Raw genomic sequence first — 57,671 nt, 5'->3', positions numbered from 1 at the left:
GCGGTCTTGCGCTGGGCGGGGACCGCCCCGGTGCCGTCGAGGACCCGGCGGCGGTCAAGGAGCCGGCGGTGGACCGCGGCACGGCGCTGACGCGGAGGGTGTGGCCCGTGCCGCGTCGTACGGCCCGGACCTCGTCGAGCGCGGCCCGCTCGGCGGGCTCCAGCTCGGCGCCGCGGAGGAAGCCGGCAAGGGGATGCGCGCCGCCTCGCCCCCCGGATCGCACGGGGTCATGGGACCCGTCGGCCGCCTGTCAGCAAACGATGGCGAGTTCGAGCGGTCAGCGCCTCGCTGCCGTTCCGGGAGGCCAGACCCGGACCGCACCGTCGCCCCCTTGCCGAAACGGCATGCATCTTTGCCGTACTGCGTTGCCGGATCGCAGGGTGGGGTCATGAACGAGCGAGAGATGACGCGAGTGGACCGAACGGCCTGGGACGTGGTCGTGGTCGGCGGAGGGGCGGCCGGACTTTCGGCCGCGCTGACCCTGGGCCGGGTGCGCCGGTCGGTGCTGGTGATCGACGCGGGGGAACCGCGCAACGCCCCGGCCGTCGGGGTCGGTGCGCACGGCATTCTGGGCCGGGAGGGCGTGTCGCCGCTGGAGCTGCTGCGCCTGGGGCGGGAGGAGGTCGCCGGGTACGGCGGCCGGGTGGTTTCCGGCCGGGTGGCGCAGGTGCATCGGGACGGTGAGGAGTTCTCGGTGGTCACCGAGGACTGGCAGCGGGTGCGGGCGCGGCGGGTGCTGGTGACGACGGGGCTGGTCGACGAGCTGCCGGATGTGCCCGGACTGGCTGCGCGATGGGGGCGCGATGTCCTGCACTGCGTGTACTGCCACGGCTGGGAGGTGCGTGACCGGGCGATCGGCGTGCTGGGCAGCTTCCACCAGGCGCTGCTGTTCAGGCAGATGTCCAAGGACGTCACCCTGTTCCTGCACGAGGGCGCGGAGCTGACCGAGGAGCAGTGGGAGCATCTGGCCGGTCTGGGCGTCGGCGTGGTCGAGGGCGAGGTCGGCGGTCTGGTCGTGGACGAGGAGCGGGACCGGCTGGCAGGGGTGCGCCTGGTGTCGGGGGTGGTGGTTCCGGTGGAGAAGCTGGTGGTGGCGCCGCGGTTCGTGGCACGCGCCGCTTTCCTCGACGGGCTTGGCCTGGAGGTGCGGGAGCACCCGATGGGGATCGGTGAGCAGGTGGTGGTGGACGGCTCCGGTTTCACCGGGGTCGAGGGGGTGTGGGCGGCGGGCAACGTCAGCGACGTGATGGCCGGTGTTCCCCAGGCCATGGCGGCCGGGGTCGGCGCTGCGGCGGCGATCAACATGAACCTGCTGATGACCGACGCCGGCCGTGCGGCCGCCTCCCGTACCGCGGTCTCCGGCACCGACGTGTTCGGCGGGGCGATGGAGGCCGAGGTGTCGCGGCGGATGCTGGGGACGCGTGCGCATGGGCTGGACGGTCTCGTGGACGAAGGCTGAGGGCCGCTGGTGTGCCGGCCGGGGAGGGGGTCAGGTGGTGCGTGCCTTGAGGTGAGCCCGCTCTCCCTGGGTGCCGAACAGGACAAGGAGTTCCACGGTGCGGTCGTCGTCGGGGCCGAGCCAGTGCGGCACGTGGGTGTCGAACTCGGCGGCTTCGCCCGGCTTGAGGATCACGGTCTCGTCTCCGAGCAGCAGGCGCAGCCGGCCGGCGAGTACGTAGACCCATTCGAAGCCCTCATGTGTGCTGAACTGCGGTTCGGTGCCGGGCCGGGGCGGAATGAGGAGCTTGTGGGCCTGCACGCCGCCGGGCCGGCTGAGCGGCACGAAGGTCATGCCGTTGCGGGTGACCGGTTTGAGGTGGATGCGCGGATCCCCGGTGCGCGGGGCGCCGACGAGCTCGTCCAGGGGCACGGCGTAGACCTCGGCGAGCGGCAGCAGCATCTCCAGGGTCGGTTTGCGGGTCCCGCCTTCGAGGCGGGAGAGCGTGCTCTCGTTGATCCCGGTCTGCCCGGCCAGGGCGGCCAGTGTCAGGCCGTGACGTCGGCGCAGGTCCCGCAGGCGTGGCCCGACCGCGGCCAGCCGGTCCTTCTTCTCGGTGTGATGAGAGGCGCTCATGTCCACCAGCATGCTGAAACGGCATGAGACCTTGCAACTCCGGCAGCGGCTGGAGCAGTGTCCCACCAGCGGCCCGGGCCACGCCCGGTGGTCCGCCCATGACCTTCCCACTTCCCTGAACTCCTTGAGGACTGGCCCTGCGATGACGATGGAGCCCGACGCTGTGAACCGCAGCGAAGACACTCTGGACCCGTGGCGTTGGTGGGCGCTGACGGTGATCTCGGTGGCGACGCTGATGGTGGTGCTGGACGCCTCCGTCATCAACATCGCCCTCCCGCACGCCCAGGCCGACCTGGACGTCAGCGACGCGAACCGGCAATGGGCGGTGACCGCCTACGCCCTCACCTTCGGCGGTCTGCTGCTGCTCGGCGGGCGCGTCGTCGACTTCGCCGGCCGCAAGCGCGTCTTCCTTGTCGGACTGGTCGGCTTCGCCGCCGCCTCCATGGTCGCCGGCGTCGCTCCGAACGGGGCGACCCTGTTCGCCGGACGTGCCCTGCAGGGCGTCTTCGCCGCTCTGCTGGCCCCGGCCGCCCTGTCCTTGATCGCGGTCACCTTCACCGACGCACGGGAGCGGGCCAAGGCGTTCGGCGTCTACGGCGCCCTGCAGGGCGCGGGCGGCGCGGTCGGTCTGATCGTGGGCGGCCTGCTGACCGAATACACCAGCTGGCGCTGGTGCCTGTTCGTCAACACCCCCATCGCCCTCGCCGTCGCCCTGGCCGCCCTGCCCACTCTCAAGGAGAGCCGCGCAGAAGGCACCCGCCGCTACGACGTCCCCGGCGCGCTGCTCGTCACCACCGGCCTGGTAGCCGTCGTATGGGGCGTCACCCACGCAGCGGAAGCGGGCTGGAACACCCCGGCGACCTGGCTCCTGCTCGCCACCGGAATCCTCCTGCTGGCCGCCTTCGTCCTGGTCGAGCAGCGCACCGCCCACCCGCTGCTGCCGCTGCGCGTCGTCCTGGACCGGGACCGCGGTGGCGCGTTCCTCGCCTCCCTGCTGATCGGGGCGGGCATGTTCGGCCTGATGCTGTTCCTGACCTACTACCTCCAGGTCAACCTCGGCTACCAGCCGCTGCGCGCGGGGCTGGCGTTCCTGCCCTTCAGCGCCGGCATCATCGCCGCGGCCACCTTCGGCGCCCCCCTGGTCACCCGGCTCGGCCCCAAGACCCTGATGACGGCCGGGACGGCCGTCACCCTGGCCGGCACCCTGGTGCTGACGCCACTCAGGCCCACCGAGGGCTACCTGACCATCGTGCTGCCCGCCATGATCCTGACCGGTCTCGGTCTGGGCGCGTTCTTCGTCGCGCTGCCCAACACCGCCCTCGCCGGCATCTCCCCGTCCGACACCGGTGTCGCCAGCGCGATGATCGGCACCACCCAGCAGGTCGGCGGCGCGGTCGGCCCCGCCCTCCTCAACACCCTGTACGTCTCCGCCCTAGCCGGGTTCCTCGCCGACCGCACCGGCGCCGTGACGCGGGCCGTCCGGCTGGACGGATACGTACACGGCTACCGGGTCGCCTTCCTCGCCAGCGCCGCCCTGTTCGCCCTCGCCCTCGCCGCCACCGGCCTCCTCATCCGAAGCCGCCGCACTCACACCGCCGCCTCGTGACCACCCGCACTGAAAGGCCCCGCACATGAACAGCGCCAACGAGTCCGCCGCGTTCTGGGAGCAGCACTACGCCGGCATGGACGCGCGGTGGGGCACCAAGCCCAACGCCGTCCTGACCACCCTGCTCGCCGACCTGGCCCCCACCCCGGGCACCGCCCTGGACCTGGGCTGCGGCCACGGCGGCGACGCACTCTGGCTCGCCGCCCAGGGCTGGGACGTCACGCCCCGTCGACGTCTCCCCAACCGCCCTCGACCGCGTGGCGGCAGGCGCCGCGGCCACCGGCCTCACCGACCGGATCCACCCCCAGCAGCACGACCTCTCCGAGACGTTCCCCGACGGCGCCTGGGACCTGGTCACCGCAACCTACTTCCACACCCCCGTCACCATCGCCCGCGAGACCGTCCTGCGGCGAGCCGCCCAGGCCGTAGCACCCGGCGGGCGGCTGATCGTGATCGAGCACGCCTCCACCGCCCCCTGGTCCTGGCAGGCCGGCCAGGACATCCACTACCCCACCCCCCAGGACGTCATCGCCTCGCTCCGGCTCGACCACACCTGGACGGTCGAACGCGGCGACGCACCCCAGCGCACCGCCACCGGCCCCGAAGGACGAACCGCGACCGTCACCGACAACGTCATCGCCGTCCGACGCACCGGCTGACACGTACACAGGACAGAAACTCAGCCGCCCCCTGGCCCCGCACCACTGTGGCGTCGCCGAAGTACACAAGGAAACCGCCGCCGCTTCAGCCCGCTCGGTCGTCGTCCTCGTCCAGCTCCGGAGCCTCCGGGTCGCGCAGCGGACGCAGGGCGCCGGCCGCCGGGGTGGAGGCGGTGAAGCCGTAACGGCCGAGCAGGTGCAGATTGCGGTGCTTGAGCGGGGAGAGCCGGGCGATGTCCTCCTCCCGGATCTCGTGGCCCTCGGCGCGAAGCCGGGCGACGGCGGCGTCGATGTGGCGGGTGGTCCAGAGCACGATGGCGTTGAGGACCAGGCCGAGGGCGCCGAACTGGTCCGCCATCCCGTCGCGGTATGCCTGGCGGATGGTGCCGCGCTTGCCGCGGCACACGTCCCTCGCCAGTTCGTGGCGCGACTCCTGCACGGTGAGCTGCCGGTTCATCTGCCGCCGGTAGGTGTCGTCCACCGGGTCGACCACCCGCAGCAGGTGCTCGGTCTTCGCGATCCACCCGTACTCGGCGAACGCCGCCCCCAGCGGGGTCGGACGCCCTTCGCGGCCGAACATGCGCAGCCCGGCCGCGGCCGGCGGGCCGGTCTCAGGGGCCGGCCCGCCGGAACGGGGGTGAACAGGAGCGCGAATGGTCAGGATGGAGGCATGGGATTCCATGTCGACTCCGAGGCCGGGCGGCTGCGCCGCGTCATCCTGCACCGGCCGGATCTGGAGCTCAAAAGGCTCACCCCCAGCAACAAGGACGCCCTGCTCTTCGACGACGTCCTGTGGGTGCGCCGGGCGCGCGCCGAGCACGACGGGTTCGCCGACGTGCTGCGCGACCGCGGCGTGACCGTCCACCTGTTCGGCGACCTGCTCATCGAGGCGCTGGAGATCCCGGCCGCCCGCACGCTCGTCCTGGACCGGGTCTTCGACGAGAAGGAGTACGGCCCGCTGGCCACCGACCACCTCCGGGCGGCCTTCGAGGCGCTGCCCACCCGGGAGCTGGCCGAGGCGCTGGTCGGCGGGATGACCAAGCGGGAGTTCCTGGACGCGCACGCGGAGCCGGCCTCCGTGCGCTTCCACGTCATGGACCTCGACGCGTTCCTGCTCGACCCGCTGCCGAACCACCTCTTCACCCGGGACACCTCCGCCTGGATCTACGACGGCGTCTCCATCAACGCCATGCGCTGGCCCGCCCGGCAGCGCGAGACCGTGCACTTCGAGGCGATCTACCGGCACCACCCGCTCTTCCGCGACGAACGGTTCCACCTCTGGTCCGAGGGGCAGGCGGACTACCCGTCGACCATCGAGGGCGGGGACGTGCTCGTGATCGGCAACGGTGCCGTGCTCATCGGGATGAGCGAGCGGACCACCCCGCAGGCCGTCGAGATGCTGGCGCACAAGCTGTTCGCCGCGGGCTCCGCGGAGACGATCGTGGCCCTGGACATGCCCAAGCGGCGGGCGCTGATGCATCTCGACACCGTGATGACCATGGTCGACGGCGATGTCTTCACGCAGTACGCCGGGCTCGGCATGCTCCGCTCGTACACCATCGAGCCGGGCGTCGGCGAGAAGGAGCTGAAGGTCACCGACCACCCGCCGGAGCACATGCACCGGGCGATCGCCGCCGCGCTGGGGCTGAGCGAGATCCGGGTGCTGACCGCCACGCAGGACGTGCACGCGGCCGAGCGCGAGCAGTGGGACGACGGCTGCAACGTGCTCGCCGTGGAACCGGGCGTGGTCGTCGCCTACGAGCGGAACTCCACCACCAACACGCACCTGCGCAAACAGGGCATCGAGGTGATCGAGATCCCGGGCAGCGAGCTGGGACGGGGCCGGGGCGGCCCGCGGTGCATGAGCTGTCCGGTGGCGCGGGACGCGGTGTGAGACCGCCCGGCTCCGGCCCACCCACCGGATTGCATAGAAATGCCACACGTCGTATAGACTTCCAGCGTCCCTGTCCCTGCCCCGCACTTCTGGAGCGCCCCCATGGCGAGAGTCCCGACCGCCCTCGCAGGCCGCCATTTCCTCAAGGAGCTCGACTTCACCGCGTCGGAGTTCCTGGGCCTGGTCGAGCTGGCAGCCGAGCTGAAGGCCGCCAAGAAGGCCGGGACCGAGACCCCCCGCCTGCGGGGCCGTGCCATCGCGCTGATCTTCGAGAAGACCTCGACGCGCACCCGCTGCGCGTTCGAGGTCGCCGCCGCCGACCAGGGCGCCGCGACGACGTACCTGGACCCGGCCGGCTCGCAGATCGGTCACAAGGAGTCGGTGAAGGACACCGCGCGCGTGCTGGGCCGGATGTACGACGCCATCGAGTACCGCGGCGACAGCCAGGCGAAGGTGGAGGAGCTGGCGGCCCACGCCGGCGTGCCGGTCTACAACGGCCTCACCGACGACTGGCACCCCACCCAGATGCTCGCCGACGTCCTGACCATGACCGAGCACGGCACCGGGCCGCTGGCCGGTACCGCGTACGCCTACCTCGGCGACGCCCGCTTCAACATGGGCAACTCCTACCTGGTCACCGGCGCCCTGCTCGGCATGGACGTGCGGATCGTCGCCCCCCGGGCCTACTGGCCCGCCCAGGAGGTCGTCGACCGGGCCCGCGCGCTCGCCGGGACCAGCGGTGCGCGGATCACCCTCACCGAGGACGTGGCCGAGGGCGTGCGCGGCGCCGGCTTCGTCGCCACCGACGTCTGGGTCTCCATGGGCGAGCCCAAGGAGGTCTGGGACGAGCGGATCGCCGCGCTCGCGCCGTACGCCGTGACCATGGACGTGCTGCGGGCCACCGGCAACCCGGACGTGCGGTTCCTGCACTGCCTGCCCGCCTTCCACGACCTCGGCACCGAGGTCGGCCGCGACATCCACGCGCGGCACGGGCTGGACTGCCTGGAGGTCACCGACGAGGTCTTCGAGTCGCCCCACTCGGTCGTCTTCGACCAGGCGGAGAACCGGCTGCACACCATCAAGGCCGTGCTGGTCGCCACCCTGGCCTGAGCCGTCGCGGGTACCCTGGTCATCGCGATCGTCTTCGCGGTCCCGGGGGCCTTCTCGTCGCTCGACCCGGTGGTCGGCCCGTGCACCATCGGCACGCTCGCCGTCATGGCGGCGGTGAACGTCGCGGTGATCGCCCTGCGCCGCCGCGAGCCGGACCTGCCGCGCACCTTCCGGGTGCCGCTCCACCCCGTGCCGCCCGTGCTGGGCGTCGGCCTCTGCCCGTACCTGACGTACGAGACGGGCTGGACGACCTGGGTCCAGTTCGCGGGGTTCCTCGCGGCCGGGCTGCTGGTCCGCCTCGGCCACGGGCGCCGCAACGCGCGGCCGGCCGGGGTCACGACGCCGGACGCGGACGCCACCGCGGTTGCCGCTGACGCTGACGCGGTACGACAGGCAGTCTGAACCACACCGCCTTGCCGGACGCGGTGGGGCGGTGGCCGCAGGAAGCGCTCAGGGCGCGGATCAGCAGCAGACCGCGCCCGTGCTCCTGCCAGGGGTCGGGCCGGCGCTGGGCGGGACGCGTGAGGTTGCCGGGCGGCGCCGGGTCGGGGTCGTGCACCTCGACCGTGCAGCCGGTCGGCAGCAGCTTCACGACCAGCTCTATCGGGGCGTCGCCCGCGGTGTGCTCCACGGCGTTGGCCACCAGCTCGGCGGTGAGCAGCTCGGCGGTGTCGCTGTCGGCGCCGTGCTCCAGCTCGGCGAGCGCCGTACGGACCAGCGCGCGGGCCACGGGCACGGCCGCCGCCGAGTGCGGCAGCGCGACACGCCAGGAGGCGGGGGCGGAGGGGCGTTCGTGCAAGGCTGGTTCCGTTCATGGAGCAGGCGGGCCCTGACCGCCAGGAGATCAGGCGGTTCCCGCTGTCGACGCTGGGCAGGATACGGCGCCCCTCGCGATGGTCATATGACGGGCGCCGCCCGGGTCCTCGGCCCGGTGAGTGCGGCCTACCCGGGTGAACGGGCCGCTTCGCGCGAACGCTCCCGCCGTTACCGCCCTGTTGACGCCAGGTGACCTCCGGTGACATCCGTGACGCGGCTGAAGCCGTGTGACTCATGACACGCAAGGGGGCGGCCCCCCGGCCCCTCGTTGCTCCTGTCGCGCACTCATGACGACAGTCACGGATGAGTGATAGCTTCGCGGGGTAGAGCTCAGTGAGGCAGTGCCCGCCCAAGGAGGCCGCACCCCATGAGTCCCTTCACCGGCTCCGCCGCCCCCACCTCGCCCTGGCGCCATCTGCGCGTCGACCGCGCCGACGGAGTCGTCACCGTCACCCTGGCCCGCCCCGACAGGCTCAACGCGCTGACCTTCGGCGCCTACGCCGACCTGCGCGACCTGCTCGCCGAGCTGGCGCGCGAGCGGTCGGCGCGCGCTCTGGTGCTGGCCGGCGAGGGGCGGGGCTTCTGCTCCGGCGGTGACGTCGACGAGATCATCGGCGCCACGCTGTCCATGGACACCGCCCGGCTGCTCGACTTCAACCGGATGACCGGCCAGGTGGTGCGCGCCCTGCGGGAGTGCCCGTTCCCGGTGGTCGCGGCGGTGCACGGGGTGGCGGCGGGCGCCGGAGCGGTGCTCGCGCTGGCGGCCGACTTCCGCGTCGCCGACCCCAGCGCCCGCTTCGTGTTCCTGTTCACCCGGGTCGGCCTGTCCGGCGGCGACATGGGCGCCGCCTACCTGCTGCCCCGGGTCGTCGGCCTGGGCCACGCGACCCGCCTGCTGATGCTCGGCGAACCGGTCCGCGCCCCCGAGGCCGAGCGGATCGGCCTGATCAGCGAGCTGGCCGACGAGGGCCGGGCCGACCAGGCCGCACAGCAGCTGGCCCGCCGCCTCGCCGAGGGTCCGGCCCTGGCGTACGCCCGGACCAAGGCCCTGCTGACCGCGGAACTGGACATGCCGCTCGCGGCGGCGGTCGAGCTGGACGCCTCGACCCAGGCCCTGCTCATGACCGGCGAGGACTACGCCGAGTTCCACGCGGCGTTCACGCAGAAGAGGCCGCCGAAATGGCGGGGACGGTGAGCGCGCCCGCCCTCGGCGCGCGGGGCCGCGTCGCGATCGTCGGCGGCGGCCCCGGCGGCCTGTACGCCGCGGCCCTCCTCAAACGCCTCGACCCCGGCCGCGAGGTCGTCCTCTGGGAGCGCAACGCCCCCGACGACACCTTCGGCTTCGGCGTGGTCCTCTCCGACGAGACCCTCGGCGGCATCGAACACGCCGATCCGGTGGTCCACGAGGCCCTGCGACGGCACCTCGTCCGCTGGGACGGCATCGACATCGTGCACCGGGGCGTACGCCACACCTCCTCGGGCCACGGCTTCGCGGCCCTGGGCCGCACCCGCCTCCTGGAGATCCTGCACGACCGCTGCCGCGACCTCGGCGTCGACCTCCGCTTCCGCACCGCGGCCCCGCCCCCGGACACGCTCGCGCGCTCCCACGACCTGGTCGTCGCCGCCGACGGAGCGCACAGCACCACCCGCGAGGCCTACGCCCACGCGTTCCGGCCGCACATCACGACGCACCGCTGCCGCTACATCTGGCTCGCCGCCGACGTCCCCTTCGACGCCTTCCGCTTCGACATCGCCGAGACCGAGCACGGCGTGCTCCAACTGCACGGCTACCCCTTCTCACCGGACGTCTCCACCGTGATCGTCGAGATGCGGGAGGAGGTCTGGCACGCGGCCGGCTTCGACGAACTCGGCGACCGCGAGTCGGTCGAACGCTGCGCCAAGATCTTCGCCGACGCGCTCGGCGGCCGCCCGCTGCGGTCCAACCACTCCGCCTGGACCACCTTCCGCACGGTGGTCAACGACCGCTGGTCGCACGGCAACGTCGTCCTCCTCGGGGACGCGGCCCACACCGCTCACTTCTCCATCGGCTCCGGCACCAAGCTCGCCGTCGAGGACGCCCTCGCCCTCGCGGCCTGCCTGACGGAACAGCCCACCGTGGGCACGGCCCTGGCCGCGTACGAGGAGGAGCGCAGACCCGTCGTCGCCTCCACCCAGCGCGCCGCCCGGGCCAGCCTGGAGTGGTTCGAGAACCTCGCGCTGCACCTCGGCCGGCGGCCCCGCCAGTTCGCCTTCGACCTGCTCACCCGCAGCCGCCGCGTCACCCACGGCAACCTGCGGCTGCGCGACCCGCACTTCACCGCGGAGGTGGAGCGCGAGTTCGGCTGCCCGCCCGGCACGCCCCCGATGTTCACCCCGTTCCGGCTGCGCGGCCTGACCCTGCGCAACCGGGTCGTGGTCTCGCCCATGGACATGTACTCGGCGGTCGACGGCGTCCCCGGCGACTTCCACCTCGTCCACCTCGGCGCCCGCGCGCTCGGCGGCGCCGGACTGGTGATGACCGAGATGGTGTGCGTGAGCCCCGAGGGCCGGATCACCCCCGGCTGCGCCGGCCTCTACACCGGCAGGCAGGCCGAGGCCTGGCGGCGGATCACCGACTTCGTGCACCGCCGGGCACCCGGCACCGGGATCGGCGTGCAGCTCGGCCACAGCGGGCGCAAGGGCTCGACCAAGCTGATGTGGGAAGGGATGGACGAGCCGCTCGACGACGGCAACTGGCCGCTGGTGGCCGCCTCGCCCCTGCCGTACAAGCCCGGCAGCCGCACACCGCGCGAGCTGTCCCGTGCCCGGCTCACCGACCTGAGGGAACAGTTCACCGCCGCCGCCTGGCGGGCCGCCCGCGCCGGCTTCGACCTGCTGGAACTGCACTGCGCCCACGGCTATCTGCTCTCCGGCTTCCTCTCCCCGCTGACCAACCGGCGCACCGACGCCTACGGCGGCTCGCTCGCCCGGCGGCTGCGCTTCCCCCTGGAGGTCTTCGACGCCGTACGGGCCGTGTGGCCGGAGGAGCGGCCCATGACCGTGCGGATCTCGGCCACCGACTGGGCCGAGGGCGGCACCGCGCCCGAGGAGGCGGTCGCCATCGCCCGCGCCTTCGCCGCGCACGGCGCCGACGCGATCGACGTGTCGACCGGGCAGGTGGTGGCGGAGGAGCGGCCGGAGTTCGGGCGGTCGTACCAGACGCCGTACGCGGACCTGATCCGGCACGAGGCGGGCGTCCCGGTGATCGCGGTGGGGGCGATCTCCTCCTGGGACGACGTCAACTCACTGATCCTGGCGGGCCGTACGGACCTGTGCGCGCTGGGCCGCCCGCATCTGTACGACCCGCACTGGACACTGCACGCGGCCGCCGAGCAGGGGTACGACGGTCCGGGCGTCGTCTGGCCGGCCCCCTACCGGGCGGGCCGCAGGCCGCCCCGGACCGGCCGCACCGACGCCCCCAGGCCCCGGCTGACGCTCGGCGGCTGAGGGCGGCGGTCCCAGCGGCGCGGGCTCGGCGGACTCCCACGGGCCCCCGCGCCGCCGGCGCCGCGGACAGCGCGCGCCGGCCGACTCCTCGGGGCTGTGGTGCTGCGTCCGCGGCACCAGCGCCGGGTCCGTGGGCCGTGACGGATCGCCCACGCCGGCCGGCCCGGCCGGCCGGGCGGCGGCCTGCCGGGCGTGCGGTCAGAGACCGGCGAAGACCGCCCCCGCGTCGCGCAGCCGTTCGTGCAGCCCCCGGAACACCGCCGCCGACCGCGCGCCCGGCCAGTTCGCGGGCAGCAGGCCGGCCGGCAGGCCCGGGTCGGCGTACGGCAGATGGCGCCAGGAGTCCAGGGCGAGGAGGTAGTCGCGGTAGGCGTCCTCGGGCGGGGTGCCGGTGCGCCGCTCCCAGTCGCGCAGGACGCGTGCGTGCCGGTCGAGGAACGCCTCGTGCTGCTGGGCGATCGCGGCCAGGTCCCACCAGCGGGCGACCGCCTCCGCGGTCGGGGCGAAGCCGAGGTGCTCGCCGCGGAAGAGATCGACGTACGGGTCGAGGCGCAGCCGCCGGAGGGTGTGCCGGGTCTCCTCGTGGAGCCGGGCCGGCGCGACCCACACGCCGGGCGCGGCCGTGCCGAAGCCGAGCCCGGCCAGCCGGGAGCGCAGCACGTGCCGCTTCTGCCGCTCCGACTCGGGCACGGAGAACACCGCGAGCACCCAGCCCGCGTCCTCGGGCGGGGCGGTGGCATAGATGCGCCGGTCGCCGTCGTCGAGCAACTGGCGGGCGTCGGGGGAGAGTTCGTAACCGGCCGCGCCCTGCCCGGTGCGGGCCGGGACGAGCAGGCCGCGCCGTTTGAGCCGGGACACCGACGAGCGCACCGAGGGCGCGTCCACCCCCACCGCGGCCAGCAGCCGGATCAGCTCGGCGACCGGTACCGGGCCGGGCATGAAGCGGCCGTACGCGCCGTAGAGCGTGACGATGAGAGACCGGGGGGTGTGCTGGTCGGACACGTTGATCATCTTATGTCGTACGGATCACCCCTGGTCACCCAGGGTCCGCAGGCGGAATCGCTGAAGCTTTCCGGTCGCGGTGCGCGGCAGGGCGTCCAGGAAGACGATCTCGCGGGGGCACTTGTAGGGCGTCAGCTCGGACTGCACGAAGGCGCGCAGGGCCGTGGCGTCGCGCTCGGCGCCCTCCCTCAGGACGGCGTACGCCACCACCGCCGTGCCGCGCGCCTCGTCGGGCCGGCCCACGACCGCGGCCTCGACCACGTCCGGGTGGCGCAGCAGCGCGTCCTCGACCTCCGGCCCGGCGATGTTGTACCCCGCGGAGATGATCATGTCGTCGGCACGGGCGACGTACCGGAAGTAGCCGCCGGGCTCCCGGACGTAGGTGTCACCGGTGAGGTTCCAGCCGCCGCGCACGTACTCGCGCTGCCGCGGGTCGGCGAGGTAGCGGCAGCCGACCGGGCCGCGCACGGCCAGCAGGCCCGGCTCGCCGTCGGGCAGTTCACGCCCCTCGGGGTCGACCACGCGCGCGTGCCAGCCGGGCACGGGGACCCCGGTGGTGCCCGGCCGGATGTGCTCGTCGGCCGCCGAGATGAAGATGTGCAGCAGCTCGGTGGCGCCGATGCCGTTGATGACGCGCAGTCCGGTGCGCTCGTGCCAGGCCCGCCAGGTGGCCGCGGGCAGGTTCTCGCCGGCCGAGACGCAGCGGCGCAGGGACGTCACGTCGTGGCCGTCGAGCACCGTCAGCATGGCGCGGTACGCGGTCGGCGCGGTGAACAGCACCGACACCCGGTGCTCGGCGATCGCGGGCAACAGCTGTCTGGGCCCGGCCTGTTCGAGCAGCAGGGCGCTGGCGCCGGCCCGCAGCGGGAAGACGACGAGACCGCCGAGGCCGAAGGTGAAGCCGAGCGGGGGACTGCCCGCGAACACGTCGTCGCCGCGCGGACGCAGCACGTGCTGCGAGAACGTGTCCGCGATCGCCAGCACGTCCCGGTGGAAGTGCATGCACCCCTTGGGGCGGCCGGTGGTGCCGGAGGTGAACGCGATCAGCGCCACGTCGTCGGCGGCGGTGTCCACGGCCGGGTACGGGGTGCCGGGCGCCGGGAGGCTGAGGAGGTCGTCGGACGCGTCACCGCCGTAGGCGGTGATCCGCAGGCCCGGTACCTCCGCCTTGGCGAGGTCGCCGACGGCCCGGACGTCGCACAGCGCGTGCCGTACCCGGGCGATCTCGCAGATCGTGCGCAGCTCGTGCGGGCGCTGCTGGGCCAGCACCGTGACGGCGACCGCGCCCGCCTTGAGCACCGCCAGCCAGCAGGCGGCCAGCCACGGCGTGGTCGGGCCGCGCAGCAGCACGCGGTTGCCGGGGACGACGCCGAGGCCGGCGGTGAGGACGTGCGCGAGCCGGTCCACGCGGGCGCGCAGCTCGCCGTAGGTCCACGCGGGGCCGTGCGGGACGCGGAAGGCCGGGCGGTCGTCGGGCGGGCCGTGCAGCAGGTCGGCGGCGCAGTTGAGCCGTTCGGGGTAGCGCAGCTCCGGCAGGTCGAAGCGGAGTTCGGGCCACTGGTCGCGCGGCGGAAGGTGGTCGCGCGCGAAGGTGTCGACGTGGGCGGAGCGGATCGGACGGTCGTCCATGGTGGTTCGCCCCCTTGCCGGGTGGGCGTCGTGGTGGGCGGCGTGGCGGGCTCGCACCTGGAGCGTATCGCGTTGATGACGGCAGTCAACGGAGCGCGATATCGTCGGGTGGGACCGCTCCGGAGGGAGGACGGCAGTGCCCGCATTCTCACTCGAACCGGAACAAGCCGCCTGGTGCGCCGAGCTGCGCGCCCTCGCCGCCGAACGGCTGCGTCCGCTCGCCGAGCGGGGTGAGCCCGGCCGGGTCAACCGGCCGCTCGTCGCCGAACTGGGCCGGCTCGGCCTGCTGGACCGGCTGTTCGCCTCCGGCGCCCTCGGCCTGTGCCTGATGCGCGAGTCCCTGGCCTACGTCTGCACGGAGGCCGAGACGGCCCTCGCTCTCCAGGGCCTGGGCGCCCACCCGGTGCACGCGTACGGCACACCGGAACAACGGGCGCGCTGGCTGCCCGGGGTGCGCGCGGGCAGCGTGGTGGCGGCCTTCGCGCTGAGCGAGCCGGGCGCGGGCTCGGACGCGGCGGCACTCTCGTTGCGGGCCGAGCCCCAGGCTCCGCCGGCCACGGACCACACCCGGCCCGCCGCCGCGTCGGCCACGGGCCACGCGCCTGCCGCCGCCGCACCGTGCACGGCCGCAGGGGCTGCGGGTCACGCGCCGCCCACCTGCGCGTCGGCCGCCGCCGCGCCGGCCACGGGCCACACGCCTGCCACCGCCGCACGGGCCGCGGGCCACGCGCCGCCCCCCGCCACCGCACCGCCCGCCGATGCGCCCCCCGCCACCGAACCTCCCGCCACCGCACCGTCCACCACCCCACCCTCCGCCCCCGCGCTGTCCGCCGAGGCGGACGGCCCCCGCCGCTGGCGGCTCACCGGTGAGAAGTGCTGGATCTCCAACGCCCCCGAGGCCGACTTCTACACCGTTTTCGCCCGGACGACCGCCGCCGGCGCGCGCGGGGTCACCGCCTTCCTCGTGCCGGCCGACCGGCCCGGCCTCACCGGCGCCGGGCTCGACATGCTCTCCCCGCACCCCATCGGGTCCCTCCGCTTCGACGCCGTGCCCGTCACCGCCGACGACGTGCTCGGCGAGACCGACCGGGGCTTCCGCGTCGCCATGGGCACGCTCAACCTGTTCCGGCCCAGCGTCGGCGCCTTCGCCGTCGGGATGGCCCAGGCCGCCCTGGACGCCTGCCTCGCCCACACGGCGGCCCGGGACGCGTTCGGCGGCAAGCTGAGGGACCTTCAGGCCGTCGCCCACCAGGTCGCCGAGATGGCCGTGCGCACGGAGGCGGCCCGCCTGCTGGTGTACGCGGCGGCGACGGCGTACGACGACGGCGCGGACGGCCTGGCGCGGCGCGCCGCGATGGCGAAGCTGCTCGCCACCGAGACGGCGCAGTACGTCGTCGACGCGGCGGTGCAACTGCACGGCGCGCGGGCGCTGCTCCGCGGCCACCTGCTCGAACACCTCTACCGCGAGGTGCGCGCGCCCCGCGTCTACGAGGGGGCGAGCGAGGTCCAGCGCGGCATCATCGCCAAGGAACTGTACGCCGCCCGGGAGGCCCGACCGTGACCACCGAGCGCATCGACCCGCCCGCCCTCTCCCCGGCCACCGGCTTCTCGCACGCCGTCGTCGCCACCGGCTCCCGGCTGGTGTTCCTGGCCGGCCAGACCGCCCTCGACCGCGACGGCGCAGTGCTCGGCGACACCCTGCCCGAACAGTTCGAGCGGGCGCTCGGCAACCTGCTCACCGCCCTGCGCGCGGCCGGCGGCACCCCCGCGGACCTCGCCCGCGTCACCGTCTACGCCACGGACGTCGCCGCCTACCGCGCACACGCCCCCGAACTGGGCCGCGTCTGGCGGTGCCTGGCCGGCCGCGACTACCCGGCCATGGCGGTGGTCCAGGTCGTACGGCTGTGGGACGAGGCGGCGACGGTGGAGCTCGACGGCTTCGCGGTGCTGCCCTGACGGCCGGGCGGACTCGCCACCGAAGGGGTGACGGTCACGCCCCCGGGCCCGGCCGCCCGGTACCAGTGGAAGCCCCACTCCCGGAGGTTCTCCCATGCGCATCCCCCTGCGCGTCAGGCCCGCGGCCCCGCGCCCCGGGCTCGGCGCGGCCGCCACCGCCGTGCTCGCCCTGCTCGCCGCCGCCCCCGCGACGCCGGCGGCCGCCGACTCGCGCGAGTCGGTCACCGTCGACCCCACGGGCCGGATCACCCCCGACGGCACGATCACCCTCACCGGCACCTACCGCTGCGTCGGCGGCACCGGACCGGTCTTCCTCAGCACCTCCGTCCACCAGAGCGACCCCTCGGTCCGGCACGGCATCGGCGGCAGCCGCGCCGTGTGCGACGGTCAGGAGCACCGCTTCGCGAACACCGGCAGGCCGCGCGACCGCGTCCTGACGGCGGGCCCCGCCCACGTCGAGGCCACGCTGATGGAACTGCGCCCGCAGGGCGTCCTGCCGCTGCCCGTCCTCCACGCCGTCCACCGGCAGGACGTGACGCTGGCGAAGAGCTGACCCGCAGGACCCGGACCCACCCGCGCCCGCCGCCGGCCCGTGCGGCGGACGCGGGTGGGTCCGGCGGACCCGGCTAGGATCACCGCCAGCCGCCCAAGGAGCCCCGCATGCCGCCCGGCCGTCCCCGGATCCTCTACGTCACCGACCTCGCCTACCAGGCCCGCGGACGGCGCTACGGCGACGAGGACGTCTTCCTCACCTCCCGGCTGCGCGAGAGCTTCGCCCTGGCGCTGTGCCACCCCGGGGAAGCCGCCGGGCTCATGGACGCCTTCGACGCCGTCGTCGTCCGCAACAGCGGTCCCGTGCTGGGACACCAGGAGGCCTGCGCCGCCTTCCGCCGCGCGGCGCAAGAGCGCGGTACGCGCGTGTACAACCCGCTCACCGGCAAGGCGGACATGGCCGGCAAGCAGTACCTGGTCGACCTCACCGCGGCCGGACTCCCGGTCATCCCCTCCGCGGACCGGCCCGAGGGGCTGCACCGGCTGCCGGCCGCGGACGCGTACGTGGTCAAGCCCAAGCTCGGCGCCGACTCGGCGGGCCTGCGCGTGGTGCCCGCGGACCGGGTGCACGAGGCGGTGGCCGCGCAGGCCGGGCAGGTCCTCGCCCAGCCGCGCGTCGACTTCGCCTACGAGGTCTCCTTCTACTTCGTCGACGACGCCTTCCAGTACGCCCTGTACGCACCGCACCCCGATCGGCGCTGGCGGCTGGAGCCGTACGACGCCACCCCGCGGGACCTGGCGTTCGCCCGGCGCTTCATCGACTGGAACGGCATCGGCCACGGCATCCAGCGCGTCGACGCCTGCCGCGCCCCGGACGGCGCCCTGCTGCTGGTCGAACTGGAGGACCTCAACCCCTACCTGTCCCTGGACGCCCTCGACCAGGAGCGCCGGGACGCCTTCGTCGCCGCGATGACCGCCTCCCTGCACCGCTTCCTGGCGGCCTGACCCCGATCCGGCACATGCTCCGGTCGTGGGATCCGCGGGTGTCGGGATCGTCCCGACGGGGCGCCCCTGGCGCAGCGCCCGTGCGGGCAGCCTGAGCCGGCCGCTGGTCCGGGCTGCTTCGCCGGTGGGCCTGGGCCGGCCCAGCGCCGTCCCCGAGTCCGCGATGTCCACCAGATCGGTGGCAGCCGCGTCGAGGGCGTCGGCGACGGATTCGAGGACGTCGGCCCGGTGCCGTGCCGACCGGCCGGACCACACCGGGAACGCGTCGCGTGCCGCGGCTGCCGCCAGTTCCAGTGCTTCCGGTGTCGTGACGGGAAACCCCTCGCCGATCGGCCGGCCGGTGCGCGGGTCGTTCGCCTGGACCGTGGTGGTTACGGTGTGATCTCCGCATCGAGCTCGGGCGAGCAGAACGTGCCGCCCAGGTAGGTGTCGTCGAGTCCGGCTGCGGGGCCGTCTTCGACGTCGGCGGCGAACTGCTCGGCGTCGTCCTGTGGCTGGTAGCCGAGTTTCCGGGCCTCGTCGAGGGCGAACCAGCCCCTGGTGTTGGCGGAGACCCCCCACACGACGCGGAATCCCGGCGAGGGTGCGGTCAGTGCGGCCTCCAGCAAGCGCGCGCCGTCGTCGGGCGAGAGCCAGGTGGCCAGTTGGCGCGGCAGGGAGGGCTTCTCCCGGCAGGATCCGATGCGCAGGCAGACCACGTCCAACCCGTAGCGGTCGTGGTAGAGGCTGCCGAGAGCCTCGCCGGCCGCCTTGCTCACCCCGTAGAAGGTGTCCGGCCTCGGGAAGAGGTAGTCGGGTGCCTCGGAGCCGTCGCGGGGATGGAAGCCGACGGCATGGCTGCTGCTTGCCAGGATCACGCGTGGTGAGCCGGAGCGCCGGGCCGCTTCGAGGACCACGTAGCTGCCGTGGATGTTGGTCCTCACCATCTGCTCCCACGGTCCTTCGGTGCTGAGACCACCGAGATGGACCACCGCGTCCGCTCCCTCGAACGCCTTTTGCATGGCCGCGAGATCGGTGACGGAGGCTTGGACGGCGTCGGCGTCCTCGCCGGGTTCCGCGGGCGGGATCGGCGCGATGTCGACCAGTCGCAGTGACCGGCCCGGGCGGGCGAGCCTGGGCCGCATAAGACGACCCATGGATCCGGCGGCCCCGGTGAGCACGATGCGTTCGGGCATACCGCGATGCCTTCCTCGTTCGGCTTGACCTGACTCCGCAGCGAGTTTTACATTCATGGCAGATGTTTTCAACTATGAATAACGTCCACATACATGGACGGAGGGGCGGCATTCACGATGCTCGAAGGCGTGCAGTTCTTCCCGGTGACACCGTTCACGCCGACCGGCTCGATCAACCTGGAGGTGTTCTCCGAGCATGTGCGCACAGGCCTCGACGACGGAGCCGGTGGCGTCTTCGTGGCCTGCGGGACGGGGGAGTTCCACGCACTGTCGCCCGATGAGTACGCCCGACTGGTGGGTGTCGCGGTCGAGGTGACGCACGGTCGGGTCCCGGTCTTCGCGGGCGCCGGCGGATCCCTGCCCGCCGCACAACAGTTCGCGCGGATGGCGCACGACGCCGGTGCTGACGGCCTGCTCCTGCTGCCGCCCTACCTTGTTCAGGCGCCCCAGGCCGGCTTGGTCGCGTACACGAAGGCCGTCGTGTCGGCCACGGACCTCCCCGCGATCGTCTACCACCGCGGCACCGCGCGCTTCGACGTCGCCTCCGCCGTCGAGGTCGCCCGGCTGCCGCAGGTCATCGGACTGAAGGACGGCCACGGAGACCTCGAGCTGCTCTCCTGCATCATCCTGGCCATCCGCTCCGCACTGGCGGAAAGCGGTAAGCCCTTCCTGTTCCTCAACGGGCTCCCCACCGCCGAGGCGACCGTCCCCGCCTACCGTGGCATCGGCGTGGACCTGTACTCCTCCGCCGTGTTCTGCTTCGCCCCCGAGATCGCGATGGCCTTCTACCGAGCCGTCGCCAAGGGGGACACGGCGCTCGCCGAGCGCCTCCAGTACGAGTTCTTCCACCCCCTGGCCGCGCTGCGCCGCCTCGTCCCCGGATACGCGGTCTCCCTCGTCAAGGCCGCCGTCCGCCTGCGCGGCCTCGAAGTGGGAGGGGTCCGCCCACCGCTCGTCGACCCGCTCCCCGAACACGTGGAGTCGCTGCGGCGCCTTACCGACCTCGGGCGCGCGATCTGCGTTCAGGAGGCTTCCCAATGATGCTGTCAAGCCGCAGCCGTGTCCGGCGGTGTGGGGTGTTGGCGCCGTTGGCCGCGGGCGGCCCGGATTCGGCCGACGAATGGCTCGCTCGGCCCCGGCAGGAAGGCAGGGCCGCCCGATGAACGACGCGCTCCGGATCACCGGTGTCACGATCACCCCCGTCGCCTTCCGCGATCCCGCGCTGCTCAACGCCGTCGGTGTGCACGAGCCCTACGCGTTGCGCGCCATCGTCGAGATCGACACCGACCAGGGCATCACCGGCCTCGGAGAGACGTACGCCGACGAGGGCCATCTCCACCGCCTGCGGCAGGCAGCGGAGGCCGTCACCGGGATGGACGTCCACGCGCTGGGCGCCATGTACGGCCGCCTCGCCGACATGCTGAACGGGCAAACCGGTACCGACGGCCACGGACTCACCGGCGTGATCACCTCCGGTGGCACGGTGGACCGGGTGTTCTCGCCCTTCGAGGTCGCCTGTTTGGACATCCAGGGCAAGGCCGCCGGACGTTCGGTCTCCGACCTGCTCGGCGGCGCCGTTCGCGACCGCGTCCCGTTCAGCGCCTACCTCTTCTACAAGTGGCGCGGACATCCCGGAGCCGAGGACGACCTCTGGGAAGAGGCGCTGACCCCCGACCAGATAGTCGCCCAGGCCCGCCGCATGGTCGACACCTACGGCTTCTCGGCGATCAAGCTCAAGGGTGGCGTCTTCCCTCCGGACCAGGAGATCGAAGCGATCAGGGCCCTCCGCGCGGCCTTCCCCGGTCTCCCACTGCGCCTTGACCCGAACGCGGCATGGAGCGTCGAGACCGCGATCCGGGTCGGGCGCGAACTCGACGGGGTCCTTGAGTATCTGGAAGATCCCACTCCCGGTCTCCAGGACATGGCCCGGGTGGCTCGGGACGTGCCCATGCCGCTGGCGACCAACATGTGCGTCGTCGCCTTCGAACACCTGGCCCCGGCCGTCGAGCACGGCTCCGTCCGCATCGTCCTCTCCGACCACCACTACTGGGGCGGACTGCACCGCTCGAAGCTGCTGGCCGGCATCTGCGACACCTTCGGCATGGGACTGTCCATGCACTCCAACTCCCACCTCGGCATCAGCCTGGCGGCCATGGTGCACCTGGCAGCCGTGACACCGAACCTCACCTACGCCTGCGACACGCACTGGGCGTGGAAGACGGAGGACGTCATCGAGTCAGGAACTCTGGCCTTCGAGAACGGCGCGGTGCGGCCGCCGCAAGGGCCGGGCCTGGGCGTCGAACTCGACCGGGACGCCCTTGCGCGCCTGCACGAGCAGTACCTCCAGTGCGGCATCCGCAACCGCGACGACACCGGATACATGCAGCTCATCGACCCGAGCTGGGCCAAGAGGATCCCCCGCTGGTGACCGCCGGCACCCACCCCTCCCACCCTCCTGGCCCCCCGAGCCACGCTGTGGGCTACGCCTACCCCTGGGACTTCGACGGCGACCCCGCCGCAGCCCACCGCGCCCGCGCACTGGGACTCGACGCCGTCGCCGTCGCCGCCGCCTATCACACCGTGCGTTCGGCCAGCCCGCTCCACCCCACCCGACGCCTCACCGAGGTACCCCATGCGGCCTCCTACGTCCCCGTACGGGCGGAAGCCTGGCGCGGGCGCCGGCTGCGCCCCGCTCCGGCGACGTGGCTCCCCCCGACCGACCCGTTCGGCGAGGCCCGCCGCGCACTGAAGCAGGTCGGCCTCGACGTCTACGCCTGGACGGTTCTCACCCACAACAGCCGCCTCGGCCGATCACACCCTGATCTGACCGTCCGCAACGCCTACGCAGAGCACTACTCCTACGCCCTGTGCCCCTCGTGGGACGAGGTGGCCGACTACTGCGTCACCCTGGTAGGAGAGGTCGTGGAGACCGGTTGTCCCGAAGGGCTGGTCCTGGAGGCGTGCGGGCCACTCGGGGCTGTCCACGGCGGCCACCACGACAAGGCGGGCCTGGCCGGGTGGACCGCCACGGATCGGCAGTTGTTGTCGTTGTGCTTCTGCGCCGCGTGCGGGCGTCGGTACACCGACGCCGGTCTCGACCCTGCGGACACCGCCGCGCGGGTGCGGAGCGCTCTCCGGCGCCCGGGAACTGCCGACAGCGTGGAGGAGGCGTTGGGCCTTGAGGTCGCCGGCCTCCTCCGTGCGGTCCGGGGATCGGCGGTCGGGCGGCTGGGAACCGCGGTCGTCGACCGGGCGCGCGCCGCCGACAGCGGTCTTCGCCTCGTGCTGCACGCGGCTCCCGACCCGTGGGCGACCGGCGCGTTCGCGGCGGTGGACCCGGTCAGTCCCCCAGCGGTGGACGTGCTCGTGGCATCCTGTTGGGAGCCGGGACCGGCGGGGGAGGACGCCCTGCGCGGCCTGCGTGCGCTGGCCGGCCCCGGCACCGCCGTCGGCGGATACCTCCAGGCCGACAGCACATGGGTAGCCGAGGGCGTGGCGGAGCGCGTGGCCCGGTACCGTGCGGTGGGCATGGAGGAACTCCACCTCTATCACCTCGGCCTGGTCGGCGAGGACGGACTCCGCCTGATGGCGTCCATCCTGGCCGCGGCGGGCCTGCCCTCCGGCCGCGGCGCGAGGTGATGCCCGGCTCTACCTGATCCCCTTTGCCCGCAGGTTCCCTGCGAGCGCGTCGCGGAGACCGCCGGACAGCCTCGGCCTCGCTGCGACACAGCGCGTTACGGGGGATCCTTTCCGGGAGGGCGCCCGCCTGGCGGAGCCCGAAGCCGGGAGCGGTGGGGTGGTCTGCACCGGTTCGGAAGCCTGGAGCCGACGGCGCGTTCAGGTTCGCCGTGGCACGTGGCACGTGGCACCGAACCGGAAGCGTGAGTAGCCGCCTTCGCGCTGACCCGGGCGGGCGCCGTCGATCCGGACGTCAGCGACCTGGTTCGCCCCGGCGAACCGCAGGAAGGGCACCCTTCCGACAGGTTCGACGGGACGGTGACGCGCCTGCGGTACCGGCCGACGCCGTGGTGGTGAACGCCGCCGCCGTCGGCCCCGTCCTCAGCGTTCCCCGCGTGTGGCGCGCTCAGAGCACCCCACGTGCTCCCCGCCGTGCGGGGCGGTCCAGAGCGGTCATGGTTCATGCTTGTGAACAACAAACTGCCACTTGAACGCTGCTCGCGGGTGGGGCTAGGCTGGGGCGACTCTCAGGGTCAACCCCGCCGTACGGGTATGCAGTTCCACCCTGGCGGGTGCAGTCAGCCCCTCTCGTGATCCATATCCGTGAACGCGACGATATGGCAACCGGATGAAATCCCACGACGTCCAGCACTCCGCGACCTATGGCTTCTCGCCCCATCAGTGTGTCGGAAAATGTTTCTCTATCTTGAGTCTTGACCTCAGAAGAAACAGGACAGCACACTTTACCCCATCCACTCGCTGGGTGATGGGCACACCCGGGCGTGGACCAGCGCCGACAGGATGCGGCGACGGCGGCGACAGCCGGCCGTCCCGCGAACCGCGACACGGCCCTCTGTCCTCCGCCTTTCCCGCGACGGGCGGTGGCCTGCGGCCGCAGCCCGGGCCTGACGCAGCTCCAGCGCGCCACCCCCACGGGACCCCCGCAGCAGCCGTACCGGACGCCGGCGCGCTGCAACGAGACCAGGAGCACACGGAAGTAAACGCTGCCTGACCGGTTCGAGTCGATAGGAGGCCGACCAGGACAGACCCGACAGTGCCGCATCGCCCTTCGTCCCGTCGCGTCGGGCGGGCAACGCGCCCGACGGGACACCACGACACAGCTAAGGACGTCAACCGCCATGCCCGAGATCCCCGGAAGCAGATCGAGCCTCCCCTTCCCGTCGCGCCGCCGCGTGATGTCCACTCTCGCCGCCGCGGGCGCCGCGGGCCCCATCCTTGCCGCCTGTTCCGCCCCGAGCAGCCCGAACAGCGGTGGCACTCCCGTACCGTCCTCGCTCGCCACCGCTCCCGCCAAGCCGGTCACTTTGAACGTGCTGGACGTGGCGGGAAATCTGGCTCTGACCAAGCCGATGATCGAAGCGTTCACGGCGGCGCATCCCGAGATCGTCTCGCGGGTGACCTACAGCACCGGTACCGCGCCCCAGTTGGCCGCGAAGGTCCAGGCACAGCAGCAGGGCGGCAATGTGCAGGTCCATCTGGCGCTCACGGGTACCGACGGCCTGGCAGCGGGAATCAAAAGCGGCCTGTGGCACGAGTTGACGCCGTATTACGACAAGTTCTTCCCGGGGTTGATGGCCAATTACCAGCCGCCCGCGGCGGCGATGGCCTCGTTGGCGCAGAATCAGGGGATCGAACTGGCCTGGTGCCCGTCGGGGCCATTGCTGGAATACGACCCCGGGAAGGTCTCGGCGCCTCCGGCGACCGCAGACGCCCTACTGGACTGGGCACGGGCGAACCCGGGGAAGTTCCAGTACGCCCGGCCGGCGAATTCCGGTCCAGGACGGACCTTTCTGATGGGGCTGCCCTATCTGCTGGGTGATGCGGATCCCGCGGACCCGGTCAACGGGTGGTCGAAGACCTGGGCGTACGTGACGGAGTTGAACAAGTACGTCGACTCCTATCCGGCGGGGACGACCGCGACGATGGAGAATCTTGCGTCCGGTACTGTCCAGATGGTGGCCACGACGACCGGCTGGTACGTCAATCCGCGCGCGCTGGGCACGGTTCCGCCGGAGATGAAGGTCGCGAAGTTCTCGTCGTTCACGTGGGTGAGTGATGCCCAGTTCGGGGTGGTCCCCAAGGGCGTCGGGTCCGACGTGTTCATTGCGGTGCTGCGCCTGCTGGCGTGGATGCTCACTCCGGAACAGCAGGCGTCCGCTTATGACGAAGGCTATTTCTATCCGGGGCCGGCGGTGAAGGACGTGCCGTTGAGCAAGGCTCCGGCCGCTTCGCAGAAGGTCGTCGAGGAGTTCGGCGAGCCGGACTTCGACGCGTGGATCAAACAGTATCCGATCAAGAACTCGCTGCCGACCACCACCCAGGTCACGGCTTTCGACCTGTGGGACCGCCGGATCGGCTCGACGAAGTGAGCGGGGTGCCCTCGATGACTCCCATTCCATCCGCCTCGAAGTCCGGCTCCGTCCCCGGTCCTCCGCCGGAACAGCCGTCGGCGGTCGCCGAGCGTCCCGCGTCGCAGTTGCGTGAGCTGCGGCTGGAGGGGGTCAGCCGTGCCTACGGTGCGCACATCGCACTGCATCCGCTGGATCTGACCTTGCACGGTGGTGAGTTCGTCGCGTTGCTGGGCCCTTCGGGGTGCGGCAAGACGACGGCTTTGAACTGCCTCTCGGGCCTGCTTCCACTGACTGGCGGCCAGATCCTCCTGGACGGGCAGCGGATCGACACACTGCCGCCGGAGAAGCGCGGGTTCGGGATGGTCTTCCAGAACTACGCCCTCTTCCCGCACATGAGCGTGCGTGCCAATGTCGCGTTCGGGTTGAAGATGCGCAAGGTCGGCAAGGCGGAGATCGACCGCCGGGTCGACGAGGTGCTGCGGCTGGTCAGGCTCAGTGCGCAGGCCGGCAAGCATCCGGGCCAGTTGTCGGGCGGTCAGCAGCAGCGAGTCGCGATCGCCCGTGCCATCGTCCTGGAGCCGCCGCTGGTACTGATGGACGAGCCGCTGTCCAATCTGGACGCGGCGCTGCGGCTGGAGATGCGCACCGAGATCCGCCGTATCCACCAGCAGTTCGGCCTCACGACCCTGTACGTGACCCATGACCAGGAGGAGGCACTGTCGCTGGCCGACCGCCTCGTCGTCCTGCACGAGGGACGGGTCAGCCAGGTCGGCACCCCCGCCGACCTGTACGAGCATCCCGCCAACCCGCACGTGGCGGGGTTCATGGGCTACCGCAACCTGCTCCGCCTGGAGGTCGCGTCCGCCGACGCCGCCGGTGCCCTGGTCCGCGGACGGGGACTTGCCCTGCACGGCACACCGGTCGCCGACCGCCCGCTGGTCGCGGGTGACAAGGTCGTCGTGGCGATCCGTCCGGAGGACATCCACCTCGCCCAGCACGACGGCCGCGGTGATGTGGAGGCCGTCGCCGAGATCGTCGAGTACCACGGACGGCAGTTCCACGTGGAGGCCCTCACCCGTGAGGGCGACCGGATCCACTTCACCACCACCGCCTCCGTGCGCCCGCACGACGCCCTGTCCGTGACGATCCCCGCCGAACGGGCCCTGGTCTTCCTCCAGGAGGCGGCCGCATGACCAGCATCCAGAACCCGGGGGGGCCGGTCGCATGACCAGTACGCTGTCGCCGGCGGGAGCCGCGCCCGGCCCGGCCGGGGAACGTGCGGCGCTGCGGCACCGCCTGGCCGAACGCGGCATCGACCGCACTCTGCTCCTGCTGCTGCCCGGACTCCTGACCGTGGTCGCGCTGTTCTGCTACCCCTTTCTCTACGGACTGCAGATCTCTTTCCAGCCGAACGCCGGAGGGTTCTTCGGCTCCTACCGCGCCTTCTTCGGCAACTCCTTCGCGGTCGGCTCCATCGGCATCACCTTCAAACTCGCCCTGCCCGCCGCACTGATCAACGTCGGCGCGGCCGTGCCCGTCTCCTACGGCATGCGGCGGGACTTCCGCGGCAAACGCCTCTTACTGGCCCTGCTCGTGGTCCCCATCACCCTGGGCACGGTCCTGACCGCCGAGGGCATCATCGAGTTCTTCGGTCCGGTCGGCTGGTTCAACCAGACCCTGCAGGCGATCGGCCTGACCGACGGGCCCGTGCACCTCACGTACAACTACTGGGGCGTACTGCTCTCCTTGATCATCAGCGGTTTCCCCTTCGCCTTCCTGCTCACCCACTCCTACCTCTCCGGCATCCACCCCGCCCTGGAGAAGGCCGCGGCCACCCTCGGCGCCGACCGGCGCCAGCGCTTCCGCCACATCACCTTCCCCTTGCTGCTCCCCGGGCTCCTGACGACGTTCTGCCTCACCTTCGTCCTGGCCTTCGCCGTCTTCCCCTCCGCGATGATGGTCGGCGACCCCGGCGGCGAGACCCATGTCATCTCCATCGAGGCCTACGAAGTCGCCCTGGAGCGCTTCGACTACTCCCAGGGGTGCGCCATCGCCATGGTCATGACCGCCCTCATGCTTGTCGTCATCGGCACCGCCATGGGCCTGCGCACGCTCCTCTACCGCGGCTCGACAGGAGGCAAGGGATGAGCGCCACAACGACCACGGCGACCACCACCGATCCCCACGGCGGCGACGGCGCGAACCACGAACTGCACCGGCGGCGAAGCCTGACCCTGCGTCCGGGAACGTGGTTGGTCGGGGGCGCGCTCGCGTTCTTCTTCGTCATCCTCCTCGGCGTCATCGCCTCCGTCGTCGTGACCTCCTTCGGCAAGACCTGGTTCACCGGCTGGGCACCAGAGGGCTACACCACCAGCTGGTACAGCCAGTCCTGGAACGAGTTCGACCTCGGCCGGGTCATGTGGGTCACCCTCGAGGTCTCCTTCCTCGTCGTGGCGCTCTCCCTGCTCCTGGCGGTCCCCGCGTCCTACGCCCTGGCCCGCCGCGACTTCCCCGGCAAACGCCTGCTGACCATGCTGCTCGTCCTGCCGATCCTGGTACCGCCCATCGCCTACGGCATCCCGCTGGCCACCGTGCTGTACAAGTTCCACCTGGCAGGCTCCCTCACCGGCGTCGTCCTGGCCAACCTGGTGCCCTCCATCCCCTTCGTGGTCTTCACCATGACGCCCTTCATCGAGCAGATCGACCCCCGCCTCGAAGCGGCGGCCCGGATGTGCGGCGCCCCCACCCGCTCCGTCCTCGTCCGCGTCCTCGGCCCCCTGCTCCTGCCCGGAATGCTCGCCGCGGGCATCCTCGTCCTCGTCCGGACCTTCGGCATGTTCGAACTGACCTTCCTCACCTCCGGGCCCGACAGCCAGACCCTGATCGTGTCGCTGTTCTCGGCCGCCTTCTCCGCCGGCATCCGCACCCCCCAGTCCATCGCCGCCATGGCCGTCCTCTACACCGTTTCCATGGCCGTCCTCCTCCTCGTCGCCCTCCGCTTCGTCAACCCCACCCAACTTGTCGCCCGCAACGCGAACTGACCCCCCACACACGCTGGAACAAGTGAGGGATCGCCCAGGAGGGCGTCGACACAGCGCGGGTTCCACCACGAGGTGGGCTCCCCGCGTCACGGCCGGCGGAGCATGCTCGCCGCGGCCGCGCCGGGCCCCGGCCCGGTCCGGAACGGCGGTCTCCATCGCTTCGCCCGCTGCGGTGGAGTCCGACGGAGCAGCACCGAAGCGCCAGTCGGGCTGGAGCAGTCGGTTCTGGTAGTGCTCACCTCCCTTGCTCCCGCCCGAACTGTTCGTGGCCGCACGAGCCTCCGCTGAGCACCCTTGGGCGCGGGTGGCCATTCTGTGATCCGGGTTGGCCTCTTGCCGTCTGCCCGTGTCTCAGGGCTCGTCGGGCCGGTCCGCGGTGGGTGGCGTCTGTGGTGCGGCGTGTCCGCCTCGGGCCGGGAGGGTGACGGTGACGGTGGTCCCTGTTCCTGGGACAGAGGCGACGTGCACGGTTCCGCGGTGGGCGTGGACGATGGCCTGGACGATGGCGAGACCGAGTCCAGAACCTCCGTGGGTACGGCTGCGGCCGGCATCTGCCCGCCAGAAACGGTCAAAGACGCGCGTGAGGTCCGCGGGAGGAATACCCGGGCCGTGGTCTGCCACTTCGACTGTCACGTGCGTTGTCATCGGCTCGACAGCGACGCTGATCATGGTGCCGGCCGGGGTGTGCTGGATCGCGTTGCCCAGAAGGTTGTTCAGCACCTGCTGGAGCCGGGGTTGGTCTCCGTGCACGCAGGCGGGTGCGGGTGCGTACAGGTCGATGGCGCGGTCGGGTGCCACGACCTGGGCGTCCTGGACGACGGCGGTAGCCAGGCACCGCAGGTCGACCGGCTGAGAGTCCAGGGGGCGTCCGGCGTCGAGGCGGGCGAGCAGGGAGAGCTCCTCGACGAGAAGACGCATTCTGCCGACCTCACCGTCGACCCGTTCCAGGGCTCTGTGGAGGTCGGCGGGAGCGCTGAGGCCGCCCTGGTTGTAGAGGTCGAGCCAGCCGGAGATCGTGGCCAGCGGTGTGCGCAGTTCGTGGGAGGCGTCGGCGGCGAAGTCGCGGATCTGCGTCTCGGCGCGGGCCTGGGCCTCGAATGCGCCGTTGACGGCGACGGCGAGCCGGTCGGTCTCCGTGTGTGACCCGTAGACGGGCAGACGTTCACTGCGGGCGCCGGATGCGATGTCATCAGCTGTGTCGGCCATCCGCCCCAGTGGGCGCAGGCCGATCCTGAGAATGAGCAGTGCGACGGCGAAAGCCAGCACAAGGGTGATGCCGACGCTGGTGGCCTGCCCGGAGATGAATTCGGCAACGGTGACGCGGTCGATGTCGGTGCGCATGGTGAGGATGACGGCGGAGGCTTCCACCACCTGGTGCGAGGTGGTGATGGTCAGTCCGGTGGTGGGGATTCGCAGGGCGAGCAGGTCGGGCACCGATGTCGTGCTGTCGAAGGTGAGGACCTGGTCGAGACGGTCCGCGGTCAGGCCGTTGATCGCTTGGGGCACGCCCGCCCCGACCTGTTCGGCGATCTCGCCGGTGGCGTCGATGACGGTGATGCCCATGAGGGGCTCGACCAGGGCGGCGAGCTGTGCGCCGTCGACGTTCTGCGGGCGCTCCTCAAGGATTCGGTGGACTCGGTCGCCGGATGCGCGCAGTGTCGCCTCGGCCCGGTGGTGGAGGTAGGTCCGCAGGGTCACGGCGCTGGTGATCGAGTTCCCGACGAGGCCGGCGGCCAACAGCACGAGGATGCCGATCAACAGGCGCCCGCGGATGGTGGTCGGCCGGGGGGACGTGATGGCGCAAACCCAGGTGGGCGCTTTCATGAGGCAGGGCGCCGGAGGCTGTAGCCGACGCCGCGGACTGTGTGCAGCAGCGGTTCCCGGCCGTGGTCGATTTTGCGGCGCAGATTGGACACGAATCGCTCCACCACGACGGAGTCCCCGCCGAAGTCGTACTGCCAGACCGCTTCGAGGATCTGAGACCTGGTCATGACGTGCCCGGGGTGGGAGAGCAGGAAGCGCAGGAGCCGGAACTCGGTGGGCGACAGGTCGACCCGCTCGCCGCCGCGCCGTACGAGGTGGCGCCGCTCGTCGAGTTCGAGGTCGGCGTAGCGCAGGACGCCGTCGTCGGCGGCGCCCGCGCTGCCGCGTGCCCGGCGGATCAGGGCGTGGAGCCGGGCGCCGACTTCGACGACGCTGAAGGGCTTGGTGACGTAGTCGTCACCGCCGAGCCGAAGTCCCCGGACACGGTCCTCGATGGCGTCCCTGGAGGTCAGGAAGAGCACCGGTACCGTGTTGCCGCGGGAGCGGATCAGCTGCAGGACGTCGAAGCCGTCACCGCCTCCGGGCAGTCCCACATCGAGGACGATGACGTCGGGAGTGTGCCGGGAGAGATGGTCCAGAGCCTGCGGTACGTCGCTCGCGAGGTGGACTTCGAATCCGGCGAAGCGCAGGGCCGAGGCCATCAGCTCGCGGATGCCGGCATCGTCGTCGACCACGAGAACCGTGTCCGGGGAGTTCATGAAGGAGTGTCCTACTTCGGGGCGTGGAGATACGTCATGGGAACGGGTTCGGTCCCAGGTGAATCGATGCGCCCGTCTTCCTTGTCCTCCAGGTGCCGGCCTTCGACGTCCAGGTCGGGCAGCCACCTGTCCAGGAAGCGCGGCAGCTTCCAGGCGCTGTGGCCCAGCAGCGACAGCACCGCCGGGACCAGTGTCAGACGGACGGCGAACGCGTCGACGAGGACGCCGACCGCCAGTGCCAGAGCGATCGGCATGATCGCCGGATCGTGGCTGAACAGGAAGCTCGCGAAGACGGCCACCATGATCAGTGCTGCTGCGGTCACCACACGGCCCGCGTGCCGGGTGCCGCCGATGACGGAGGCGTAAGGACGCCTCGTCCGTACGTATTCCTCGCGCATGGCGGAGACGAGGAAGACCTCGTAGTCCATGGCCAGGCCGAAGAGAACGGCCATCACGATGATGGGCACGAAACTGGCGATCGGCCCCGTGGAAGGGACACCGAGGGTGCCCGCGAGCCACCCCCACTGGCACACTGCGACGATCGTGCCGAAGGACACGCCCACCGACAGCAGGAAGCCGAACGTCGCCTTGATCGGGATGGCGAGGGACCGGAACGCGGCCATCAGCAGCAGCAGCGAAAGCCCGACGACCACCAGGGCGAAGGGCAGCAGGGCGCCGCTGAGCTTGTCGGAGACCTCGATGCTGACGGCGGTCTGGCCGGTGACCGCGATACTGCTGCCGCTGTGCGCCGCCAGAGGGCTGACACGCTCTTGCAGTGCCGCGACGAGTTCGCTGGTCTGCGGGTCACGGGGCCCGGTGCCGGGGGTGACCTGGATCCGCGCGGCAGCTCCGTCACTGGAGTAGTCGACGGGACTGACCCGCGCGATCCCCTTGGCCCCGGCCAAGTTCTGGGCGACCTGCTGGCCGGTGGTCTTCAGCGTGCCGGTCGGTGCGTCGGTCACCAGCACCACGAGGGGGCCGTTGGTTCCGGGACCGAAGGCGTCAGCGATCTTGTCGTAGGTCTGCCGCACGGCGGTCGAGGTCGGTTCGCTGCCGTCGTCGCTCAGGGCGAGCTGGAGCTGTGTGGCAGGCAGAGCGAGCGCGGCAAGGGCCAGGGTGACGGTGATGACCGCCCGCCAGGGGCGCCGTACGACTGCCCCGACCCAGCGAGCCCCCATCGAGGGCTTGCCGGCGGGATCTGCGGCGTCGCGCATACGTGTCGCGGCACGCGAGCCGGGCTTGGGACGCAGTCGCTCCCCGGCGAGCGCCAGCAGAGCGGGAAGAAGTCCGAGCGACATGACGACCGCGACGGCGACCGCCGCCGCGGCGCTCAGGCCCATCGACGTGAGCACCGGAACACCGGCCACCGTCAGTCCCGCCAGCGCGATGATCACGGTCATCCCGGCGAACGTCACAGCGCTGCCGGCCGTCGCGGTCGCACGGACAGCCGCGTCCCGGACGCTGCGGCCCTGCACCAGTTCCGCACGGTGGCGCGAGACGATGAACAGGGCGTAGTCGATTCCGACCGCGAGGCCCAGCATGATCGCCAGCGTCGGTGCCTTGTCCGAAACGCTCAGCACCGAGGACAGGCCCATCAACCCTGTCATGCTCGCAGCGACCGAGACCAAAGCGGTGAGCAGTGGCATGCCCGCGGACAGCATGGAGCCGAAAGTGATCGCCAGAACCGCGAGCGCGACCAGTACCCCGACCCCTTCCATCGGTCCGACCGGAGGGCTCGACTCCTTGTAAGCGTCACCTCCGAAGAACACGTCGACGCCCGCGGCACGACTGCTGGCAGCCGTGTCCTTCAGCGCGTTCAGGTCGCCCTCGGCAACGTCCTGATCCGCGGACGCGGAGAACTCGATCCGGGCGACGGCGGTCGTCCCGTCCGGTGTCACCGTCTGGCTGCGTACCGGGTCACTGACCGAGGTGACGCCGGGAACGGTGGCCGCGGCAGACAGGGTCCGCCTCAGCGCGGCGGCATTGCCCGGATCCTCGAACGATGTGCCTCTGGGTGCCTCGAACACAACCTCCGCGCTCTGCCGGTCGGAAGCCCCGAAGTGGTGGTCCATCTCCTCCAGGGCGCTCTGCGCAGCCGACCCAGGGATGTCCGACTGGGAATCGAAACTCCCCGCGAAGGTCACCCCGAGCACGGCGATCGCGGCGACGACGAACAGCCACACGGTCAGAACCGTACGGCAGCGGCGAACCGCGAACACCCCCCATCGATGAAGCAGCACAGCCATGCCTACAGCCCATTTCCGTCAAGAGGGAACAGCGAAGCCCTCATGCAAGCTGCGCAGCTTGACGACACCTCCTCCCGCAACCTGACGATTCCTTGACGGTTACACCCACGACGTTGCCTCGGCACGGAACGTGCTGGTGACGCGGAGCGAGCTCCGTCCTGGCGCAGACGTCAGGCGGCCGGGGCGTCCTCGACGGGAACATGCCCGGGCCGACCGACGTTCGGCAATGCCGCGGACATCTTCCGGAAACCAGTCTATTGACTCTTTGCTATAGCGGCGCCAGGGTGGTGGACATGAGCACCGATGCCCTCAGCCCCATGGAGACGACGTCGTTGGCCGACCAGGCTTACCGGCGGCTTCGTGCCGCGATTCGTGAGGGTTCGCTGCTGCCGGGCGAGAAGATCACCGAACGTGACCTCGCCGCCCGTCTCGGCGTCAGTCCCACCCCGGTGCGGGAAGCGCTGCGCCAGCTGGTGCACGAGAAGGTGGTGGAGCGGGTCGGGGCCCGGGCGCTGCGGATCGCCGATCATTCGGCCTCCGCGCGTGCGGAGATCGTGGAGGCGGAGGTGCGGCTGTCGGCCCTCATGGCTCGCCTGGCCGCCCGGAAAGCCACTGACGCCCAGCTCGCAGACCTGGCCGAGATCCTGGAGCAGGCCGATGCCCTGGTCGACGAGACCGAGCAGGATCTGGCGCGACACGGGACCCGTGCCGACACGACCGACAGGCTGGTAGCCGTTCATCGCCTGCTGCGCCGCTTCCACCACCAAGTGGAGGCAGCGGCCGGCAATCCGGTGCTTGAGGGCCTGCTACAGCAGGCCCGCGCATTCAGTGACGAGGAGCGTCTTGATCTGACGATCAAGCTCGCCCCGGGCCGCGCCGAGGCTTTCCGCCGGAGGTTCCGCGAACACCGCAGCCTGCTCGACGCCCTTCTTGACCGGGACGAGGAACGAGCCGAGCTGCTCGCCGCGCATCACCACCGCGAGGCACTGCATCAGCTCTCCAGCAGCTGATCGCACCCCTCCCGGCCGCCTGCTCGTCAGGCCCCCTGTGGCAGCCGACGCACGCGCATCATTTCTGCTATAGCATATGGCAAGGAGCCGCCATGCTGCATCAACCTGCCGCGACCACCTCGGACGGGACATCCACCCTCGCACCGTCGACACCCGACGCCCGAAGGCGGATGAGCGCGAGCGCGGTGCTGTGGGTCACCCTGGCGGTCTTCGCCCAGGAGTCAGTGTGGAATTTCTACGACGCCCAGGTCCCCGAGCAGCTGCGCCAGTACGTCACCTCGGCGGGCGTCATCGGCCTGATCATGGGGCTGGACCACTCCTTGGGGATCTTCACCCAGCCGTCCGTGGGGTTCCTCTCCGACAGACTCGTACGCCGCAAGGCGGGGCGCTGGCCGATCGTGCTGATCGGCGCCGTGATGGCCACGGTCCCGTTCGTGCTCATTCCTTGGGCCGGCAGTCTTCCCGTGCTGATGGTGTGCGTCGTCGGGTTCGCCCTGATCGCCAATGCTTTCAAAGGCGTCACCGAGACACTGATATCCGACTACGTTCCCGCAGGCAGCCGCAGCAAGGCCCAGGGTTTCATCAAGGCCGGCGTCAGTCTGACCATCATCGTCTCGTCACTGATCAGCTTGCTGGTCGTGGACCGCAGCCTTCATCTGGCGTTCGCGATCCCCCCGGTCCTGATGCTGATCATGCTCGGCTTGTCCTGGATGTTCCTCGGCCGCCGGCACCAGCAGGCCGTCCTGCCCGAGCAACCCTCCGAGGGCCGGGAGGACGAGCCGGAGTTCACCTCTCCCTGGGCGGTACTGAAGGATGCGGCACGCAGCCCCTCCAGTCCCACGGTGCTGCTGATGATCGGCATCTTCTGCTTCTCGGGCATGTGGACCGCGTTGCGCTCACTGAACACGCCCTACGGCACCGAGGTGCTCGGGCTGACCCGAGGTGAAGCCGGCGGACTGGCCCTGCCGGGCGCCGTCGCCTTCCTGCTGTGTGTCCTTCCCCTTGCCTACGGCTCCGAGCGGCTCGGGCAACTGCGCGCCATGCGCTACGGCGTCGGACTGTTCGTCATCGGCCTCCTGGTCGGCTTCGCCTTCCCGACGGTCCCGGGAACGGTGGCCTCGACCGTCCTCTCCGCCGTCGGCTACGCCTCGTTCGCGGTCAACGCACTGGTCGCCCTGTGGAACCTGGCCCCCACCCAGAAGGTGCTCGGCACCTACACCGCCCTCTACACCATCGCCTCCTCCGCCGGCATGGCCCTGGGCCCGGCGATCCTCGGCAGCACAGTGGACCTCACCAGCTGGCGCTACATGATGCTGAACGCCGCCGCCTTCGCCGCGGTCACCTTCGCCGTCTTCGGCCTCCTGACCCGCCGGATTCCCGACCGGAGCGAGTCGTGAAGAACCGCTCCACCAGCACGACGAAAGGTCACCACCCCATGGAACTCCGCATTCTCGCCCCCACCGGGGCACTGGGCGCCGGTTTCGACGCGGACGGGTTCCGGCGCGGCGTCGCAGCCCGCCCCCATGTCATCGCCTGTGACGCCGGATCCACCGACTCCGGCCCCGCAGCCCTCGGCTCCGGCACACCCAAGCTCTCGGCCCAGGCAGTCGCGCGTGACCTGCGGCTCCTGCTGAAGGCCCGCGACGAGCTGAAGGTGCCGCTCATCATCGGATCGTGCGGCACCTCCGGACGCGACGCCGGCGTCGACCAAGTAGCGGCTCTCACCCGCCGTATCGCCGACGAGGAGAACCTGCACTTCAAGCTCGCCCTGATCTACTCCGACCAGCCCGCCGACCGCCTCCAGGACCTCTACGACGCCGGCCGCATCCGGCCACTCGCCCATGCACCCGAGATCGACCGAGAGCTGTTCGAACGCAGCCACACCGTGGCGATGATGGGCGTCGAACCCATCCAGGAAGCTCTCGTCGGGGGCTGCGACGTCATCCTGGCCGGCCGCGCCAGCGACACCGCCCTGTTCGCCGCGCTCCCGCACCTGCGCGGCGCCGACGCCGGGCTCGCCTGGCACATGGCCAAGACCATCGAGTGCGGCGCCGCCTGCGCCGTCCCACCCTCCGCCAACGGCCTGCTCGCCACGCTGCGCGACGACCACTTCGACGTCACCGCCCTCGCCGACGGCACCCGGCTCACCCCCCGTTCGGTCGCGGCCCACACCCTGTACGAGAACGCCGACCCGTTCCACATCGCCGAACCCTCAGGCGTGCTCGACACCACCGACGCCACCTACGAAGCCGTCGACGAACAGACCGTCCGCGTCCGAGGCGCCCGCTATCTCCCCGCCGACGGCTACACCAACAAGCTCGAAGGCGCGGAACTCGTCGGCTACCAGACCGTCATCATCGGCGGTGTGCGCGACCGCATCGTGATCGACGCCCTGCCCAAACTCCTGCCCTTCGCCCAGCAGTACTTCGACGCGAAAATCCTCGACGTGTTCGACGGCGCGGTCGACCCGGCCACCATCGACATCGACTACCGCCTCTACGGCGGCGGAGCCGTCCTCGACGGCACCGAGCCCGATCCGCTGCAGCCCCGCGAACTCGGCGTATTGATCACGGTGACCGCCCCCGACCAGGCCACCGCCCACGCGATCGCCACCCTCGTCGCCCACGCCAGCAGCCACCTGCCCATCGCCGAGTACGACGGACTGGTCTCGACCCTGGCCTACCCCTACTCGCCCCCCGAGACGGACCGCGGCCCGCTCTACCGCTTCACCCTCAACCACGTCGTCACCGGAATCACCCCCACCGAACTGTTCCGCACCACCACCGAGGAGCTGTAAGGCCCATGGCCACCCTGCTCGATTTCTGCTCCCTGGTCCGCTCCAAGAACGCCGGACCCTTCATTCTCACGTTCGACTTCATGTGCCACGACCAGACCGCCTACGAGGCGCTGGTGGCCACCGGATTCCTCACCAAGGGCCTCTTCGCGTCCGTCTACGGCACCGATCCCGATCAGATCCTCGTCGTCAATCACCCCGGCGCACTCGCCGTCAAGGTCTCCCTGCCTCGTCCGACCGTTCAGGGCGATCTCCACGACACCGACTGCTACGCCGGCCAGCAGTACGCCCCGCTCATGGACATGGAGCTTCCCCCGGCCCCCTGACCGGCACCCGCCCCTCCTCGTCACGCAGTCTGGAGCCACACCATGCCCACCGAGCGTCCCCTTTCTCCCTGGCACCTGCCGCCCGACCATCCCGCACAGCTCTTCCTCACCGGGTCCACACCGCTGTTCGCACTCTCCGGCGATCCGCGCGTCTCCTACTGTCTGCACGTGCCTCGCGGGCACAGCAACACCGATGAGCCCAGCCCCCTGGTCGTGGCGGTCCACGGAACCCATCGGAACGTCGGCCAGGTCCGGGACCATTTCGCCGATTTCGCGGAGGAACACGGCTGCGTCGTACTCGCCCCGCTGTTCCCCGCCGGCCTGACCGGCCCCAATGACCTCGACAGCTACAAGTTCTTCACCGCACCGGGCTTTCGGCCCGACCTGCTCCTCCTCGACATGATCGAGGAGGCGGCCGGCCGCTGGCACATCCGAACCGACCGCTTCCACCTGCACGGCTTCTCCGGCGGCGGTCAATTCGCCCACCGCTTCTTCTATCTCCACCCCGATCGCCTCGCCTCCCTTTCCGTCGGCGCGCCAGGGCGCACCACCCTCCTCGACTCCCGGACACCGTGGTGGCGGGGCACCGCTGACAGCGCGGAACTTCTCGGAGCTGCTCCAGACACCAGAGCCATGGCGGAACTACCCGTGCAGCTCGTCATCGGGGAACACGACACCCACGTCGAAGTCTGGGAAGGGGCCGAGCAACCAGGCAGCCGCATGGACCGCCTGAACGAGCTGCGCGAGAACTGGGCCCGACACGGCATCGCCACGCAACTGGACATCGTCAGTGGCGCCGGACACAGCGACCTTGACGTCATCCCGGCCGTGCTCTCCTTTCTGTCCGAACAGATCGAAGCGCCGGCGGGCCGCCGACACACTCCAGCGGGGCCAGAGTCAACGAAGGGCCTCCCCGATCTGTGACGAGCAGCAGGCCGGAGCCACCGCCGGAAACAGCGGTACACCCGTCGGACAGGAGACCAGACCCGCGACCTTCCGCCCGACGGGGTGGGGGCCCCTCGACGATCTACTCGCAGCGACATTCGTGTCATCCCTGCCCCCACCCGAGCCGTTCGGAGGCAACAATCCATGAGGCGTCTCGATGTCGGGGTGCGTCGAGACGGATGGGGCACTGCCCTGACCCTCGCGGCACCTGCCGCGCTGTTGTGATCGTTCCGCGGTGTGCGTGTGCGGTGTCGCGCGAACCGGCACGGCCCCCAACTCCGGCACCGGGCCCGGGAGATGCTGATGTTTCGAACACGGGTCCCGGACCTGCCGACAGGCGACAGATCGCACGCAGAGACCTTGTACGAACCCGCGCGTACTCCAGTCAGCTGCGTGACGCCCAGCGGCTGACCAGCGGCGGCACCACCACAGGGGCCAGCGACCGGCACGAGTCCGGTAGGGAGCCGAGACCGCGTGACAGAGGTACGCCGGCGCCGGTGGTCAGGTCAGGCCGCTGCCCGGCGTGGCCGCTGGTCCGGATGTGACTGTGGCCAGGATTGCCCGCAGCCGGTGCAGCGTGTCCTCCAGCGTCGCGGACGGCACGGCGGCCAGTACCTGCTGGAGCGCGGCCGTCGCGGCCGCGGTGGTGAGCTGGGCGGTGGCGACTCCCGCGGATGTCAGCCGGACGTGGTGACTTCGTCCGTCCGAGGGGTCGGGGATGCGGGTCACGAGCCCACGGGCGTCGAGCCGGCGCAGGACGTTGCTCAGCCCGCCGGTGGTCAGCAGCAGACGCGCTGCCAGCTCCTTCGGCCGCTGCTGGTACGGGGCGCCGACCGACCGCAGTGCCGCGAGCACGTCCAGTTCCGCGGGTGTGAGGCCCTGTGCCGCCAGAGCGGGGGCGATGGCCTGTTCGAAGACGCTCTGGAGGCGTACGACGTGCTGGGAGAAGGCCAGCGCCAGGCGCTCCTCCTCGGAGCCGTTCACTCGGTCGGCGGACATGATCTCATCCTACCAAAGAAACCTTTTCTGATATCTTTCGAGAAAGGTAATTAGGAGGAGACTTCATCATGGCGACTGTCATCGCGTTCGACGGTGTCCGTGTGTTCACGGGCGAGGGCCTGACGGAACCCCGGCGTGTATATGTCCAGGGGGCGGAGATAGCCGGTGAGGGCACACCGGACGAGGTGGTCGATGGCGCGGGCCGGGTGCTGCTGCCGGGGCTGATCGATGCGCACATGCACGTGCTCGGCCGCCCTGACCTGGAAAACCTGGCGCGTTGGGGCGTGACGACCGGGCTGGACATGGCGGCCTGGCCGCAGCCGTTCGTCGCCGAGATGCGCGCGCAGAAGGGCGTGGCGCAGGTGTTCAGCGCGACGACCCCGGCGGTGGGCCCCGGCGGCAACCACGCCAAGATGCCCGGGTTCCCCGCCGACGGCATCGTCACGAGCCCGCAGGAGGCGCGCGCGTTCGTGGAGCGCCGTGTCGCCGACGGCGCGGACTACATCAAGATCGTTACCGAGGCCGCGCCGCCGGCGGGCATGGACCAGGAGAGCGTGAACGCGGTCGTCGCCGCGGCACACGAACACGATCTGCTGGTCGTGGCGCATTCGATCACCACCGGCGCCTTCCGTGTGGCGGTGGAGGCCGGTGTCGACATCAGCACGCACGCTCCCCTGGACGCCGTCCTGGACGAGGCGACCGTCCAGCGGATGAGCAGCGGCGGGATGACATCCGTGCCGACTCTGACGATGATGCGCGGCATCGCCGCGGTGCGGGCCGGGGCGGGGCTCAGCTACGAGTACGCCCGCGACACGGTGACCCGTTTCCATCAGGCCGGTGTCCGGCTGCTGGTCGGAACCGACGCGAACTCCGCTCCCGGCGTCCCGTTCGCCCCCGAGCACGGCGAGTCCCTGCACGACGAGCTGGAGCTCATGGTCGAGGCCGGCCTCACGCCCCTCGAAGTGCTCCGCGCGGCCACCAGGCTCACGGCGGAGACGTTCGGCCTCGGGGACCGTGGTGTCATCGAGCCGGGCAGGCGCGCCGACCTGCTCCTGGTCGACGGCGATCCGACGCAGGACATCACGGCGACCCGCAACATCGCCGGGGTCTGGATCGCGGGGGAGCGCGTGCGATGAGCACCGGCGGTCGTACCCCACCTCGGCTGCGCGCCCTGCTCGGCTCGATCCCCGCGTACGTGCCCGGAAAGCCGGCCGCGTCCGCGGGAGGCGCGGGCTGGAAGCTGTCCTCCAACGAGAATCCCTACCCCCCGCTGCCCGGCGTACTGGAGGCCGTGACCACCGCGGCCGGGAGGATGAACCGGTACCCGGACCTGCACGGGACGGAACTCACCGACCGGCTGGCGGAACACCTCGCGGTGCCCGCCTCCCGCATCGCTGCGGACACCGGATCCAGCGCGTTGCTGCAGCAGCTCTGCCGGATCGCCGTCGACCCCGGCGACGAGGTGGTGTACGCCTGGCGGTCCTTCGAGTCCTACCCCCTCGTCGCCCGCCTGTCCGGGGCGCGGCCGGTGCAAGTGCCGCTCACCGGCGACGAGGCGCACGACCTCGACGCCATGGCGCGGGCGGTCACCGACCGCACCCGGCTGGTGTTCGTGTGCACGCCCAACAACCCGACCGGCCGCGCCCTGCGACGAGACGTTCTGGAGCCGTTCCTCGACCGCCTGCCGGCCGACGTGCTGATCGTCCTGGACGAGGCATATCTGGAGTTCGTCAGCGACCCCCACTGCGCCGACGGTGTGGAGCTCTGCCGCGACCGGCCGAACGTCGTGACGGTGCGGACCTTCTCCAAGGCCTACGGGCTGGCCGGGATGCGGATCGGCTATGCGGTGGCCCATGAACCGGTCGCCGAGGCGCTGCGGAGAACCGCTGTCCCCTTCGGCGTCTCCACGGTCGCGCAGAGCGCCGCGATCGCCTCCCTCGACCGGCGGACCGAGCTGATGGAACGGGTCGGCGAACTGATCGCCGAACGGGAACGCGTCCGCGGGGCGCTGCTGAGCCAGGGCTGGACCCCGCCCGACAGCCAGGCCAACTTCCTCTGGCTCCGCCTGGGCGAGCAGACCACTTCCTTCGCCGAACACTGCCAGGACTCCGGCGTGACCGTGCGGCCCTACGGCCAGGACGGAGTCAGGGTCACCATCGGGGAGCGAGAGGCGAACGACGTGTTCCTGTCGGCGGCGGGCTCATGGCGCGCGGACGCCGCCGAGGTAGGCGCGGACCGCTCCTGACGTCTCGTCGTGCCGGCCGAGGACCAGCAGGTCCGGTCCCGGCGGTGCGCCGCGCAGGGGCCGATAGGTGAGGCCTGGCAGGGCGATGCGCTCCGTGGCGGTGGGGACGAGGGCCACGCCGGTGCCGGCCAGGGCGAGGGCGAGGGCTCCCAGGGTGCTGCCGACCAGGCGGACCCGGGAGCGGTCCTCCTCGGCGGCGGGCCAGAGCCGGGAGAGGACGGTCTCGTCCTCCTCGCTGCTCGCGAAGACGATGAGTTCGTGGGCGCTCAGGGCGGAGGTCGTCACCGCGGACGCGGACGCCAGTTTGTGGTCGGTGCGCAGGGCGACGGACAGCGGAGTGGGCGCGCGGCGGGTGACCCGCAGGCCGTCGGTGTCGCCGAGGCCCAGGTCGGGGCAGTAGCCGAGGTCGAGCGCGCCGTCGCGCACCGCCTGGATCTGAGCGGCCGGCGGAAGCTCGGTCAGGGCGAGGCCGACCCGTGGGTGCGCCTGGCTGAAGTCGCGCAGGTCGTCGGAGAGGACGCCCTGGAGGACGGCGACGCCGGCGAAGCCGATCCGGACCGTTCCCGTCTCGCCGTGCACCGACTCCCGGGCCACCTGCAGGGCACGGTCGGCCTGTGCCAGCACTCTGCGGGCCTCGGGCAGCAGCAGTTCGCCGGCCTCGGTCAGCTCGACGCGTCGGCTGGTACGGGAGAACAGGCGTCCGCCCACCTCCCGCTCCAGAGCCTGGACCTGGGCGCTGAGGGTGGACTGGGTGACGTGCAGCAGCTCGGAGGCCCGGCCGAAGTGCCGTTCGTCGGCGACGGCGACGAAATAGCGCAGGTGCCGCAGCTCCACCGTTCACTCCTGTTCATCGTTCCAGCCGATTGGTCGATCGTATCTTTCGGTTGGACCTATCGCTCAGCCGGGGGCACGCTGGTCGCATGAACGTGACGTCTCAGGACCGACAGGACATTGCCGATCTCATGACCGGGTGGATCCACCGGGACCTTGGTGAGTGGGACCGGCTGAAGGGCCTCTTCCACCCCGACGGCCGGATCGAGATCACCTGGTTCGAGGGGCCGGCGTACGAGTTCGTGGACGCCTCCGCCCGGATGGGGGCCTCCGCCTTCCGGACCAAGCACCTGATCACCGCGCCTGTCGTGACCTTCTCCGCTGACGGTACCCGTGCTGTCAGCGAGACCAACGCCGTCATCATCGGCGAGAACGTCGACCTGCGCCTCGGATGCGACGGCCACAACCGGTTCATCGACCGTCTGGCGAAGCGGGACGGGGTGTGGCGCATCAACGACCGCAAGAGCGTCTACGACTTCGGCACCTTCACCTTTCCCGCCGGGATCGTCGACATCGACGCGAAGACGGTCGCCCGGTATCCGCGGGAGTACGCCGCTCTCGCCTACCTGCTGGAGGCCAGCGGATTTCCGGTGAGCCGGGTCTTCGCGACCAGGGGCAGCGACCTGGAGCGCGACATCAAGGAGTCCGCCTTCGCCTGGCTGGGCGAGCAGACCGACAAGTGACGGCCACCGCGGCAAACGAGAAGTGCGGCGGAGCACGATGAAACCGGTCCCGATCGGGGAGCGCACGCTGCACGCCGGTGTGGTCAAGGCGTCCGCCGCCCGGACGGCGGGGCCGGCGCGCACTTCGACGCCGAACGCCGCCCGGCCTTCGCGGCCGGCGTGCTCAGCGGCACCTTCCCGCCGGAGCGAGTCAACCGCGACGCCCGTCTCTTCGGGCTCGTCTCCCCGGCCCGCCATGTCGCGGTCGCGGCCCGCGCCGTGACCACCGACGACTCCGGCGTGATCCGCCGTGCCGTCGCCGCCACGGGTCACGTCCCCGCGGACCGGCTGCCGCTCGCCCAGGTCGGTACGGCCCTCGGCTCCATCGCGCCGAGAACGCCGAAGACCGTCGCCGACCGACTGGTGGCGGTCAGTCCGCCCCTTCCTCTCGATCAGCTCCACGTCGGCTTCGTCGAGGCGGTGCTGGTGCTGGAGTCCGCGACGCGGTTCGCCATGCCGGGCGTCGTCCGACTGTCCGACCTCGGGCCGCGGTCCCTGGTGCGCTCCGACGCCCGCACCGCGGAGGGCCTCTCCGTACGGCATCTGGCACCGCTGGACGACGCGCGACGTTCGAGCGGCGAGATCGAGGAGACGGCGGTGAGGTTCTGGTTGCTCATGGACTGCCCTGCAGAGCGTGAACCTGACGGTGCTTGCCGTCACCGGGCCGGACGGCTTCCCCGAGCCACCGGACCCCGCGTCGTCGCCGCACGCCGACAACAGCCCGCCGGCGGACACCGTGAGGCCGGCCGCTCCGGCACCTCACAGGCTTCCTGCGCGTCGGGGAGGAAGGGGAACGGCGGTTGCGGGGGCCGACGACCGACAGGATCCCTCCTGGGGCCCGAACGATCGAAGCGAGGGATGGCAGCGGCCGGGATACCAGCCTGAGGGGATCGGGGGCCAGCGCCATGCCGGCCTACTTCCCATGGAAATCACCAAGTTGCAACGCGATCGATCACACGCGTAGTCCTGCGCCGGCCCCCTCACGACTACAAGGTGCTCACCGACAGACAACTTCGTGGCGCGTGACCATCAGTTAGCTTCTGCGCCCGGACGCCCCGTGCTGCTTCCCGTGCGGCGTCCTGTGCGGCGTCCTGTGCTGCCAAGTCCTTTCCTCGTGTGAGGTGGCCGGATGAACACGCAGTTCAGCGAGGCGTGTCAGTCCGGGACGGGGTGCATCGGGCGCTTCCCCGGCTCTGTGTCCGGCGCGCCGAGGCCGTTGGGGGAAGGAGCTTTCTCCTCGGCGTGGACGCGCCCGCCGCGACTGCCTGCCGATGACGAGAGGTCGCGAAGTGTGGGCCGAGCGTGGTGCCCGACCGGTCCGGCAGGGCCCCCGGGGAGGTGTGACCCCTGCATTCCCTCCGGTCGCCGCTTGGCTATCTGTTCAATTTTGTGCGGAGTGTTGACGGTCAATCAAACAAGACTCCACACTGTGCCGCACAACCCCCCTCACCGAAGGAATGCGGCGCATGCTCGCAGACAAGTTCGGAACCGCCCCGGCGGTCACCTACGGGGCGCTGATCCCTTCGGCCGCGGCTGTTCCTGCCGCCGCTCCCGCCCCCGCGGCCGCCGCACCGGCCACCACCTGGACGATTTCCGGCCCCACCGCGGGTGCGCCGGTGTCCGCACAGGTCAGTCTCGACGGTGACGGCGGGGAACTGGGCTTCGCCGTGTCCCGTCAGGGATCGGCGGTGCTGAGTCCCGCGCCTCTGGGCATCGACACCACCGCGGCGGACCTGACGAAGGGGTGGGGCCGGGCCTGACCCGTCCCGCTCCACCCGCCGCAACGGGACCGACGCGTCGTCTGAGCCCGTTCGGCACGCCCCACAACACACCGAAACGCACGGCCACGGACACCGGACGGACGAGGCGCGGTGCCGGGCGCCTGGCAGCGCGCCTGCTCATCGCGCGGCACCGCGCCCCGTCACCGGCCGCGTGCCTTGACGAAAGAGGACGAGGACAGATGAAGTCTCGATGGATGGTGCCGGCGCTGGCCGTCGCCCTCGGCGTGGGATTGCTGACGCCGCAGGCGATGGGAGCGCCGCAGGCGGCGGCTCCGGCCGCAGTGCCGATGATCGACAACGGGATCGGCGTCGACGCGCCGCTGATGGGGTGGAGCGGCTGGGGCTTCCTCCAGCGCGACCCGTCGGCCGCGAAGTTCAGGGCACAGGTCGACGCCCTCGTGTCGACCGGCCTGAAGGACGCAGGCTACAACTACGCCAATATGGACGACTTCTACTACAAGTGCCCGGGCAGCCAGGGCCCCGACGTCGACTCCTACGGCCGGTGGGTGACCGACGAGGCGTTGTTCCCGGGCAGCGGTGGCAAGGACGGCATGCACGTCCTCGGCGACTACGTGCACAGCAAGGGCCTGAAGTACGGCCTGTACGTGACGCCGGGCATCTCCGCCCAGGCGGTGGCGAAGAAGACGAGGATCATGGGCACGTCGTACACGGCGGACCAGATCGCGTTGACCAGCAGTGCGCAGAACTTCAACTGCAAGGGCATGCTCAACATCGACTACAGCAAGCCCGGCGCACAGGAGTTCATCGACTCCTGGGCCCAGATGTTCGCCGACTGGGGTGTGGACTACCTGAAGCTGGACGGGGTCGGCCCGTCGAAAACGGCCGACGTCAGGGCCTGGTCGCAGGCGCTGGAGAAGACCGGCCGGCCGATCGCGCTGAACCTGTCCGCCAGCCTGTCGGCCTCGCCCACCTGGTCGGAGCTGGCGAACTCCTGGCGTATCGACGGAGACATCGGCGCCAGCCCGAGGGGCTACAGCTTCCCGCTCACCAGCTGGACGAACGTCTCCAGGCGGTTCGACGACGCGGCCAGGTACCAGCCGTACGCCGGGAAGGGGGGATGGAACGACCTGGACTCCTTCGGCGTCGGCAACGGTGAGAACAACGGCATCACCGTGCCGCAGCGGCAGTCGCACATGGCGCTGTGGGCGCTGGCCAGCTCCCAGTACATGCTGGGCGCCGACCTGACGAACCTCGACCCGGGCGACATGGCACTGCTGACCAACAGGAGGCTCATCCAGATCGACCAGGACGGCATTCCCGCCGCCCGGGTGATCAAGGACGGTCACCAGCAGGTCTTCGCCAAGCGTGAGGCCAACGGCACCTGGTACATCGGTATGTTCAACACCGACACCACCTCCAGCCACACCTTCAGCCTCCCGCTGGCCAGGCTCGGGCTCAGCGGCACGGCGAGGATCACCGACATGATCAACAACGACAAGCCGCTCGGTACCGTCAGCACCTACACCACGAGCGTGGCCCCCGGCGGGGTCGCCCTGATCTCGGCGGTCGCCACCTCCGGGACGGGCGGCACCGGCTCCCTGGTCAACGCCGGGTCCGGCAAGTGCCTCGACGTCAACGGTGCGGTCTACCTCCCCGGTACCAAGACGCAGATCTGGGAGTGCAACGGCGGCCTCAACCAGCTGATCACGCCGACCTCCACCGGCGAGCTGCGCACCATGGCCGCCACGGAGTGCCTCGACGTCTTCGAGAACGGGACCACCCCCGGCACCAGGGTCTCGCAGTGGAACTGCCACGGCGGCTCGTCGCAGAAGTGGACCGTCAGGAGCGACGGCACCATCGTCGGCCAGAACTCCGGCCTGTGCCTGGACGTGACGGGCGGGAGGACCGCGAACGGCACCGAGTTGCAGCTCTGGACCTGCAACGGCTCCACGGCCCAGAAGTTCACCTGGGCCGGCCGCTGACGCCGGTACGTACCGGCTGACGGGATGCCACCGGTGCCCCGGCCGCTCTCCAGCGGCCGGGGCACCGGTGGCATGAGCGTGCGCGGCAGCGGGCCGTCAGGAGGGCCAGAGCCTGTCGTCCGGATCAGTCCGTCCGGATCCGAACGTCAGGCCCTGGTCGCGTACGTGAACAGCGACACCTCCCTGTCGGGCCCGGCGGGTGCCCAGTTCGGCAGACGGGAGTTGTTCTCTGTGCAACAGGGTTGACCCTGGGTGTCTCCGGTTCTAGCGTCAGTATTTCCGATGTTCATGTGCAGGACTTTTGTTCATAAGTGTGAATCTCCGGCAGTGGCCGGATGTTTCTGAGCCGAGCAAGACGCGCTGCCCGGGAGGGCCCCCCCTCCGAAGCCGTACAAGAAGCCGTCTCGGCGGCGCGACTCCGTCGCCGGCGGCTCCCCCTCGGCAGGTCCACGACCCCGCTCGCGGAGCACCGCGGGTGCCAGGACGCCGCTCCGCTCCTGATCGCCGCACATACGGGAGACACGATGAAGCGCGAACAGATCACACGCCGGACCCTGCTCTCGACGGCCGCCGGCGCGGTGGCCGCAGGGGCCGTCGTCACCTTGCCGGGGTTCGCTCACGCGGCGGCCGACGAACGACTCACCGACTACGCCTCCCACACCGCGGAGGGCCGTACCGTCACCGTCACCACCGTGACCGGCCAGCGGCTGCGCATCACCGCGTACGGCGACCAGATGGTCAGGGTGCGCGCTGTCCGCTCCGGAGAGAACTTCTTCGCCGACACCCGCTACGAGATGGTGGAACCCCGCAACCACACCGCTCTGGGCGGCAGTCTGAGCCTCGCCGACACCGCCGACACCCTCGAACTCCGCACCGGGGCGTCGGACGGTCTGCGCGTCGTCCTGCGCAAGAAGCCGCTGCGGCTGGAGTTCTACGCCCGGTCCAACGGCGCCCTGCTCGCGAAGGAGGACGCCACCCGCGCCATCACCTGGAGCGGCACGAACCCGACCGTCGTCACCGAGGCGTTCGTGACACCGCCCGCCGACGAGCGCTTCCTCAAGGGCGGGCACGGCACCCTGGGCCGCTCGCCACGGATCGACCGTACCGGCGACACCGTCTCCCACAACTACGCCCAACCGGGCCTCCCGAACCCCGAGAACCAGGCCCCGGCCATCGTCCCGCTCTACCTCTCCAGCAGGGGTTACGGGGTGTTCTTCAACACCACGTTCGACACGACCTTCAGCTTCGGAGGAGGCGACGGGTACCAGTTCCTCGCCGACGGCCACGACGCCGGGGGCGTCCGCCCCCAGATGGACTACTTCCTGATCAACGGCCCCCGGTTCGGGCAGCTCCTCGACCGCTACACCCAGCTCACCGGCCGCCCGCGGCTGCCGCAGATGTCCGTCTTCGGGCTTCACCTGTCCGACAAGAACTTCCCCACCGTGAGCGACCAGAACTGGTGGCGCGAGAAGATCACCACCCACCGTGCCGCCGGCTTCCCCTTCGACCACCAGGTCAACGACAACCGCTGGCGCGAGGGCTCGGGCTCATGGTCCGGATCGTGGTTCGACTTCAGCGACAGCCGCTGGCCCGACCCCGCCGGTTACCGGAAGTGGGCCGTCGACAACGGCGTCACCGTGACCCTCGACTACAACCGCAACAACAGCAACGAGATGGCGGGATGGGTCGGCGGCCCGCCGCCCGGCTACAGCTTCGCGGAGTCCGACCTCAGGAACGTCAGGGAGAACAACGCCGTACCCGACTGGAGCAACCCCGACGCCCGCGCCTGGGTGTGGCAGGTGTTCTGGGACAAGGCCCTCAACCCGTCCCTCGACTACCCCGGCGACGCACTGTGGATCGATGAGACCGACGACCTCCACGAGATCCCGTACACGGCGCGGACGGCCGACGGCCGCACCTGGGCCGAAGGACGCAACGCCTATTTCCTGAACCTGCACAAGGGGGTCGGGGAGGAGGGCTGGGACCCCGACGGGCCCGGCCACATCGGATCCGGCAAGCGTCCGTGGACCTGGAGCCGAGGTGCCACCGCCGGCCAGCAGCGCTACGGGCACTACTGGACGGGTGACATCGAGCAGACCTACGAGGAGATGCGGGCCCAGATCAGAGGCATGCAGACGGCCGGCCTCGGCGGCTTCCCCTTCGCCAACATCGACGGCGGAGGCTTCGGCCACGGCGGCACGGTCTCCGACGCCTTCTACCGCAACTGGCCCGTCGCCTGGTCCAGCCTCTCCCCGATCTGGCGCCCCCACAGCTCCGCCTCCACCGCCTCCCACGGCAAGGCGGCCTCCCGCTGGCCGCTCGACCAGAGCGCGCAGGCACAGGCGGACTTCCGCAGGTACGGTCAGCTGCGGTACAGCCTGATGCCCTACATCTACACGCTCGCCCACGAGGCGGCCGCCACCGGCATGCCCATGGCGCGGGCCATGGTGCTCCACTACCAGGACCGCACCCAGGCCTACTCCCACGACCTCCAGTACCTGTGGGGACCCTCACTCCTCGTCGCCCCCCTCACCTCGGACGGCGGAGGCACCCAGAACGTCTGGCTGCCGGCCGGAGCGCGCTGGTACGACTACTGGACGGACGCCGAGCACACCGGATCCGACAGCAGAGACCTCGCCTGCACCACCCGTACCGGCGAGACACCGCTCTTCGTCAAGGCCGGGGCGATCCTGCCCAAGTACCCCTACGCGCAGAGCACCGCCTACCTCAGCAAGTACCGGCTCGAGATGGACGTCTACGCCGGAGCCGACGGCGCCTTCGAGCTCGTCGAGGACGACGGGGTGAGCGAGGCGTACCGCACCAGCGGGAAGAAGAGCGTCACCCGTCTCACCTTCACGGACTCCTCCACCCGCGTCGTCATCGCGCATCCGCGCGGGACGTACGACGGCGCGCCCGGCGAGCGCCGCTACCTCGTCCGCTTCCACGGTCTGGACGCACCGGTGGGGATGCGGGTCAACGGCGGCTCCACCCTGCCCGCCTTCACCAGCGAGGCCGCGGTCCTCCTCAGCGACAGGGGCACCGGCTGTGTCTGGGACGCCGAGAAGAGAGTCCTGAGCGTCATCACGGGGGAGATACCGGTGGCCGGGAGCGGCGTCGCCGCCACCGTCGAACCCAGCGGCGCGGCGTTCCCCTCCGTCGGCGGCGCCACCGTCTACCAGGCCGAGAACGCGCGGCTCGACAGCGCCTTCGTCATCGACACCCGCCACCCCGGCTACACCGGCACCGGTTACGCCGACTGCACCGGGACGTCCGCGACGGGGTCCACTGTCACGTGGACGGTCACGGTGGGCACGGCCGGACAGAAGCAGCTGGGCGTCCGCTACGCCAACGGGGGCACGTCGGACCGCCCGATGGACATCGACGTCAACGGCACCCGTCGCGCCACCCTCGCCCTGCCGCCCACCGGCGGCTGGGACGACTGGGCGACGGCCTCCTTCACCACCGACCTCCCGCGCGGGGACGGCGTCAGCGTCCGAGCGGTCCTCAAGCAGACGCAGAGCGCGAACATCGACAGCCTCTCCGTCCAGTAGGACCGAGCCGCACCGCCGGCTCCCCGAGACGTGCGCACCGCGGCTGTCACGCCGAGACGGCCACGGTGCGCACGCGGCCCGTCGTGCCCGTCGCCGTGACGAGGACGACGGGCCGCATCCATCCCCGCACGCCCACCTCCGGTGTGCGGACACACCCCCTCATGAGGTCACGCATGCTCACACGCATAGCCACCTACGTCCGGCGCCTGGCGTCGGGCGCCCTGACGCTGCTGCTCGCGGCCACCGCCGGGCTGGCGGCGACACCACCCGCGCACGCCGCCCCGACCAGCACGTTCACCCCAGGAAGGCCCTGGACCGACACCTCGGGCCGCGCCCTGCAGATGGCCCCGGAGTCCTAGCCCGGACACCAGGGAACAAGTAACCCATCAGTAGGTTCCTGGGGTTCGTCTCTCTGCCGTTTCCCGGTGACAGGGCGCCTCGTTGGGCTGTCCGGCTGAATGCCCGGACGACCGACTACAAGGGGCGGGTGTGCGACAGGAGTGGTCGCCGGAAGAGCTGTTGGCGAACTGGACGCTGGTGGAAGGCGACTGGATGCTTGTGGCCAACAAGACCGGGGTGACGAGGTTCGGCTTCTGCCTGATGGCTGAAGTTCTTCGAGATCGAGGCCCGGTTCCCGGAGTTCGTCGAGGAGTTCCCGCAGCCCGCTGTGGCGTATGTCGCCGGGCTGGTGAAGGTGCCGGCTGCGGAGCTCGCGAAGTACGACCTGGCGGGCGCGAAGCGTCACCGGAAGCAGATCCGCGAGGCCCTGAGGTTCCGGCCAGCGACGCTGGAGGACGAGGAGCAGCTCACCGCGTGGCTGGCCACGGAGGTGTGCCCGGTCGAGCTGGTGGAGGACCGGCAGCGGGAGGCCCTGCTGGTTGAGTGCCGGGCGCGCAGTATCGAGCAAACGAGGACGGCGCCGCGCTGCTGGCGCTGCTCAAGCGTGACCCGGGCGCGGTCGGCCTGGACTCCCTGCTGACCGAGGTCAACAAGCTGAACGACGTGCGCAGACTCGGGCTGCCCGAGGGGCTGTTCGCGGACTGCTCGGAGAAGCTGGTGGCCGCGTGGCGGGCGCGGGCGATCAAGATGTACCCCTCGGACTTCCGCGACACCGCTGAGGACGCACGGATCACGCTGCTCGCGGCGCTGTGCTCCTCCCGGCAGGCGGAGATCACGGACGCCTTGGGGGACCTGCTGATCGCCCTGGTGCAGAAGATCAACGCTCGCGCCGAGCGGCGGGTGGAGAGGCAGCTCACCGCGGAGTTGAAGAAGGTCCGTGGCAAGGAGGGCATCCTCTTCCGGCTTGCCGACGCGGCAATCGGCCAGCCCGACAAGACCGTACGCACAGCCCTCTATCCGGTGGTCGGGGAGAAGACGCTGCGCGACCTGGTCGCCGAGGCGAAGACGTACGAAAAGGTCTTCAAGGCCAAGGTCCGCACCACGCTGCGCTCGTCATACAGCTCGTACTACCGGCAGATGTTGCCGCCGCTGCTGCGCACGCTGGGCTCCAGGTGCAACAACACCGCTTACCGGCCGGTGATGGACGCGCTCGCGCTGCTGGAGAAGTACGCCGGGGTCGACGGCAAGACCCGTTTCTACGACGCCAGCAACGCGGTGCCGATGGACGGCGTCGTGCGCAAGGACTGGCGCGAGGCCGTCGTGGACGACAAGGGCCGCATCGAGCGCATCCCGTACGAGCTGTGTGTCCTGGTCGCGCTGCGCGATGCGATCCGGCGCCGGGAGATCTACGTCGGGGGCGGGAGGCGGTGGGGCGACCCGGAGGACGACCTGCCCGGCGACTTCGAGGCCACCCGCACGGTGCACTATGCGGCGATCCGTCAGCCGCTGGACGCGGCGGAGTTCATCGTGGATCTCAAGCAGCGGATGACGAATGGCCTGGACCGGCTCACGGCCGCGCTGGCGGACGGCTCCTCGGGCGGGGTGAAGGTGACCACCCGGCACGGTGAGCCGTGGATCAGCGTGCCGAAGCTGGAGAAGCTGGACGAGCCCACCAGCCTCCAGGCGCTCAAGGACGAGGTCGTACGACGGTGGGGCGTCCTCGACCTCCTGGACGTGCTGAAGAACGCCGACTTTGACACCGGCTTCACCGACGAGTTCGCCTCCGTCGCCGCGTATGAGCGCATCGACCGGTCCGTCCTCCAGCGGCGCCTGCTGCACGCCCTGTTCGCGCTGGGCACCAACATGGGCATCCGCGCCATCGTGGCGACCGGCGAGCACGGCGAGACCGAAGCCGCGCTGCGGCACGTGCGCCGGCACTTCATCACTGTCGACAACCTGCGGGCCGCGGTGACGAAGCTGGTGAACGCCACCTTCGCGGCCCGCGACACTGCATGGTGGGGACAGGGTACGGCGTGCGCGTCGGACTCGAAGAAGTTCGGGTCCTGGTCCTCGAACTTCATGACCGAGTACCACGCCCGCTACGGCGGCAACGGCGTGATGATCTACTGGCACGTGAAGCGGAAGAACGTCTGCATCTACTCCCAGCTCAAGAGCTGTTCGTCGTCCGAGGTCGCGGCGATGATCGAGGGCCTGCTGCGGCACTGCACGGACGCAGAGATCGAGTCCAACTAGTCGACACCCACGGCGCGAGCGTCGTTGGGTTCGCCTTCACTGACCTGCTCAACTTCCGGCTGCTGCCCCGGCTGAAGAACATCGGCAGCAACCGCCTGTAACGGCCCGACGACGACCCGCCCGGCTGGCCAGCGCTCGGCGGCTCCCTGACCCGGGGAACCTCACCCCGTTCGTTGTCATCGGGGGCAGACCGGGTCGGTTCGCGTTCCCTGAAGGTACTGGGAGCGTTCCTCCTGGGTGAAATCCCGGTGGAGGGCATGGCAGATCTGTTCGATCGCTGCTGCCGTGTCGGGGAGTGCCATGTCCCACAGCCGTACCGCGCCGTTCTTGTCTCCGGAGGCCACGGTCCGCCCGTCCGGGCTGAATGCCAGTGACACCACCTCGTTCGTCCGGCTGGTCAGTGGCACCCTCCGCTGCTGGCCGGAAGCCAGATCCCACAACGTCGCCGCGCTGTCGTCGCTCCGCGCGGCCAACGACCGGCCATCCGGACTGAACGCCAGCGAAGCCACCAGTTCGTCCGTGCCCGTGGGGAGTTCGTTCCGTTGATCCCCCGACGCCGTCTCCCACAGTCGCACCGTGCCGTCCTCGCTGCCCGCGGCCAGTGTCCGGCCGTCCGGACTGAACGCCAGCGATCCCACCAGGTCGTCGTCGCCCATCAGCAGCTCCCCGCGCTGCCGACCCGACGCCACATCCCACAATCGGACCACACCGTCACCGCTCCGCGCGGCCGAGGACCGGAAATCCGTGCGTTCGCCCCTGCCTGCGGCCAGTGTCCGGCCGTCCGGGCTGAACGCCAGCGACAGCACCAGGTCATGATTGCCCATCGATAGCCTTTCGAGCAGTTCTCCCGACGCCGCGTCCCACAGCCGCACCGTGCCGTTGTCGCCACCCACGGCCAGTGTCCGGCCATCCGGGCTGAAGACCATCGACACGACCTCTCCCTTCAGGCCGGTCAGTGGCACCGGCCGCAGCCGGCCCGTGACCCGATCCTGCAGCCGCACCGTGCCGTCCGCCCAGGCCACGGCCAACGACCGGCCATCCGGGCGGAACGCCATCGACACCACCGAGTCGTCCTCGCCGGTCCGCAGCGTCTCAGGCTGTTTGCCCGAAGCCGGGTTCCACAGCCGTACCGTGCCGTCCTGGCTGCCTACGGCCAGCGTCCGGCCGTCCGGGCTGAACACCGACGCCACCACCCAGCCGCTTTCGCCGGCCCGCAGCTCCTCCCGCTGTCTCCCGGAAGCCAGATTCCACAGCCGTACCGTGCCGTCCTCGCTGCCTGCGGCCAGCGTCCGGCCGTCCGGGCTGAACCTCAGCGACGCCACCGCGCCCGCCTGGCCGGTCAACAGCTCACGCCGCCGCTCAGCTGCATCGACATCCCACAACCGAACCACACCCTCGCTGTCACCCGCGGCCAGCGTCCGGCCATCCGGGCCGAACGCGACCGACACCAGCAAGTCGTCCTCGCCGGTCAGCAGTTCCGACCGCCGTTCTCCCGAAGCCACGTCCCACAGCCGCACCTTGCCATTGCCGCCGCACCCTGCCAGGGTCCGGCCATCCGGGCTGAACGCCAGCGACATCAGCGAGTCGGCCTCGCCGGCGCGTAGTTCCGCCCGCTGTTCTCCGGACGCCACGTCCCACAGCCGCACCACGAAGTCGGTGCCGTACGAGGCAAGCGTCCGGCCGTCCGGGCTGAACGCCAGCGACGTCACCCATGCGCCGTGCCCGCCCAGCGGTCCCCGGAGGGGCTTTCCCGAAGCCACGTCCCACAAGCGAACGGTGTCGTTGAAATCACCCGAGGCCAGTGTCTTGCCGTCCGGACTGAACGCCATCGACATCACTGCACCGTCCTCGCCGGTCAGCAGCTCCCCGCGCTGCTCTCCGGATGCCACGTCCCACAACCGCACCGCGAAGTCGTCGCCGCCCGGGTCCGAAGCGTCCAAGGCAAGCGTCCGGCCGTCCGGACTCAACGCCAACGGCAAACCGCCCACCGTCGGTCCGCCGTGGCCGACGAACGGCCTTCCCCGCTGTCGACCCGAAGCGATGTCCCACGTCCGAGCCGCACCGTCGCCGCTGCCCGAGATCAGCGTCCGGCCGTCCGGACCGAACGCGAGCGCCTCCACATCGTCCAAGTGGCCGGTCAGGAGAGAGGTGAGTCCCAGGTCGGCGGCTTGGAGGAGGCTCGCGCGTGCCTCGTCGGTGAGTGAGGTGCGGTAGGCATGCACGGCCAGCAACGACGCCAGCTCCGGCTCGATGTCGATCAGTGCCTCGGACTGGGCGGCAAGCTGCCGGGACTGGGCCTCACGCTCTGCAGCGACGGCTTCCTGGCGTTGCCACGCCGCCAGGCCGACGGCGATCAGGGCGAGGGCGAGCAGACCGGCGAGGATGCTGTTGAGGCGGCGGGTGCGGCGGACAGCGGCTTGCTGGTGGCGCTCGCTGGCGGTCAGGAAGTCGGTGATCTCCGTGGGCAGCGAGCGTTGCCCGGACCAGTCCATGCCTTCGGCGAGGTCGGTGCCGTCGAGCAGGTCCGCGGAGAGGCCCGTCCGGGTGTGGCGGTCATGCTGCTCGGTGACGCGGTGCAGCCAAACCTGGAACCGGCGGTCACGAGTGACCCATTCGCGCAGGTCGCCCCAGTCTCGGATCAGCGCGTCATGAATGAGTTCCGCGATCGGCTCACCTGGCTCACCATCAGGCCGCGGAACCGTGCCGGTGATGATGATCCGATCCCGGCTCAACGCGGCCACGACCTCGTCGAAGATCTCGCCCGGGACGGGGCCGGCGCTCGTCGCGTCGGTAGCCAGGGCCCGAAGCCGCGCGAGCGGAACCTGCTGACGGGCGGCCGGGATGCCCCGGACGTCGTCGGCGGGGCGGACCAAGGCAGTCAGGAGCCGGCGCGCGGTGGGCCGGTGCCCGGCAGGCAGCCGGCCCACCGTGTTGTTGCACCAATCGGTCAGGCTCCCGGAAACCTTGCCGATGCGCCGGTACGCCCGATGCGTCAGACGCCCGTCGGTGCGGCGTTCCCACAGCTGGGCCAGTGCCAACTGGAGAGGGGGCAGAAGGGTGGCCGGAGTTCCCCCGTCCGGGTCGGCCGCGCGGAGGTCGTCGACGATGCCCTCCGCCAGCCCGTCCTCGAAACGGGCACCGGCGTCCAGCGCGGGGCGGGTAATGATGGCGTGCAGCTCGGAGGCCGTGAGCTGGGCGGGGACATTCACCGAACCGGGCGTCGCCGCCGCCAGCAACAGGGGGCACACCTCGGCCAAGCGGGGAAAGAAGTCGTTGCGCATGACCAGGACCACGCTGGTGGTGGGGCACCCGTCCACCACGGCGAGCAGGTCGTCGACGGCCCGACGGACGTCGGCGCGCGGCCGCGCGAGGAGTTCCTCAAACTGGTCGATGACCAGCAGCAAGTGCTCCCCGTCCGGTCCCGCCGCGAGTCGGCCCTCGACCGCGCTCCTGATCCCCACGGCCCCGGCTCCGGGCAGGCCGGCCCGCTCCAACTCCGCCGCCAGGTTCTGGCCCGGCCGGGCCACCACACGATCCCACCGGTCGCTCCCGGGCAGCCGCCCCTCGGACAACGCGTGCAGAACGCCCGCTTGGACCAGGGACGACTTGCCCGCGCCGGACGGGCCCAGGAGCAGTACCAAGCGCTGCCGACGCAGCGCCTCCAGGACACTGTCCACCGCCGCGTCCCTGCCGTGGAACCACCCAGCGTCCTGTGCGGTGAACGGCTCCAGCCCCGGGTAGGGACAGATCCGCTGTTCCGCCAGCCCGGGCACCACCTCGCGCAGCACCTCCGCGGGAGTGGCGTAAGCGATGCCCTGCCCCCTGCCGTACGGATCCGGAGCGGTGATCGCCGTCACCATCCCGATCACAAGGCCGGTCATGTCATCGACCACCGGGCCGCCGCTGAAACCGGTCGTCAGATCATTGGCATGGGTCAACTGCAGCTGAGTGCCCATGCGTGCGGTGGGCAGCGTGCCACCGGCAGTTCCGTGCCCGAAGTGCCCGAACTCCGGTGCCTGGGTGGGAAATCCGAACGAGCTGACCGGGTGTCCCTTGCTTCCCGTCGCCGACCCCAGCGCCAGAGGGCGGGCCGACACCGGCACGTTCGCCATCCGGACAGCCGCGACGTCCTCCGCCTCCGGTGCCCGCCACGCCTCCGCGAGGACCACACCCGTCACCACAGGGGCCGACGGCAGATGCGGGAAACGCACTCCCACCTCGTCGCCCGGGTCGTACCCGGCGGCCCGCACCACGTGCGCACAGGTGACGACGACGCCCTCATCTGCCAGGAATCCCGCCCCGGCCACGTCGCCGGTACCGGCAAGGACCTGGACGACCGCGGAAGCCCATGAGCGTTGCCTGTCGCCGAAGCCCCGAACGCCGCCCCCGCCGGAACCCACCTCATCGGCCGCCGAACGAAGTTCGTCCCCCATCGCCAAGCCCCTCGGTCACGACGCGTCGCCCGCGCCCGCCCCGTCCCGCCACAGCACCCGTACCTTCAGATGCGCCATCGCCTCGCCCTAGCTGATGACCGCACCCGCCTGCGCCGACAGGGTCACCCCGAACTCCACCTCGACCTCCGCCGGACCGGCCTCCCGCAACCGGGCCACTGCCGCCTGAGCCATCTCCCGAACCGGCACCAGGGCATCCTGCACCGTCCGCGGCAGGTCCCTCACCGCGTCCGCCACCCGACCGGCCTTCACCGGTCCCCCGCCCACCGGCGACCGCAACTCCGGCGCAGCCTCGAACAGGATCTCCCCGCCACCCGCCAATGGCATACGCTCCACGCCCACCCTCGGCTCCGTTCCCCACACGTCGGCAGCGGTGCGACAGCCTGCCCTCATCCGACCCAGTAAACATCCAACATCGATTGCACACCGCCCGTTTCAGATATTCCGGTACGCCTCGCCCCGGTCCCCGGGGTGGCTGACCTGCGGCGGTCAGCGCGGGAGCGGTGCTCCCGTCGTGGCCCGGCCCGCGGCACCGAGTTGGGGAGGAGCCGAGCATCCCGTCGGGACCATCCAGCCCCGAGCTTCACGTCGCCACAGCACCACCGCAGCCGGCACTCTGGCGGCCGTTGCCTCGCCGATCTAGTGCGGGTCTGTACGGTGAGCGGGTCTGTTCCGTAGTCGGTGGTGACGGAGGGTGTGGTCAGCCCAGGAGGATGCG

43 protein-coding genes and 5 pseudogenes are annotated in these 57,671 nt (G+C 71.0%); 34 read left to right on the top strand and 14 right to left on the bottom strand.

The window, feature by feature from the left end:
* The first annotated feature begins 388 nt into the window (after positions 1 to 388).
* Positions 389 to 1,459: an NAD(P)/FAD-dependent oxidoreductase gene (locus tag ACFF45_RS21965; RefSeq protein WP_381348138.1), complete on the top strand. Its 1,071-nt coding sequence runs from the start codon at positions 389 to 391 to the stop codon at positions 1,457 to 1,459.
* A gap of 30 nt (positions 1,460 to 1,489) precedes the next feature.
* On the opposite strand, the gene ACFF45_RS21960 is transcribed toward ACFF45_RS21965, so the two are convergent.
* Positions 1,490 to 2,074: a helix-turn-helix domain-containing protein gene (locus ACFF45_RS21960; protein WP_381348137.1), complete on the bottom strand. Its 585-nt coding sequence runs from the start codon at positions 2,072 to 2,074 to the stop codon at positions 1,490 to 1,492.
* 163 nt (positions 2,075 to 2,237) lie between these two features.
* Here ACFF45_RS21960 and ACFF45_RS21955 point away from each other — a divergent pair, with 163 nt between their 5' ends.
* On the top strand, positions 2,238 to 3,680 hold the full coding sequence (locus tag ACFF45_RS21955) for an MFS transporter (RefSeq protein ID WP_381348136.1): 1,443 nt from the start codon (positions 2,238 to 2,240) through the stop codon (positions 3,678 to 3,680).
* A gap of 25 nt (positions 3,681 to 3,705) precedes the next feature.
* A pseudogene (locus ACFF45_RS21950) lies at positions 3,706 to 4,339 on the top strand (class I SAM-dependent methyltransferase).
* Positions 4,340 to 4,424: 85 nt separating this feature from the next.
* Here ACFF45_RS21950 and ACFF45_RS21945 read toward each other — a convergent pair.
* Positions 4,425 to 4,925, bottom strand: a pseudogene (locus tag ACFF45_RS21945) (Tn3 family transposase); the annotation flags it as partial.
* 84 nt (positions 4,926 to 5,009) lie between these two features.
* Between ACFF45_RS21945 and ACFF45_RS21940 the strand changes: the two are divergent.
* The 3 genes and pseudogenes from ACFF45_RS21940 to ACFF45_RS21930 form a co-directional block, all read left to right on the top strand.
* On the top strand, positions 5,010 to 6,233 hold the full coding sequence (locus ACFF45_RS21940; protein ID WP_381348135.1) for an arginine deiminase: 1,224 nt from the start codon (positions 5,010 to 5,012) through the stop codon (positions 6,231 to 6,233).
* Positions 6,234 to 6,335: 102 nt separating this feature from the next.
* The gene (gene argF / locus ACFF45_RS21935) at positions 6,336 to 7,343 is read left to right on the top strand and encodes an ornithine carbamoyltransferase (RefSeq protein WP_381348134.1); all 1,008 of its coding nucleotides are present in this window, start codon (positions 6,336 to 6,338) and stop codon (positions 7,341 to 7,343) included.
* A gap of 3 nt (positions 7,344 to 7,346) precedes the next feature.
* Positions 7,347 to 7,745: pseudogene (locus tag ACFF45_RS21930) on the top strand (amino acid permease); the annotation flags it as partial.
* Here the strand turns inward: ACFF45_RS21930 and ACFF45_RS21925 are convergent.
* A complete protein-coding gene (locus tag ACFF45_RS21925; protein WP_381348133.1) occupies positions 7,678 to 8,142 on the bottom strand; it encodes an ATP-binding protein in 465 nt (154 codons plus the stop codon). The pseudogene ACFF45_RS21930 and the gene ACFF45_RS21925 overlap by 68 nt on opposite strands.
* A gap of 384 nt (positions 8,143 to 8,526) precedes the next feature.
* On the opposite strand from ACFF45_RS21925, the gene ACFF45_RS21920 reads away from it, so the two are divergent.
* Together ACFF45_RS21920 and ACFF45_RS21915 are read left to right on the top strand one after the other, a co-directional pair.
* Positions 8,527 to 9,354 (top strand): enoyl-CoA hydratase family protein, encoded by an 828-nt coding sequence (locus ACFF45_RS21920; RefSeq protein WP_381348132.1) that lies wholly within the window; start codon positions 8,527 to 8,529, stop codon positions 9,352 to 9,354.
* Positions 9,339 to 11,645, top strand: a complete 2,307-nt coding sequence (locus ACFF45_RS21915) for a bifunctional salicylyl-CoA 5-hydroxylase/oxidoreductase (protein WP_381348131.1) — start codon at positions 9,339 to 9,341, stop codon at positions 11,643 to 11,645. Before ACFF45_RS21920 ends, ACFF45_RS21915 begins: the two co-directional genes overlap by 16 nt.
* A 198-nt stretch (positions 11,646 to 11,843) precedes the next feature.
* Here the strand turns inward: ACFF45_RS21915 and ACFF45_RS21910 are convergent, their stop codons facing one another.
* Positions 11,844 to 12,656: a PaaX family transcriptional regulator gene (locus tag ACFF45_RS21910; RefSeq protein WP_381348130.1), complete on the bottom strand. Its 813-nt coding sequence runs from the start codon at positions 12,654 to 12,656 to the stop codon at positions 11,844 to 11,846.
* Positions 12,657 to 12,671: 15 nt separating this feature from the next.
* Positions 12,672 to 14,276: an AMP-binding protein gene (locus ACFF45_RS21905; protein WP_381348129.1), complete on the bottom strand. Its 1,605-nt coding sequence runs from the start codon at positions 14,274 to 14,276 to the stop codon at positions 12,672 to 12,674.
* Between the two features lie 136 nt (positions 14,277 to 14,412).
* On the opposite strand from ACFF45_RS21905, the gene ACFF45_RS21900 reads away from it, so the two are divergent.
* The 4 genes from ACFF45_RS21900 (at position 14,413) to ACFF45_RS21885 (ending at position 17,729) form a co-directional block, all read left to right on the top strand.
* Positions 14,413 to 15,837, top strand: coding sequence for an acyl-CoA dehydrogenase family protein (locus ACFF45_RS21900; RefSeq protein WP_381348128.1), 1,425 nt, complete (start codon positions 14,413 to 14,415; stop codon positions 15,835 to 15,837).
* A complete protein-coding gene (locus ACFF45_RS21895; RefSeq protein ID WP_381348127.1) occupies positions 15,834 to 16,232 on the top strand; it encodes a RidA family protein in 399 nt (132 codons plus the stop codon). The genes ACFF45_RS21900 and ACFF45_RS21895 overlap by 4 nt, the downstream gene beginning before the upstream one ends.
* 94 nt (positions 16,233 to 16,326) lie before the next feature.
* Positions 16,327 to 16,785, top strand: a complete 459-nt coding sequence (locus ACFF45_RS21890) for a DUF6299 family protein (RefSeq protein ID WP_381348126.1) — start codon at positions 16,327 to 16,329, stop codon at positions 16,783 to 16,785.
* 107 nt (positions 16,786 to 16,892) lie between these two features.
* Positions 16,893 to 17,729 carry an ATP-grasp domain-containing protein gene (locus ACFF45_RS21885; protein ID WP_381348125.1) on the top strand — a complete coding sequence of 279 codons (837 nt, stop codon included), beginning with the start codon at positions 16,893 to 16,895 and terminating at the stop codon, positions 17,727 to 17,729.
* 87 nt (positions 17,730 to 17,816) lie between these two features.
* Here ACFF45_RS21885 and ACFF45_RS21880 read toward each other — a convergent pair.
* Positions 17,817 to 18,137: pseudogene (locus tag ACFF45_RS21880) on the bottom strand (aldehyde dehydrogenase family protein); the annotation flags it as partial.
* Positions 18,101 to 18,904 carry an NAD-dependent epimerase/dehydratase family protein gene (locus ACFF45_RS21875; protein WP_381348124.1) on the bottom strand — a complete coding sequence of 268 codons (804 nt, stop codon included), beginning with the start codon at positions 18,902 to 18,904 and terminating at the stop codon, positions 18,101 to 18,103. The pseudogene ACFF45_RS21880 and the gene ACFF45_RS21875, both read right to left, overlap by 37 nt.
* Positions 18,905 to 18,997: 93 nt before the next feature.
* Here ACFF45_RS21875 and ACFF45_RS21870 point away from each other — a divergent pair, with 93 nt between their 5' ends.
* From ACFF45_RS21870 to ACFF45_RS21840, 7 genes are all read left to right on the top strand, one after another.
* A complete protein-coding gene (locus ACFF45_RS21870) occupies positions 18,998 to 19,945 on the top strand; it encodes a 5-dehydro-4-deoxyglucarate dehydratase (RefSeq protein WP_381348123.1) in 948 nt (315 codons plus the stop codon).
* Between the two features lie 118 nt (positions 19,946 to 20,063).
* Positions 20,064 to 21,332, top strand: a complete 1,269-nt coding sequence (locus tag ACFF45_RS21865) for a glucarate dehydratase family protein (RefSeq protein WP_381348122.1) — start codon at positions 20,064 to 20,066, stop codon at positions 21,330 to 21,332.
* Positions 21,329 to 22,543, top strand: coding sequence for a hypothetical protein (locus ACFF45_RS21860; RefSeq protein ID WP_381348121.1), 1,215 nt, complete (start codon positions 21,329 to 21,331; stop codon positions 22,541 to 22,543). The genes ACFF45_RS21865 and ACFF45_RS21860 overlap by 4 nt, the downstream gene beginning before the upstream one ends.
* 1,178 nt (positions 22,544 to 23,721) lie before the next feature.
* Positions 23,722 to 24,972 carry an extracellular solute-binding protein gene (locus ACFF45_RS21855; RefSeq protein WP_381348120.1) on the top strand — a complete coding sequence of 417 codons (1,251 nt, stop codon included), beginning with the start codon at positions 23,722 to 23,724 and terminating at the stop codon, positions 24,970 to 24,972.
* A 14-nt stretch (positions 24,973 to 24,986) separates the two neighbouring features.
* Positions 24,987 to 26,147: an ABC transporter ATP-binding protein gene (locus tag ACFF45_RS21850; protein WP_381348119.1), complete on the top strand. Its 1,161-nt coding sequence runs from the start codon at positions 24,987 to 24,989 to the stop codon at positions 26,145 to 26,147.
* Between the two features lie 31 nt (positions 26,148 to 26,178).
* On the top strand, positions 26,179 to 27,102 hold the full coding sequence (locus tag ACFF45_RS21845; RefSeq protein WP_381348118.1) for an ABC transporter permease: 924 nt from the start codon (positions 26,179 to 26,181) through the stop codon (positions 27,100 to 27,102).
* The gene (locus tag ACFF45_RS21840) at positions 27,099 to 27,995 is read left to right on the top strand and encodes an ABC transporter permease (protein ID WP_381348117.1); all 897 of its coding nucleotides are present in this window, start codon (positions 27,099 to 27,101) and stop codon (positions 27,993 to 27,995) included. The genes ACFF45_RS21845 and ACFF45_RS21840 overlap by 4 nt, the downstream gene beginning before the upstream one ends.
* A 351-nt stretch (positions 27,996 to 28,346) precedes the next feature.
* On the opposite strand, the gene ACFF45_RS21835 is transcribed toward ACFF45_RS21840, so the two are convergent.
* From ACFF45_RS21835 to ACFF45_RS21825, 3 genes are all read right to left on the bottom strand, one after another.
* Positions 28,347 to 29,753, bottom strand: coding sequence for a sensor histidine kinase (locus ACFF45_RS21835; RefSeq protein WP_381348116.1), 1,407 nt, complete (start codon positions 29,751 to 29,753; stop codon positions 28,347 to 28,349).
* A gap of 62 nt (positions 29,754 to 29,815) precedes the next feature.
* On the bottom strand, positions 29,816 to 30,517 hold the full coding sequence (locus ACFF45_RS21830; RefSeq protein WP_381348115.1) for a response regulator transcription factor: 702 nt from the start codon (positions 30,515 to 30,517) through the stop codon (positions 29,816 to 29,818).
* A gap of 11 nt (positions 30,518 to 30,528) precedes the next feature.
* Positions 30,529 to 32,763 (bottom strand): MMPL family transporter, encoded by a 2,235-nt coding sequence (locus tag ACFF45_RS21825; protein WP_381348114.1) that lies wholly within the window; start codon positions 32,761 to 32,763, stop codon positions 30,529 to 30,531.
* A gap of 293 nt (positions 32,764 to 33,056) precedes the next feature.
* On the opposite strand from ACFF45_RS21825, the gene ACFF45_RS21820 reads away from it, so the two are divergent.
* From ACFF45_RS21820 to ACFF45_RS21800, 5 genes are all read left to right on the top strand, one after another.
* On the top strand, positions 33,057 to 33,773 hold the full coding sequence (locus ACFF45_RS21820; protein ID WP_381348113.1) for a GntR family transcriptional regulator: 717 nt from the start codon (positions 33,057 to 33,059) through the stop codon (positions 33,771 to 33,773).
* 92 nt (positions 33,774 to 33,865) lie between these two features.
* On the top strand, positions 33,866 to 35,170 hold the full coding sequence (locus tag ACFF45_RS21815) for an MFS transporter (protein ID WP_381348112.1): 1,305 nt from the start codon (positions 33,866 to 33,868) through the stop codon (positions 35,168 to 35,170).
* Between the two features lie 38 nt (positions 35,171 to 35,208).
* On the top strand, positions 35,209 to 36,570 hold the full coding sequence (locus ACFF45_RS21810; protein ID WP_381348111.1) for an acyclic terpene utilization AtuA family protein: 1,362 nt from the start codon (positions 35,209 to 35,211) through the stop codon (positions 36,568 to 36,570).
* Between the two features lie 5 nt (positions 36,571 to 36,575).
* Positions 36,576 to 36,893, top strand: a complete 318-nt coding sequence (locus ACFF45_RS21805) for a DUF4387 domain-containing protein (RefSeq protein ID WP_381348110.1) — start codon at positions 36,576 to 36,578, stop codon at positions 36,891 to 36,893.
* A gap of 42 nt (positions 36,894 to 36,935) precedes the next feature.
* Positions 36,936 to 37,817, top strand: coding sequence for an alpha/beta hydrolase family protein (locus ACFF45_RS21800; protein WP_381348109.1), 882 nt, complete (start codon positions 36,936 to 36,938; stop codon positions 37,815 to 37,817).
* 522 nt (positions 37,818 to 38,339) lie between these two features.
* Here ACFF45_RS21800 and ACFF45_RS21795 read toward each other — a convergent pair.
* Positions 38,340 to 38,837, bottom strand: coding sequence for a MarR family winged helix-turn-helix transcriptional regulator (locus ACFF45_RS21795; protein ID WP_381348108.1), 498 nt, complete (start codon positions 38,835 to 38,837; stop codon positions 38,340 to 38,342).
* 68 nt (positions 38,838 to 38,905) lie between these two features.
* Between ACFF45_RS21795 and ACFF45_RS21790 the strand changes: the two genes are divergently transcribed.
* Together ACFF45_RS21790 and hisC are read left to right on the top strand one after the other, a co-directional pair.
* A complete protein-coding gene (locus tag ACFF45_RS21790; RefSeq protein WP_381348107.1) occupies positions 38,906 to 39,973 on the top strand; it encodes an amidohydrolase family protein in 1,068 nt (355 codons plus the stop codon).
* A complete protein-coding gene (gene hisC, locus ACFF45_RS21785; protein ID WP_381348106.1) occupies positions 39,970 to 41,082 on the top strand; it encodes a histidinol-phosphate transaminase in 1,113 nt (370 codons plus the stop codon). Before ACFF45_RS21790 ends, hisC begins: the two co-directional genes overlap by 4 nt.
* Here hisC and ACFF45_RS21780 read toward each other — a convergent pair.
* Positions 41,038 to 41,916 carry a LysR family transcriptional regulator gene (locus tag ACFF45_RS21780; protein ID WP_381348105.1) on the bottom strand — a complete coding sequence of 293 codons (879 nt, stop codon included), beginning with the start codon at positions 41,914 to 41,916 and terminating at the stop codon, positions 41,038 to 41,040. The genes hisC and ACFF45_RS21780 overlap by 45 nt on opposite strands.
* A gap of 86 nt (positions 41,917 to 42,002) precedes the next feature.
* On the opposite strand from ACFF45_RS21780, the gene ACFF45_RS21775 reads away from it, so the two are divergent.
* From ACFF45_RS21775 to ACFF45_RS21740, 8 genes and pseudogenes are all read left to right on the top strand, one after another.
* Positions 42,003 to 42,596: a nuclear transport factor 2 family protein gene (locus tag ACFF45_RS21775; protein WP_381348104.1), complete on the top strand. Its 594-nt coding sequence runs from the start codon at positions 42,003 to 42,005 to the stop codon at positions 42,594 to 42,596.
* Positions 42,597 to 42,755: 159 nt separating this feature from the next.
* Entirely contained in the window at positions 42,756 to 43,520 is a 765-nt protein-coding gene (locus ACFF45_RS21770; RefSeq protein ID WP_381348103.1) for a hypothetical protein, read from the top strand.
* Positions 43,521 to 44,101: 581 nt separating this feature from the next.
* The gene (locus ACFF45_RS21765) at positions 44,102 to 44,395 is read left to right on the top strand and encodes a hypothetical protein (protein WP_381348102.1); all 294 of its coding nucleotides are present in this window, start codon (positions 44,102 to 44,104) and stop codon (positions 44,393 to 44,395) included.
* A gap of 200 nt (positions 44,396 to 44,595) precedes the next feature.
* The gene (locus ACFF45_RS21760) at positions 44,596 to 46,359 is read left to right on the top strand and encodes a glycoside hydrolase family 27 protein (protein WP_381348101.1); all 1,764 of its coding nucleotides are present in this window, start codon (positions 44,596 to 44,598) and stop codon (positions 46,357 to 46,359) included.
* 524 nt (positions 46,360 to 46,883) lie between these two features.
* A complete protein-coding gene (locus ACFF45_RS21755) occupies positions 46,884 to 49,910 on the top strand; it encodes a TIM-barrel domain-containing protein (RefSeq protein WP_381348100.1) in 3,027 nt (1,008 codons plus the stop codon).
* 173 nt (positions 49,911 to 50,083) lie between these two features.
* Entirely contained in the window at positions 50,084 to 50,269 is a 186-nt protein-coding gene (locus ACFF45_RS21750; protein WP_381348099.1) for a hypothetical protein, read from the top strand.
* A gap of 308 nt (positions 50,270 to 50,577) precedes the next feature.
* Complete coding sequence (locus ACFF45_RS21745; RefSeq protein WP_465269417.1) at positions 50,578 to 50,889, top strand: DUF4158 domain-containing protein; 312 nt, start codon at positions 50,578 to 50,580, stop codon at positions 50,887 to 50,889.
* Positions 50,890 to 50,996: 107 nt separating this feature from the next.
* A pseudogene (locus ACFF45_RS21740) lies at positions 50,997 to 52,603 on the top strand (Tn3 family transposase).
* A 75-nt stretch (positions 52,604 to 52,678) separates the two neighbouring features.
* Here the strand turns inward: ACFF45_RS21740 and ACFF45_RS21735 are convergent.
* A complete protein-coding gene (locus ACFF45_RS21735) occupies positions 52,679 to 56,935 on the bottom strand; it encodes an nSTAND1 domain-containing NTPase (RefSeq protein WP_381348098.1) in 4,257 nt (1,418 codons plus the stop codon).
* A gap of 87 nt (positions 56,936 to 57,022) precedes the next feature.
* Positions 57,023 to 57,295 (bottom strand): CU044_2847 family protein, encoded by a 273-nt coding sequence (locus ACFF45_RS21730; protein WP_381348097.1) that lies wholly within the window; start codon positions 57,293 to 57,295, stop codon positions 57,023 to 57,025.
* Positions 57,296 to 57,671: the final 376 nt, after the last annotated feature.

This window comes from Streptomyces cinereospinus, from assembly GCF_042430725.1.
Lineage (GTDB): Bacteria > Actinomycetota > Actinomycetes > Streptomycetales > Streptomycetaceae > Streptomyces > Streptomyces cinereospinus.
Note: the sequence above shows the minus strand (reverse complement) of the source record. Positions and strands in the feature narration are given on the sequence as shown.

Excerpts from the sequence above, each read along its gene's own strand:
- ACFF45_RS21965 (WP_381348138.1), top strand. The coding sequence starts at position 389 with ATGAACGAGCGAGAGATGACGCGAGTGGACCGAACGGCCTGGGACGTG.
- ACFF45_RS21960 (WP_381348137.1), bottom strand. The coding sequence starts at position 2,074 with ATGAGCGCCTCTCATCACACCGAGAAGAAGGACCGGCTGGCCGCGGTC.
- ACFF45_RS21940 (WP_381348135.1), top strand. The coding sequence starts at position 5,010 with ATGGGATTCCATGTCGACTCCGAGGCCGGGCGGCTGCGCCGCGTCATC.
- argF (WP_381348134.1), top strand. The coding sequence starts at position 6,336 with ATGGCGAGAGTCCCGACCGCCCTCGCAGGCCGCCATTTCCTCAAGGAG.
- ACFF45_RS21920 (WP_381348132.1), top strand. The coding sequence starts at position 8,527 with ATGAGTCCCTTCACCGGCTCCGCCGCCCCCACCTCGCCCTGGCGCCAT.
- ACFF45_RS21915 (WP_381348131.1), top strand. The coding sequence starts at position 9,339 with ATGGCGGGGACGGTGAGCGCGCCCGCCCTCGGCGCGCGGGGCCGCGTC.
- ACFF45_RS21910 (WP_381348130.1), bottom strand. The coding sequence starts at position 12,656 with ATGATCAACGTGTCCGACCAGCACACCCCCCGGTCTCTCATCGTCACG.
- ACFF45_RS21905 (WP_381348129.1), bottom strand. The coding sequence starts at position 14,276 with ATGGACGACCGTCCGATCCGCTCCGCCCACGTCGACACCTTCGCGCGC.
- ACFF45_RS21890 (WP_381348126.1), top strand. The coding sequence starts at position 16,327 with ATGCGCATCCCCCTGCGCGTCAGGCCCGCGGCCCCGCGCCCCGGGCTC.
- ACFF45_RS21885 (WP_381348125.1), top strand. The coding sequence starts at position 16,893 with ATGCCGCCCGGCCGTCCCCGGATCCTCTACGTCACCGACCTCGCCTAC.
- ACFF45_RS21875 (WP_381348124.1), bottom strand. The coding sequence starts at position 18,904 with ATGCCCGAACGCATCGTGCTCACCGGGGCCGCCGGATCCATGGGTCGT.
- ACFF45_RS21870 (WP_381348123.1), top strand. The coding sequence starts at position 18,998 with ATGGACGGAGGGGCGGCATTCACGATGCTCGAAGGCGTGCAGTTCTTC.
- ACFF45_RS21865 (WP_381348122.1), top strand. The coding sequence starts at position 20,064 with ATGAACGACGCGCTCCGGATCACCGGTGTCACGATCACCCCCGTCGCC.
- ACFF45_RS21855 (WP_381348120.1), top strand. The coding sequence starts at position 23,722 with ATGCCCGAGATCCCCGGAAGCAGATCGAGCCTCCCCTTCCCGTCGCGC.
- ACFF45_RS21850 (WP_381348119.1), top strand. The coding sequence starts at position 24,987 with ATGACTCCCATTCCATCCGCCTCGAAGTCCGGCTCCGTCCCCGGTCCT.
- ACFF45_RS21845 (WP_381348118.1), top strand. The coding sequence starts at position 26,179 with ATGACCAGTACGCTGTCGCCGGCGGGAGCCGCGCCCGGCCCGGCCGGG.
- ACFF45_RS21840 (WP_381348117.1), top strand. The coding sequence starts at position 27,099 with ATGAGCGCCACAACGACCACGGCGACCACCACCGATCCCCACGGCGGC.
- ACFF45_RS21830 (WP_381348115.1), bottom strand. The coding sequence starts at position 30,517 with ATGAACTCCCCGGACACGGTTCTCGTGGTCGACGACGATGCCGGCATC.
- ACFF45_RS21825 (WP_381348114.1), bottom strand. The coding sequence starts at position 32,763 with ATGGCTGTGCTGCTTCATCGATGGGGGGTGTTCGCGGTTCGCCGCTGC.
- ACFF45_RS21820 (WP_381348113.1), top strand. The coding sequence starts at position 33,057 with ATGAGCACCGATGCCCTCAGCCCCATGGAGACGACGTCGTTGGCCGAC.
- ACFF45_RS21815 (WP_381348112.1), top strand. The coding sequence starts at position 33,866 with ATGCTGCATCAACCTGCCGCGACCACCTCGGACGGGACATCCACCCTC.
- ACFF45_RS21810 (WP_381348111.1), top strand. The coding sequence starts at position 35,209 with ATGGAACTCCGCATTCTCGCCCCCACCGGGGCACTGGGCGCCGGTTTC.
- ACFF45_RS21805 (WP_381348110.1), top strand. The coding sequence starts at position 36,576 with ATGGCCACCCTGCTCGATTTCTGCTCCCTGGTCCGCTCCAAGAACGCC.
- ACFF45_RS21800 (WP_381348109.1), top strand. The coding sequence starts at position 36,936 with ATGCCCACCGAGCGTCCCCTTTCTCCCTGGCACCTGCCGCCCGACCAT.
- ACFF45_RS21795 (WP_381348108.1), bottom strand. The coding sequence starts at position 38,837 with ATGTCCGCCGACCGAGTGAACGGCTCCGAGGAGGAGCGCCTGGCGCTG.
- ACFF45_RS21790 (WP_381348107.1), top strand. The coding sequence starts at position 38,906 with ATGGCGACTGTCATCGCGTTCGACGGTGTCCGTGTGTTCACGGGCGAG.
- hisC (WP_381348106.1), top strand. The coding sequence starts at position 39,970 with ATGAGCACCGGCGGTCGTACCCCACCTCGGCTGCGCGCCCTGCTCGGC.
- ACFF45_RS21775 (WP_381348104.1), top strand. The coding sequence starts at position 42,003 with ATGAACGTGACGTCTCAGGACCGACAGGACATTGCCGATCTCATGACC.
- ACFF45_RS21765 (WP_381348102.1), top strand. The coding sequence starts at position 44,102 with ATGCTCGCAGACAAGTTCGGAACCGCCCCGGCGGTCACCTACGGGGCG.
- ACFF45_RS21760 (WP_381348101.1), top strand. The coding sequence starts at position 44,596 with ATGAAGTCTCGATGGATGGTGCCGGCGCTGGCCGTCGCCCTCGGCGTG.
- ACFF45_RS21755 (WP_381348100.1), top strand. The coding sequence starts at position 46,884 with ATGAAGCGCGAACAGATCACACGCCGGACCCTGCTCTCGACGGCCGCC.
- ACFF45_RS21750 (WP_381348099.1), top strand. The coding sequence starts at position 50,084 with ATGCTCACACGCATAGCCACCTACGTCCGGCGCCTGGCGTCGGGCGCC.
- ACFF45_RS21735 (WP_381348098.1), bottom strand. The coding sequence starts at position 56,935 with ATGGGGGACGAACTTCGTTCGGCGGCCGATGAGGTGGGTTCCGGCGGG.